Here is a 56471-nt window from a genome sequence, read left to right as displayed (position 1 = left end):
CCCGCGGGCTCAGGCCGCGAGTCCCACGACCAGGGCGCCGGCGACCGGCGCCGCGTACAGCAGCGGGAACGGGATGTGCGCGTACCAGCGCGCCCGCACCACGGTGACGACCGCCCCGGCGAAGTACAGCACCAGGGCGATCGCCGCCGCGGTCCCGACCACCGGCACGAACAGGCCGGCGAGCAGGCCGGCGACGCCCGCGGTCTTGGCGGCGCCGAGCCAGGGCAGCCACGTCATGGGGACGCCGTAGTCGGCCATCGGCTGCACGACCCACTGGGCGCGCAGGAAGACGGAGACGGCGGAGAAGCCCACCATCGCGGCGGCGATCAGGGTGACGACGGTGTGGGTGGTGGACATCTGGGACGCTCCTCTGTCGCGCGGCTGCCGGGGCGGTGCCGCCCCGGCCGGTGCCGTTCTCGGCTGTTCACTGCCATGACGGACCGCGCCGCACCGATGTGACCGGTCGGCGGAATCTTTTTCCGCCGGGTCCGGTCACCGCACGTTCACGCCTCCCGGCGCGCCCCCGCCGACGCGGCCGCCGGGAAGACCCGCGGCGCCGTGAAGCCCGCCGCGTCGAAGGCCGCGAGGACGGACTTCGTGACCGTGTCCGCGTCGGCCGACTCCACCAGGACGATCGCCGAGCCGCCGAAGCCGCCGCCGGTCATCCGGGCGCCGAGCGCGCCCGCCGCGTTGGCGGAGCTCACCACCAGGTCCAGCTCCGGGCAGGAGATGCGCAGGTCGTCGCGGAGCGAGGCGTGGCCCTCGGTGAGGACGGGGCCGCTCGCGCGGATGTCGCCGGCGTCCAGGAGGCCGATGACCCGCTCGACGCGGTGGTCGTCGGACACGATGTGCCGCACGTACCGCCGGATCCTCTCGTCCGTCAGCCGCTCCAGCGCCGCCGGGAGTTCGTCGTACGCCACGTCGCGCAGATGGGTCACGCCCAGGATGCGGGCGCCCTCCTCGCAGCCGGCCCGGCGCTCCGCGTACGCCCCGTCGCCCAGCTCGTGCTTGACCCGGGTGTCGACGACGAGCAGCCGCAGGCCGTGGGCGTCGAGGTCGAAGGGGACCTGCCGTATCGCCAGGTCGCGGCAGTCCAGGTGCAGGGCGTGGCCCTCGGTGGCGCACGCGGAGGCCATCTGGTCCATCACGCCGCACGGCACGCCGACGAAGGCGTTCTCGGCGCGCTGGGCGAGGACGGCGAGGCGCGGCCGGTCGAGGCCGAGCCCGTACAGGTCGTTCATGGCGAGGGCCGTGACGACCTCCAGGGCGGCCGAGGAGGACAGGCCCGCCCCGGTCGGCACGGTCGAGGAGAGGTGGAGGTCGGCGCCGCCGGACACGTCGTGGCCCGCGTCCCGCAGCGCCCACACCACACCGGCCGGGTAGCCGGCCCAGCCGCCCTGTCCGTACGTCGACAGGGGTTCGAGGGCGTCGACGCGGAGTTCGGCGACTGGGGCATCGATGTCCGCGGAGTGCAGCCGCAGGACGCCGTCGGTGCGGCGGGCCGCCGCCGCCACCGCGGTGTGCGGCAGCGCCAGCGGCATCACGAACCCCTCGTTGAAGTCCGTGTACTCGCCGATGAGGTTGACCCGGCCCGGGGCCGACCACACCCCTTGCGCCGCGTACCCGTACAGCTCGGCGAACTTCCGCGCTACGTCCATCGGTTACCCCTCAACCCCTCGTTCTTCTCTCAACGCCGGGCGAATGCCCAGGCGTCGGCGACGATGCCCGCGAGGTCCGCGCGGGTCGGGTTCCAGCCGAGCTTCTCGCGTGCGGCGGCGGCCGAGGCGACCAGGACCGCCGGGTCGCCGCCGCGGCGCGGGGCCACCACCTCGGGCACGGGGTGGCCGGTGACCTGGCGGACGGTCTCGATGACCTCGCGCACGGAGAAGCCGTTGCCGTTGCCGAGGTTGCAGATGAGGTGCTCGCCGGGGGTGGCGGCGTCGACGGCGAGGAGGTGCGCCTCGGCGAGGTCGGCGACGTGGATGTAGTCGCGCACGCAGGTGCCGTCCGGCGTCGGGTAGTCGTCGCCGAAGACGTTGATCGCCTCGCGGCGGCCCTGGGCGACCTGGAGGACGAGCGGGATGAGGTGCGACTCGGGGTCGTGGCGCTCGCCGCAGTCGCCGTAGGCGCCCGCGACGTTGAAGTAGCGCAGCGAGACGGCGGCCAGGCCGTGCGCGGCGGCCTCGCCACTGATCATGTGGTCGACGGCGAGCTTGGAGGCGCCGTAGGGGGAGGTCGGCGCGGTCGGGTCGGTCTCCGTGATGGGGGTGCTCACGGGCTCGCCGTAGGTGGCGGCGGTGGAGGAGAAGACGAGCCGGCGCACATCGGCGTCGCGCATCGCGGCGAGCAGCGCCATGGTGCCGCCGACGTTGTTGTCCCAGTACTTCTCGGGCTTCACGACGGACTCGCCGACCTGCGAGAACGCGGCGAAGTGCAGCACCGCGTCGTAGGAGGAGTCCAGCCACTTGGCGGCGTCGCGGATGTCGCCCTCGATGAAAGCGGCGCCGGCGGGGACGCCTTCGCGGAAGCCCGTGGAGAGGTTGTCGAGGACGCTCACCTCGTGGCCGGCCTCGATCAGGTGCTGCGCCACCACGCTTCCGACGTAGCCCGCACCACCGGTGACCAGGTACTTACCGCTCATGAACTCGCTACCTCTCGCAGTCGCTGGGCCGCGGCTTCCGGCGGCACGTCGTTGATGAACACACTCATGCCGGATTCGGAACCCGCGAGGAACTTCAGCTTGCCCGAAGTGCGGCGAATCGTGAAAAGTTCGAGGTGCAGGCCGAAGTCGTCCCGGTTGATCCCGTCGTGTCCGTCGAGCGCGGTGAACGGCGCCTGGTGCCAGGCCGCGATGTAGGGCGTGGGGGTGGTGCCCGAGGTGTCGAAGATCCGGTCGAAGCGCCGGAGGAGTTCCAGATAGATCCGCGGGAACTCCGCGCGGGCGGCTTCGTCGAGGGCGAGCAGGTCGGGGACCCGGCGCCTGGGGTAGAGGTGCACCTCGTAGGGCCAGTGCGCCGCGTACGGCACGAAGGCCACCCAGTGCTCGCCCGCCAGGACGACCCGCTCGCCGGCGCCCTCCTTCGCGACGATGTCGTCGAAAAGGTTGCCGCCGGTGGACTCCTTGAAGGCGGCGAGGGAGCGGAGCATCAGCTCCGTGCGCGGGGTGACGAAGGGGTAGGCGTAGATCTGGCCGTGCGGGTGGCCGAGGGTCACGCCGATCTCGGCGCCGCGGTTCTCGAAGCAGAACACCTGGGCCACAAAGGGCAGGTGGGAGAGCTCGGCGGTGCGGTCGGTCCAGGCCTCCAGGACGAGTCCGGCCTGCTCGGGGGTGAGGTCGGCGAAGGAGGCGGTGTGGTCGGGGGTGAAGCAGACGACCTCGCAGCGGCCCGCGTCGCCGGCGAGCGAGGGGAAGCGGTTCTCGAAGACCACGACGTCGTAGCCGGAGTCGGGGATCTCGCTGAGCCGCTCCCCGGCGGAGGGGCACAGGGGGCACTCGTCGGCCGGCGGGTGGTAGGTGCGGCCCTGGCGGTGCGAGGCGATGGCCACGCTGTCGCCGAGCAGGGGGTCCCGGCGCACCTCCGATGTGGTCGAGACGGGCCCGAGCGGGCGCCGGTCGACGGCGTCGCGCACGGTGTCGTCGCGCACGTCGTAGTAGATGAGCTCACGACCGTCGGCGAGACGGGTCGAGGTCTTCTTCACGTCAGGGGCTCCTCACCACCCACCCAACAGAACCGAACATAACAAATCACAAGCCAACAGCTCCGTCAATGCCCGCCACCCCTGAGGCGGGGCAGCGGTTCGGCCCGTCGGCTCGATCACAATCAAACAAAGAACACCAACAGAACTGTTCAGTTATTGAAGCAAGGGGCGTAGGTTCCGGTCTGATCCGTTCGCGCAACGAAGCGAGTTCACATGCTGTCCCCGACACAAACCCTGGCCGAGGGGCTTCGGCTGCCCACCAACGGCCTCGACTACGCGATCCTGGCGATCTACTTCGCCGTGGTCCTCGGCATCGGCTTCGCCGCCCGGCGCTCCGTGAAGACCAGCCTCGACTTCTTCCTCTCGGGCCGCTCCCTGCCCGCCTGGGTCACCGGTCTCGCCTTCGTCGCCGCGAACCTGGGCGCCACCGAGATCCTCGGCATGGCCGCGACCGGCGCGCAGTACGGCGTCGCGGTCGTCCACTGGTACTGGATCGGCGCCATCCCGGCCATGGTCTTCCTCGGCCTGGTCATGATGCCGTTCTACTACCGCAGCAAGGTCCGATCCGTCCCCGAGTTCCTGCTCCAGCGCTTCGACAAGTCGGCGCACCTGCTGAGCTCGGCGCTCTTCGCCTTCGCGGCGATCCTCATCGCGGGCGTGAACCTCTACGCCCTGTCGATCGTCGTCGAGGCGCTGCTCGGCTGGCCGCAGTGGGTGGCGATCGTCGTCGCCGGCCTGTTCGTCCTCGCGTACATCACCATCGGCGGCCTCTCCTCGGCGATCTACAACGAGGTGCTCCAGTTCTTCGTGATCCTCGCCGCGCTCATACCCATCTGCGTCATCGGCCTGAAGAAGGTCGGCGGCTGGAACGGGCTGTCCGGCTCGATCGAGAAGCAGCACGGCGACAACTTCATGACCGCCTGGGGCGGCACCGGCATCGGTGACGCCAACCCGCTCGGCGCCAACTGGCTGACGATCATCCTCGGCCTCGGCTTCGTGCTCTCCTTCGGCTACTGGACGACGAACTTCGCCGAGGTGCAGCGCGCGCTCTCCGCCAAGAACCTGAGCGCCGCCCAGCGCACCCCGCTGATCGCCGCCTTCCCGAAGATCTTCATCGTCTTCGCGGTGATGATCCCGGGCCTGGTCGCCGCCGTCCTCGTCCCGAAGATCGGCACGCCCGGATCCGACCTGACGTACAACGACGCGATCCCGTACCTGATGCAGGAGTTGCTGCCCAACGGCGTGCTCGGCATCGCGGTCACCGGACTGCTCGCCGCGTTCATGGCGGGCATGGCGGCGAACGTCTCCTCCTTCAACACCGTGTTCACGTACGACATCTGGGCGAAGTACGTGGTCAAGGACCGTGAGGACGGCTACTACCTGAAGTTCGGCCGGCTCATCACCGCGCTCGGTGTGCTCGCCTCGATCGGCACGGCCTTCATCGCCTCGTCGTTCTCGAACATCATGAGCTACCTGCAGACGCTGTTCTCCTTCTTCAACGTCCCGATGTTCGTCGTCTTCATCATCGGCATGTTCTGGAAGCGCGCGTCCATGAAGTCCGGTGTCTGGGGCCTGCTCGCGGGCACCACCGCCGCGATGGTCAACTACTTCTGGATCTACAAGCAGGGCATCATCGACATCCCGTCCGACCAGGGCGCCAACTTCGTCTCGGCGATGGTCGGCTTCGCCGCCGGCGCCGTCGTGATGGTGGCCGTCACCCTGTTCACCGCGCCCAAGCCGGAGGCCGAACTGGCCGGTCTGGTCTACGGGACGGTCTCGCCCGACCTGGCGGCGGACGGCGTCGAGGCGGGCGACGACGCGTGGTACCGCAAGCCGGCGCTGCTCGGCTGGGGCGCCGTCGTACTCGCCGCGGCCTGCTACGTGCCGTACTCGTTCTAGCCCCGATCGGAGGACCGAAGACCATGTCTGATCTGCACAAGCACGTCTCCGACCTGGAGGCCGAGTCCGCCACGGCGGCCCGGCTCTTCGACATCAGGCGGATCATCGGCGGCCTGTTCGTCGTCTACGGGATCATCGTGACGATCGCCGGGATCACCGCGTCCGACGCGGACCTGAAGAAGGCCGAGAACATCAACATCAACCTGTGGACGGGGCTCGCCATGCTCGCCCTCGGGCTCTTCTTCCTGGTGTGGCTGTGGCTGCGCCCGATGGTGGTGCCCACCCCGGAGCCGGAGGACGGCTGAGCGCCGCTCGTCCGCCCCGCCGGGGTCCGGTGTCACCGCGGTGGCTCGGGCCCCGGCGCCGTCTCCAGGCCTTCGGGGCCGTTGCCGTTGTTCGCGTACGACGACACCGGGCGCTCGGCGCGCTCCAGCAGACCCGTGCGCGCGGCGAGCGCGGCGGCCTCCAGGCGCGAGCCGACGCCGAGCTTCATCAGGACCCGCTGGACGTGGGTGCGGGCCGTGCTCGGGGCTATCCCCATGCCGGCCGCGATCAGCCGGGTGTCCTCGCCGTCCGCGACCCTGACCAGCACCTCGACCTCGCGGGGCGTGAGCATCTGGAGCAGCCGCTGCCCCTCGTCGTCGGGCTGCGCGGCCGGATTGAGCAGCTCGCTGAACGCGCCCTGAAGCAGCTGGGGCGCGACGGCCGCCTCGCCGGCGCGGGCCTTCATGATGGCGCGCTCCACACCCTCGATGCGCTCGTCGTGGCGCACGTACCCGGAGGCGCCGGAGGCGAAGGCCGCAGCGATCCCGCGCGGGTTCGGCACCGGCCCGAGCACCACCACCGCCACCTGCGGACGGTCCCGCTTGATCTTCACCACGGGGTCGAACATGCCCGGTTCGGCGGGCGTCGCCGTGCCGAGGAGGCAGACCTCCGGGGCCCTGCTGATGACCAGTTCCGCCGCGCCCGCGGCGGGCGCGGCGGCGGCGAGCACCCGGTGCCCGCGCAGTTTCAGTGCCGAGGCGAGGGCCTCGGCGAGCAGTCGATGATCGTCGACCACCATGAGCCGCACACCCACAGCAACCCCCCACTTCCCCGACTGATCCCCAGATCCACCGGTCGCCCCGCTCTCCCGCTCCCCGTGGACCGCGGGCCCCCCGGCCCTCCGTCCCCCGGAAGCTACACGCTTGTTCGACGTTACGCGCCCCCTACCGGCCAGAAGCGGCCCGTAATGCCGAAATCACTGCCCTTGGGGGGCGCCGGGAAGGACCGGGTGGTACGCGGACGGCGGCGGCCGCCCCCTCCTGGTGTGGAGGGGACGGCCGCCGCCGTGCGTGAACCCGCTGCCGCCCCGCTACTTCGCGACGAAGCCGAGCGCCACGTACTCCTTCTCGTCCTTCGAGAAGGGCTTGCTGAGCAGCTTCTTGCCGAGGAACAAGTGGCCGTTGCCGTAGAGGAGTTCGTTGGACTTCGGGACCATGCCGCTGATCGCGTCGGTGACCGTCTGGGTGCCCGGGGTCTCCAGGAGCTTGGTCTCCTTCATCGTCCTGCCGTCGAGCGAGACGATCTGGGCGCCCTTCTGGTAGCTGTGCGTCTTGTACGCGATGACGTTGCCGCCGTCCATGCGGACCGGGAAGATCTCGCCGTTGTCGCCCGCGATCACGCGGTCGCTGGTCGGCTTGCCGGTGGCCAGCGAGAAGGAGACGATCTCGTTGGTGCGGTTGTAGCTCTCACCGGTGCCGTCGTGCTGGCGCGTCGGGACGTAGAGCCGGTCGTTGCCGACGGCGATCGCCCGGCAGTCGTTGACCATGTTGACGCCGCAGTCGTGGTCGTACTTGCCGTCCTCCAGCGAGATCTTCGTGCGCAGCTTGCCGTGCTCGTCGAGGGAGAAGACGTCGGTCGCGCCGGACGCGGTGATCTCGGTGGTGTCCTGGCCGAAGACGACCGGATTGGTCGAGATGATCTTGGCGTTGTCGACGCCGGGCGCGATCGGGTACGTCCACTTCTCGCTGCCGGTCTTCGGGTCGAGCAGCTGGACCTTCAGCGTCTCGTCGCCGTACGTGCCGCACTTGCGGACCGCGACGAGCTGGTCGCCGCCGGCGTAGCCGACGTCCTCGCACTTGCCGACCTTGGGCTTCCACAGGCTCTTGCCCTTGACGTCCCACGCGGCGCCGCCGCTGGAGGTGCCGGCGCCCGCGGCGATGGTGGTGCCCGAGATGGTGACTTCCTTGAACGTCGCCTTCATGCCGTTGGTCTCGGCGGACTCGGTCCAGAGCTTCCTACCGGACTTCAGGTCGACCGCGGAGACGTTGCTGCACTGCTCGTAGTCGCCCTTCTTGTTCCGCTTGGCCTCTTCGGTGACGACCGCGGCGATGCCGTCGTCGGTGACCTCGTGCGACATCGCGCAGGCCATGCCGGAGAGCGGGATGGTCCACTTCTTCTTGCCGGTGTCCGGGTCGTAGCCGTTCAGCTCGTTGATGCCCGCCTTGGCGTAGACGTCATCGGTCAGCACCGATCCGGTGGCGTTCCAGATCTGGTCCTTGGGGATCTTCGGCTGGGGCAGCTGCATGACCACCTTGGCCGAGGGGCTGGCCGGGGCCTTCTCCTTGGCCGAGCCCTGGCCGGGCAGCCCGCCCCCGCCCTTCTCGTCCTTGCCGCCCTTGCCCTTCTCGCCCTGCGCGGTGTCCTTCTTGGGGTCGTCGTCCTTCGTCGAGGCGTAGAAGACGCCGCCGCCGACGATCAGCGCGATCGCGGCGACCGCCGCGATGATGATCGCCATCTGGCCGCTGATCTTCTTGCCGCCGCCGGAGCCGCCGTCGCCGGGCTGCGGCGGGGTCGGCATGGTGGGGGGCTGCTGGTAACCCTGCGGATAGCCCTGCTGGTACTGCGGGTAGCCCTGCTGGACCTGCGGCTGGGCGGGCTGGGTCGGATAGGCGTAGCTCTGCGGGGGCGCCGGCGGCTGGGGGGCCGGGGGCGCCTGCGGGTAGCCGTAGTTGGGCTGCCCGGTCGGCTGACCGGTCGGCTGTGCCGGAGGTGCCGGGGGTGCCGGGGGTGCCGGAGGGGCGGCGGGCGGGGCCGCGGGCGGCGGGGTCTGCGGCGGCTGGGGCGCCTGCGGGTAGCCGTAACCGGGGTCCGGGGCCTTGCCGAAGCCGCCGGGCGGCGGGTCCTGCGGGGCGCCGAAGCCGCCCTGCGGGGGCTGGTTCGGCGGCTGGTTCGGTGGCTGGGGCGGCTGGGTCATGACGGTGTCTGTTCCTTGGGGACGGGAGCGGGCGAGAGGGTGCTGACGCGAGCGGGGGCGGAGCGGATCACTTGCCGTAGGCGAGCATCAGCTTCGCCTGGCCGGACGTGCTCATGATGTTGGTGGTGGAGATGTAGAAGCGCCCGTCCACGTAGTCGATGTCCTTCGAGTAGAAGCCGCTCTCGATCTTCGACGTGCCCTGCGGGTGCTGCAGAAGGGTCTCGGGCTTGTGCGAGCCGGAGATCTTGAAGGAGACGACGCGGCCGCCGGCGTCGTACGACGGCTTGACGTACGCGATCAGCGCGCCGTCCTCGGTCTTCATCGGGACCATCGCCTCGTCCAGCGGCGACTTGACGCGCCAGGCCTCCTTGCCGGTGGCCAGGCTGATCGCGACGATGTCGTTCGCGCCGCTCTTCGCCTCGGTCGGCAGGTAGAGGTAGGTGTCGTCGGCCGTCGCGCCCAGGCAGCCGTTCAGCTCACCGTCGAGGAACGAGTAACCGCACTCCGGGGCGAACTTGTCCTTGGAGACGACCTGCGAGCGCGTCGCGTCGCTGTTCGCCTTCAGGACCGTGATGTTCGACCGGTCCTTGTCCTCGTTCTTGAGGTACACGACCGTCGGGCTGACCGAGTAGAGCTTCTCGATGCGCCAGCCCTTGGGGAACTTCTTGGTCCACAGGGCCCTGCCGGTCTTCGGGTCGAGCTGCTGCAGCTCGTCGTGCTCGGTGGGGGTGCTCGCCCCGCAGGACAGCGCCATGAGGAGCTTCTCGCCGCCCGCGAACCCGTTGGGGAAGCAGGTGCCCTCGTCCTTCTTCTTCGCGATGTAGAGCTGCTTGCCGTCGCTCATCCGCAGCGCCGTGCCGGACTGCTCGCGGCCGACCATCAGCACGTCCCCGACGAGCGCCAACTGGCTGGAGAGCGAGGAGTCGAACAGGCCCTGGTTCTTGACCGGCTTGCCCCAGCCCTTGTCACCGGTCTTCAGGTCGACGACCTGGAGCTGGTTGCACTCGGCGCCGGACTGCGAACCCTCCTTGTACGCCACCACGATCTTCTTGTCGTCGGTGGCCGACTGGGTCGCGGCGCAGATCTTCTCCGGGAACGTGATGGCGTCCCAGGCGATCTTGCCGGTCTTCACGTTGTACGCGAGGAGCTGCTTGTACGCGGCCTTCACCACGATGTCGCCGTCGATCCACATGCCGGGGGCGTCGCCGCCGGAGCCGGGGACCTTCGGCGCCTCCTTGTACCAGAGGACCTTCGCCTCGCCGGCCTGGCGGCCCGCGTTGAGGTCCTCCTTGCCCTCGTGGCCGTCGCCGCTTCCGTTGCCCGGGTTGACCGGGGTGGAGACGTGCGGCTCGGGGTCCTTGTTCTTGGCCTCGGACTTCTTCCCGCCGCCGCTGTCGTCACCGCCGACGACGGCGTAGGTGACACCGCCCGCGACGAGCAGCGCGGCCACGGCCGCGGCGACGACCAGCACCAGCTTGTTGCGCTTGTTGCCGCCGCCGGGCGGCGTGCCGGGACCGGGTCCCGCCGGGAACTGCGGCTGGGTGGGCGGCTGCTGCGGGTAGCCGTACTGCGGCTGGGCGGCGTAGGGCCCCGGCTGGCCCGGCTGGGTCGGCTGGTTGTAGGGGCCGGGCTGCTGCGGCTGACCGTAGGGGCCCGGCTGGGCGGGCTGGGTCGGCGGGTTGTACGGACCCGGCGTCTGCGGGTAGCCGTAGCCGGGCTGTGGTGGATCCTGCGGAGCTCCGAAGCCGCCGGGCGGCGGCTGGTTGGGCGGCTGAGACATCAGCGCTTCCCCCTTCACTGATTTTCGGCACGCCAAATGGTGCTGAGGGCAGCCTTTCTATCACCCTGGCGCCCTATCACACGGGGCCGGTCCTGTCCCTGTTCCCAAGGAAGAACCGGCCCGTGACGCCTCCGTTATGGGAGCTCCACGGGAGCTCTACGCGTCCTCCGCAAGCTCCAGCCAGCGCATTTCCAACTCCTCGCGCTCACCGATCAGTTCACGGAGTTCGGCGTCCAGTTTGGCCACCTTCTCGAAGTCCGTGGCGTTATCGGCGATTTGCGTGTGGAGCTTGGCCTCCTTGTCGGAGACCTTGTCCAGCTGCCGCTCGATCTTCTGCAGTTCCTTCTTGGCGGCGCGGGCCTCGGCGGCCGACACGGTCTTCACCGCGGCGTCCTGCGCGGGCGCCGCCTGCGCCGCGGCCGGAGCGGCCGCCTGCGCCATCCGCTGCCTGCGCTCCAGGTACTCGTCGATGCCGCGCGGCAGCATCCGCATGGTGGCGTCGCCCAGAAGCGCGAACACCTTGTCCGTCGTCCGCTCGACGAAGAACCGGTCGTGGGAGATGACGACCATGGAGCCGGGCCAGCCGTCGAGCACGTCCTCCAGCTGCGTCAGGGTCTCGATGTCGAGGTCGTTGGTGGGCTCGTCGAGGAAGAGGACGTTGGGCTCGTCCATCAGCAGCCGCAGCAGCTGCAGCCTGCGCCGCTCACCGCCGGAGAGGTCGCCGACCGGCGTCCACTGCTTCTCCTTGTTGAACCCGAACGTCTCGCAGAGCTGGCCCGCGGTCATCTCCCGGCCCTTGCCGAGGTCGACCCGCTCGCGCACCTGCTGCACGGCTTCGAGCACCCGCAGCGTCGGCTTCAGCTCGGCGACCTCCTGCGACAGATAGGCCAGCTTCACCGTCCTGCCGACGACGACCTTGCCGGCCACGGGCTGCACGTCGCCGTCACTGCGGGCGGCATCCGCCATGGCGCGAAGCAGCGAGGTCTTGCCCGCGCCGTTCACACCGACCAGGCCGATCCGGTCGCCGGGGCCGAGCTGCCAGGTCAGGTGCTTGAGCAGCAGCTTCGGGCCGGCCTGGACGGACACGTCCTCCAGGTCGAAGACGGTCTTGCCGAGCCGTGTCGTCGCGAACTTCATCAGCTCGCTGGTGTCCCGCGGCGGCGGCACGTCGGCGATCAGCTCGTTGGCGGCCTCGATGCGGAACTTCGGCTTGCTGGTGCGGGCCGGGGCGCCGCGCCGCAGCCAGGCCAGCTCCTTGCGCATCAGGTTCTGCCGCTTGGTCTCCTCGGTGGCGGCGATGCGCTCACGCTCCGCGCGCGCGAACACGTAGTCGGAGTACCCGCCCTCGTACTCGAAGACGGAGCCGCGCTGCACGTCCCACATGCGGGTGCACACCTGGTCCAGGAACCAGCGGTCGTGCGTCACGCAGACGAGCGCGGAGCGGCGCGTGCGCAGATGCTGGGCCAGCCACGAGATGCCCTCGACGTCGAGGTGGTTGGTCGGCTCGTCGAGCACGATCAGGTCCTGCTCGGCGATCAGCAGCTTGGCCAGGGCGATGCGCCGGCGCTCACCGCCGGAGAGCGGGCCGATGACGGTGTCGAGCCCCTGCGGGAACCCCGGCAGGTCGAGCCCGCCGAACAGCCCGGTCAGCACGTCCCTGATCTTGGCGCTGCCCGCCCACTCGTGGTCGGCGAGGTCCCCGATGACCTCGTGCCGGACGGTGGCGGCCGGGTCCAGCGAGTCGTGCTGCGTCAGCACGCCGAGCCGCAGCCCGCCGTTGTGCGTGACGCGGCCGGTGTCCGCCTCCTCCAGCTTGGCGAGCAGCCGGATCAGGGTGGTCTTCCCGTCGCCGTTGCGCCCCACGACACCGATCCGGTCCCCCTCGGACACGCCGAGTGAGACGCCGTCGAGCAGGGCACGGGTGCCGTACACCTTGCTGACAGCCTCGACATTGACGAGATTGACGGCCATTTCTCTCCTGACAGGGGGGATCGATCGATCCTCCAGCGTAGTCGCCCGCGAGGACGGGCTCCGGCCCGCTCCGGGGTACGGGGTCGCTCACTCTTCGTGATGACGGATCAAGGAACCCGCGGCTACCGTTGAGGGCGGGCCGCAGAATCCCGTCCATGGGAGGAACCATGACCGCCGAGCCGATTCCCGAACCGTTCTCCGAGTCGGCGTCCGACACCCGGTGGCCGGTGCCGCCACCGGAGGGCTGGACCGTGGACGACCTGCGCACGCTGCCCGGCCTCCCGCCGCACACCGAGCTGATCGACGGGAGCCTGGTCTTCGTGAGTCCGCAGCGCTACTTCCACAGCCTCGCCATCGACCTGTTGGTGAACGGGCTCCGTGGCACCGTGCCGGCGGACTTGCGGGTGGGGCGGGAAATGACGGTGGTCATCGATCGCCACAACGGCCCCGAGCCGGACATCAGTGTCGTCCGCAAGGAAGCTGTCGTAAGCCGTAGCCAGACGTCCTTCCCCGTAGCCGATGTCCTGCTGGCGGTGGAAGTCGTCTCTCCCGACTCGGCGGCACGCGACCGCGACAGCAAACCGCTCAAGTACGCCGCCGCCGGCATCCCCCACTTCTGGCTGGTGGAAATGGCAGGCCAGGACGATCACCCAGTCGTCCAGGTGTACGAACTCGGCACGGCGTCCGGCACGTACGCCCTCACGGGCATCCACCACCAGCACCTGAAGGTCTCCGTCCCGTTCGACATCGACATCGACCTCACCGCCATCGACCTGCTCTGACCCGGGCGCTCAGAGCAGGACCGCTCCCGGCGCCGGGGCCTGGGCGACGCGGGCGGTGCGGCAGGTGCCGGAGGCCGTCAGGGCGTCGGCCACCTTGTGGGCGGAGGCGGCGTCGGTGGTGAGGTACGCGGTGGTCGGCCCCGAGCCGGAGACGAGGGCGGCCAGGGCGCCCGCCGCCCGGCCGGCGGCGAGGGTCTCGCGCAGTCGCGGGAAGAGGGAGAGCGCGGCGGGCTGCAGGTCGTTGGTGACCGTGGCGGCGAGCGCCTCCGCGTCGCCCGCGCGCAGCGCGTCGAGCAGCGCGGGGGACGCCTCGGGCGCGGGCGCGGCGGGGGTGAGCCGGTCGAACTCGCGGTACACGGCGGGCGTGGAGAGCCCGCCGTCGGCGACGGCGAAGACCCAGTGGAAGGTGCCGCCGACCTCCAGCGGCGTCAGCTTCTCGCCCCGGCCGGTGCCGAGCGCGGCTCCGCCGACCAGACCGAACGGTACGTCGCTGCCCAACTCGGCGCAGATGTCGAGCAGTTCGGCCCGGGACGCGCCGGTCCCCCACAGCGCGTCGCACGCCACGAGCGCGCCCGCGCCGTCCGCGCTGCCGCCGGCCATGCCGCCCGCGACGGGGATGTCCTTCTTGATGTGCAGGTGCACGGCGGGCTCGATCCCGTGCCGCGCGGCCAGCAGCTCCGCGGCGCGGGCCGCGAGGTTCGTGCGGTCCAGGGGGACCTGGTCGGCGCCGGGGCCCTCGCAGGTGATCCGCAGTGCGTCGGCGGGGGCGACGGTGACCTCGTCGTAGAGGCCGACGGCGAGGAAGACGTTGGCGAGGTCGTGGAAGCCGTCGGGGCGGGCGGCGCCCACCGCCAGCTGGACGTTGACCTTCGCGGGAACCCGTACGGTCACGCTCACGCGGCGGCCTCCTTGTGCTCCGCGATGCGGGCGAACTCCTCGACGGTGAGGGCCTCGCCGCGGGCCTGGGGCGATACCCCGGCGGCGACGAGCGCGGCCTCGGCGGCGGCCGCGGAGCCGGCCCACCCCGCGAGGGCGGCCCGCAGCGTCTTCCTGCGCTGCGCGAAGGCGGCGTCGACGACGGCGAAGACCTCGCGCTTGGACGCGCTGGTCTTCACCGGCTCGGCGCGGCGCACCAGCGACACGAGGCCGGAGTCGACGTTCGGCGCGGGCCAGAAGACGTTCCGCCCGATGGACCCGGCGCGCTTGACGTCCGCGTACCAGTTGGCCTTCACGGAGGGCACGCCGTAGACCCGCGAGCCGGGCCCGGCGGCGAGCCGGTCGGCGACCTCGGCCTGCACCATCACGAGCGTGCGCTCGATGGTCGGGAAGGTGTCGAGCATGTGCAGCAGGACGGGGACGGCGACGTTGTACGGGAGGTTCGCGACCAGCGCGGTCGGGGCGGGGCCCGGGAGCTCGCCGACGAGCATGGCGTCGCTGTGCACGAGCGCGAAGGAGCCGGCCTTCTGCGGGAGGCGCGCCTCGATGGTCGCGGGCAGCGCCCCGGCCAGCACGTCGTCGATCTCCACGGCGGTGACGTGGGACGCGGTCTCGAGCAGGGCCAGGGTCAGGGACCCGAGGCCCGGGCCGACCTCGACGACGACGTCGTCCGGGCGGACCTCCGCGGTGCGGACGATGCGACGCACCGTGTTGGCGTCGATGACGAAGTTCTGGCCGCGCTGCTTGGTCGGGCGTACGCCCAGGGCAGCGGCCAGTTCGCGGATGTCGGCGGGGCCGAGGAGGGCGCCGTGCTCAGTGCTCACGGGACAAGGTTACGGGGCCTGGCCCCTGGGCCTCGCGCGGTCCTCGGGGCCCCTGGGCGGGGGGCCTCCGCCGGGGCGGGTGGGCCGGGCGGGGTCCCCAGGGCGGGTGGGGCCCCTGGGCGGGTGGGGCCCCTGGGCGGGTGGGGCCCCCTGGGCGGGTGGGCCGGGCGGGTGGGGCTTCGCGTCCTGCTGCCGGGCCTAGAACAGCGCCGCCGCTCCGCGGCGGATGTCTCCCACCCACCCACCCGTTCACCCCGCGACGCGGGGTTGGGGTAGGGGCGGGTGGGTGGGGGGGTGCGCCGCGACGGTCTGAGCGGGTGGGCCAGGGGCCTCCGCGACGGTCTGAGCGGGTGGGCCGGGGGGCTCCGCGACGGTCTGAGCGGGTGGGCGGGGGGCCTCCGCGACGGGCCGGGCGGGCGGGTGGTCCGGGGGCTACAGGCGGCGGCCGCAGTGGGGCCAGGGGGTTGCTCCGCGTTGTACGTAGAGTTTCTTCGCTCGGAACGTCTGTTCCGACGCCGACGCGTCCTGGGGGCGGCCCGAGCCGCCCAGTGCCTGCCACGTCCGGGTGTCGAACTGGTACAGGCCGCCGTACGTGCCGGACGGGTCCACCGCCGCGGGCCGCCCGCCCGACTCGCAGTGGGCGAGCCCGCCCCAGTCGAGGCCGTCCGCACCCGCCACCGACGACGGCATCTGTTTCGTGCCCACCTTCACGATCCGCTTCTGCGGCTCCCGCACCACTTCCGTCCGCACCCGCCGCGGCTTCTGCTTCACCCCGTTCACCGACCGCACCGTGTACGTGACCCGCCGCACCCCCGGCCGCCCCGCCTGCGCCACGACCTCCGTGCCGCGCAGCACCGTCGCGTCCTCGGTCCTCTCCACCTCGAAGGGGATCGGCTCCTCGCGGACCTCCTTCGTACCGGTGATCCGCATGACCGTCACGGTCTGCCCGTCGCGCGGAAAGCTCTCCGGCCCCACCGACGTCGTGTCCTGGCCCCGCAGCGTCACCCCGGCCTCGGCGACCGCGTCCCGCACGGTCGCCGCGTTCGTGCGGATCGTCCGCTCCCGCCCGTCCGCCATGATCGTGACGGTGCGTTCGGTCAGTACGTCGAGGGCGAGGCCGTCGCGGTCGATCCGCCGGGAGCGCGAGGCCGACAGCTGCGCCCCCTCCGCCCGCACCCCGAGCTGCCGCAGCGCCCCCTCCACGGTTTGCGCCGTGGTCCACACCTTGCGCCGCTGCCCGTCGAGGGTGAGGTGGACGGGTCTGCCGTACCGGACGGCGATCTCGTCGCCGCTGGCGAGCGCCGTCGTGGACGCGGGCGCCACGATGTCGTGCGAGCCGACGTCCACGCCCTCGTCGGCGAGGAGTTCGCCGACGTCGTCCGCGAAGGTGTGCAGGGTGCGCGGCTTGCCGTCGACGATGAGCTGTACGGCCTTGTCGTTGGCGACGAACGCGGACGTGCCGCCCGCGAGGAACGCCACGACGAGGGCCTGCGGCACCAGCTTGCGCATCGCCTCGGGCGGCCGCGGCGTCCCGCCCCGCTCCGGCGCCGCGGGAAGGGCGCGCCCGCCGGCCCCGCGCCGCCGCGCGGCCCGCCCCGCCGGCGCGGGCGCCGCGGGTGTCCCTGACTGGCGGGGGAACCGCTGGCCCGGGGCGTCCTCGTCCGCGGCCCCGTCCGGCACGGTGACGGCGATTGTCGCGTCGGCGCCGACGTCGAGGAGCGTGGCGTCGTACGGCGCCGCGCGCCACGGCTCGGCGGTCGGCGGTACGTCGTACGCCGGGGCGCCGTACCCGGACGCCCCGTACCCGGGCGCTCCGTACGTGGGCGCTCCGTACGTGGGCGCTTCGTGCAACGGCGACTCGTACACCGGCGGCTCGTACGTCGGCAACGCGTACGTCGGCTCCGCGTAGACCGCCGGCTCACGCGGGAAGGGCTCGCGAGCCGGCTCGAAGGGCGGCTCAAAGGGCGGCTCGTACGTCTCGTACCGCGCACTGCTCACGACGACGCTCCAGGGGTCCGTACCGGGCGGACAGAACCTAGCGGAGCCACCGTCACTCTCCAAAGCAGCACGACTACGCAGTGTCGCTGCGTTGACCTGAGCCGTGGTGCGCGGGCGGTTGGCGCCGTCCCGCTTCGTTATCGGTCAGTAAGCAAACGCGCGTGCCGTGTTCGCCGAGACGGCCGTGGCCATGGCGTCCTCGTCGATGCCCCGCATGTCGGCCATCGCGCGCAATGTGACCGGAATGAGATACGGCGCGTTGGGCCGTCCGCGGTACGGCGCGGGCGTGAGGAACGGCGCGTCCGTCTCGACGAGCACGAGTTCGAGCGGCGCGACGGCCAGTGCGTCCCGCAGGTCCTGCGCGTTCTTGAAGGTGACGTTGCCCGCGAAGGACATGAAGTAGCCCTGCTCCGCGCAGACTCGGGCCATCGCGGCGTCGCCGGAGTAGCAGTGGAAGACGGTGCGCTCGGGGGCGCCCTCCTCCTTCAGGATCCGCAGCACGTCCTCGTGCGCCTCGCGATCGTGGATGACGAGCGCCTTGCCGTGCCGCTTCGCGATCTCGATGTGGGCGCGGAAGGACCGCTCCTGCGCGGCCATGCCCTCCGGCCCGGTGCGGAAGTGGTCCAGGCCCGTCTCGCCGACGCCGCGCACCTGCGGCAGCGCCGCGAGCCGGTCGATCTCGGCGAGCGCCGCGTCGAGCGCGGCGTCGCCGCCGGCCTCCCGCTCGCCCTGCCGGGACCACCCGTCGGGGTCGCCGAGGACGATGCGGGGCGCCTCGTTGGGGTGCAGGGCGACGGTCGCGTGCACGCTGTCGTGCGCGGCGGCGGTCTCGGCCGCCCACCGGGAGCCGCGGACGTCGCAGCCCACCTGCACGACCGTGGTGACGCCCACGGACGCGGCCTTGGCGAGGCCCTCCTCGACCGAGCCCGACTGCATGTCGAGGTGGGTGTGCGAGTCGGCGACCGGGACCCGGAGGGGTTCGGGCAGCGGCGGGGGGACGTCGGCGTTCTTCGAAGGCATGCTCCGATCCTACGAAGCCCCCCGCCCGGGGTGGTCCGCCCCGGCCTCAGTGGCCCTTGCGGTGCTGGAACGGGTGGAGCAGGTCCGAGAGGTGCCAGTGGTGGTCGGACGCGGGCCGCGCCGCGGTGGCGCCCCCGGCGGCGACGACATCCGCGTCGGCGTCGGCGTCCACCGGTCCGGCCGGCTTGCCCACCCGCTTGTCCCCGTTCTGCCGCCGCATCATGTCGAGGACCGAGGACACCTGCCCCGCCCGCATGATCCGCACGACGTGGCCACCGCAGTTCAGGCACGTGGGCCGGGTCAGCGGGGACGGCACGCGCCGGCCGTCCGCCAGGTACGTCACGAACTCGTGGCCCGAACCGTCCACGTGGTGCTCTATCTCGTACGACTGCTCCCAGCCGTGCCCGCACCGCATGCAGGCGAAGGCGTACGACTCGTGAACGACGTTGATCGCCGTGGTGGGGTGGCCGGTGTCTGCGATGTCACTCATGCCCGCTGCTCCTCTTGCCCGAGGGACAAGCGCTGCCGGGTCCGGGGACGGCCCCGGCCGGAAGCGTGGGGACGGGTGCGTCCCTTCAATCAGTGGACGCCTTTCCCGGAGCGAGCGCATCAGACCTGTCGAGCAATGGAGCCGTTTTGGCCTTTCCATAGGAAAGAGGCCTGGTGCGCGGCCCGCGCTTTGCCTTTCACGATAGTCCTTTGCCTTCCGATGGGCCGCCCCGATCCGCATTCTTTGCCGCCACGACGGCATCGAACACCTCGCGTTTGGGAAGCCCCGCTTCGGCGGCCACCGCGGCGATCGCCTCCTTGCGCCGCTCCCCCGCCTCCTCGCGCACCCGCACCCTGCGCACCAGCTCCTCGGGGCCGAGTTCCGCCGCGCTCCTCTCGGGCGCGCCCTCGACGACGACGGTGATCTCGCCGCGTACGCCGTCGGCCGCCCACTCCGCCAGTTCCTTCAGGGATCCGCGCTTGACCTCCTCGTACGTCTTGGTCAGCTCGCGGCAGACCGCGGCCCTGCGCTCCTCGCCGAACGCCTCGGCCATCGCGGCGAGCGTGTCGTCGATGCGGTGCGGGGCCTCGAAGTAGACGAGGGTGCGGCGGTCGTCGGCGACCTCGCGCAGCCGGGAGAGGCGCTCGCCCGCCTTGCGCGGCAGGAAGCCCTCGAAGCAGAACCGGTCCACCGGAAGGCCGGAGAGCGCGAGCGCCGTGAGCACGGCGGACGGTCCCGGCACGGCGGTCACCCGCACGTCCCGCTGCACGGCCGCGGCGACGAGCCGGTAGCCGGGGTCGGAGACCGACGGCATGCCGGCGTCGGTCACCAGCAGCACCCGCGCGCCGCCGGCCAGCGCCTCCACCAGCTCGGGCGTGCGCGCCGCCTCGTTGCCCTCGAAGTAGGAGACGACCCGGCCGCCGACCTGCACCCCCAGCGCCTGGGTGAGCCGGCGCAGCCGCCGGGTGTCCTCGGCCGCCACGACGTCGGCCGCCTCCAGCTCGGCGGCGAGCCGCGGCGGGGCGTCGGCGACGTCGCCGATGGGGGTGCCTGCCAGCACCAGGGTTCCGGGGGAATCAGCGCGTCCTGTCACGGATCCATCCTCGCAGGGGCCGGTGGGCGGGACTCGCACAGTCTGGTTCCCTACGATGGCGCGGTGACCAGTACCGCGTCTTCCCCGGACACCCGCGAGGGCCAGGCAGCCGAGGAGCAGCAGCCCTCGTGGCAGCGGCGGCTGCGCCGATTCGGTCATGCGGAGCGCGCCAGAGACGACGTCACGGCCCGTCTCGTCCCCCGGTACGCGGAGCCGAGCCCCCGCCTGTGGCTGACGCTCGGCCTGTCCGAGCCGTTCGCCGGCCGGCTGGTGCGCTGGTCCGGCTGGGGCGGCCCGCTGCTGATCACGCTCGTCGCCGGGATCACCAGGTTCCTGAACCTCGGCAATCCGAAGGCCGTGATATTCGACGAGACGTATTACGCGAAGGACGCCTGGGCGCTCATCCACCGCGGTTTCGAGGTCAACTGGCCGGAGAAGGTCAACGACGACGTCCTGCGGCAGGGCGGTGACATCGCGATCCCGCACGACGCGGCGTACGTGGTGCATCCGCCGGTCGGCAAGTACGTGATCGGCGTCGGGGAGTGGCTGTTCGGTTTCGACCCGTTCGGCTGGCGGTTCATGACGGCGCTGCTCGGCACGCTCTCGGTGCTGATGCTCTGCCGGATCGGGCGGCGGCTGTTCCGCTCCACGTTCCTCGGCTGTCTGGCGGGCGCGCTGCTCACGGTGGACGGCCTGCACTTCGTGATGAGCCGCACCGCCCTGCTCGACCAGATCCTGATGTTCTTCGTGCTGGCCGCCTTCGGCTGCTTCCTGATCGACCGGGACAGGGCGCGGGCCCGGCTCGCCGCGGCGCTGCCGGTGGACGAGGACGGCCGGGTGCGGCCCGACGTGCGGGTCGCGCAGACGCTGCGCCTCGGGTGGCGGCCGTGGCGGTGGGCGGCCGGGCTCTGCCTGGGCCTCGCCTTCGGCACCAAGTGGAACGGCCTGTACGTGATGGTCTTCCTCTGCCTGATGACGGTCCTGTGGGACGTGGGCGCGCGCCGGGTGGCCGGCGCGGTGCGGCCCTACCGGGCGGTCCTGCGGCACGACGTGCTGCCGGCGTTCGTCGCGACGGTGCCGGTGGCGCTCGTCACGTACGTCGTGTCGTGGCTCGGCTGGATCCTCTCGCCGGCGGACGGCTCGGGCGGCTACTACCGCAACTGGGCGGCGACGGAGGGGAAGGGCGGCAGCTGGACCTGGCTGCCGGACTGGGTGCGCAGCCTGTGGCACTACGAGCACGCGGTCTACGACTTCCATGTGGGCCTGTCCTCGCCGCACACCTACCAGTCGAACCCGTGGAGCTGGATCGTCGACGGCCGGCCCGTCTCGTACTTCTACGAGTCGCCGCTTCCCGGCAAGGACGGCTGTCCCTCGGACACCACGGAGAAGTGCGCCCGGGAGGTCCTCGCGCTCGGCACCCCGCTGCTGTGGTGGGTGGCGGCGCTCGCGCTGGTCTACGTGGTGTGGCGGTGGGCGTTCCGCCGCGACTGGCGGGCGGGCGCGATCCTGTGCGCGGTGCTCGCGGGCTATCTGCCCTGGTTCTTCTACCAGGAGCGGACGATCTTCTACTTCTACGCGGTCGTCTTCGTGCCGTTCCTGTGTCTCGCGGTGGCGATGCTGGTGGGCGCGCTGCTCGGACCGCCGGGTTCGAGCGAGGGGCGGCGCGTGGCGGGCGCGGCGGCCTCGGGCGTCCTCGTCCTGCTGATCCTGTGGAATTTCATCTATTTCTGGCCCATTTACTCCGGCACCGCCATTCCCATCGATTCCTGGCGGTCCCGGATGTGGCTGGATACATGGGTGTAGGGCACACCATGGACACCGTCGGATAACGACCGTCCCGTACGTACCCCCTCCCCCTTAGGGTTCAAGGCGGACGACCTCGCCGTCATGTATTGCGGCGAAACTCCTGGGGAGGGGGCGCATCGTGCGCAAGGGAATAAAGGTCGCGCTGGTCGGCGGGGTCTTCACCGCGATGGTGGGGACCGCGGGATACGGCGCGTACAACCTGGTGAACGGCCTGTCGGGGGGCGGCGGTTCGGGAGGCCCGGGCTCCGCCGAGATGAAGACGGGCCCGGTGTCGGGCGAGGAAGTGCGGGACACGGCGGCCAAGTTCCTCGCGGCGTGGGCCGGGGGCCACGCCGGGGACGCCGCCGGATACACCGACAACAGCACGGCGGCGGCCACCGCCCTGACCGGCTTCCGCGAGGACGCGCACCTGACGAAGGTGAGGATCACCCCGAAGCGGGCGTCCGGCGACAGCGTGCCGTTCTCGGTGTCGGCGACGGTGTCGTACCAGGGGAAGAGCAAGCCCTTCGCGTACGACTCGCGGCTGACCGTGGTGCGCGGCAAGACCACCGGGCGCCCGCTCGTCGACTGGCGGGCCGCGGTCGTCCACCCCTCCCTGGAGCGGGGCGACACCCTCGTGACGGGGGAGGCCGCCGCGCCGCCCATCGAGGCGGTGGACCGTTCCGGCGCCGTCCTGCGCAAGAAGGACTATCCCTCACTGCGCCCCGTCCTGGACGGCCTGCGCGCGAAGTACGGCGAGCACGCGGGCGGCAAGCCGGGCATCGAGCTGTACGTGCAGCACGAGGACGAGGCCGCCGGGACGCGCACGCTGCTCACCCTCACCAAGGGCACCCCGGGCAAGCTGCGCACCACGCTGAGCGCCGGGGTGCAGAGGGCGGCGGAGCGCGCGGTGCTGCGCAACGACGACTCGTCGGTGGTCGCGGTGAAGCCGAGCACCGGTGAGATCCTCGCGGTCGCCAACAACCGTGCGGACGCGTTCAACGCGGCGCTCCAGGGCAAGGTGGCGCCCGGCTCGACGATGAAGATCCTCACGGCGGCGATGCTCATCGACAAGGGCATCACCAAGGCGGACGGACCCGCGCCGTGCCCGCCCACCGCGACCTGGCAGAGCCAGACCATCCACAACCTCAAGGGCATGGTGCCCGACGAGTCCGCGACGCTCGCGGAGAGCTTCGCGCGCTCCTGCAACACCGCGTTCGTGAAGCTCATCGACGAGGACGGCATCACCGACGAGTCCCTGACCGAGGAGGCGCAGAACAACTTCGGCCTCGGACAGGACAACTGGAAGGCCGGTGTCCCCACCTCCGACGGTACGGTTCCGGCCTCCCCGGGCCCCGACCGCGCGACGAACGCCATCGGTCAGGGCCAGGTCCAGATGAACCCCCTCAACATGGCGTCGGTGACGGCGACGGCGATGACGGGCACCTTCCGGCAGCCGGTGATCGTGCCGAAGTCCCTCGACGACCGCGAACTGGCCACCGCGCGCGGCCTGCGCGCCTCCACGGTCGCGCAGCTGCGCCAGATGATGCACCGCACCGCGGTCAGCGGCACCGGGGCGCGCGCCATGGCGGGTCTCGGCGGCGACATCGGCGCGAAGACCGGTTCCACCGAGGTCGACGGCCAGGCCACGTCGGACAGTTGGTTCACCGGGTACCGGGGCGACGTCGCGGCGGCCGCGATGGCGCAGCGTGGCGGGCACGGCGGTGACGCGGCGGGCCCGATCGTGGTGGCGGTGCTGGGCGCAGGGTAGACGCTCCGCCGGGCCGTCGCCCGGGCGGACGACGAAGTGGTCGGGTGCTTCCCCGTACGCCTCTAAGGTGGCCTTCTGGTGCGGAGCCGGGGGTTCTGGGGAACTGCGGAGGGTTTGTGGGCAAGCGAAGGCGCGCCGCCGAGCGCAAGAGCGTCGGCGGCGGCAGAAACATGAAGGTGCACCCGGGCGTGCTCGGCGGGGCGGCCGCCGTGGTCGTGGTCGGCGTGGGGGCCGCCGCGTTCACGCTCTCCGGGGGCGCCGGCTCCGGCGGGGACGGTTCGAGCGTCGACGAGAAGCAGGTCGCGACGGGCCCGCCGACGGCGGCCGAAGTCCGCACCACCGCACGGGCGTTCCTCACCGCGTGGGCCGAGGGCGACGTGGCGCGGGCCGCGGCGCTCACCGACGACCGCGCGGCGGCGCTGACGTCCCTGACCTCGTACCGCAAGGACGGCCACCTCACGAAGCCGCGGCTGACGCCGGGCAGGCGGGCGGGGGCCACGGTGCCGTTCAAGGCGGCGGCCACGGTCTCGTACGAGGGAAAGACCAAGCCGCTCTCGTACGCGTCCGAACTGACCGTCGTGCGCCGCAAGAGCGACGGCAGGACGCTGGTCGGCTGGGAGCCCTCGGTCCTCCACCCGGAGCTGAAGGAGGGCGACCGGCTGGTCACCGGCGAGGCGGGCGACCCGCCGATCAAGGCGGTGGACCGGGACGGGGGCGCGCTGACGGCGGCGAAGTACCCGTCGCTGGGCACGGTGCTGGACGGGCTGCGCGAGAAGTACGGCAAGAAGGCTGGCGGCAGGGCGGGTATCGAGCTGCGGGTGGTGCGGGCGGACGGGAAGTCCGGTTCGAAGCCCTCCCCGGACTCCGCCGCGACGAAGAAGGACGACGCGAAGGCGCTGCCCGACAAGACGCTGCTCACCCTCTCGCCGGGGACGCCGGGCACGCTGAAGACGACGTTCAGCGGGTTGCTGCAGTCGGCCGCGGAGCGCGAGACGGCCAAGCGGCAGCGGGCGTCCGTCGTGGTGGTCAAGCCGAGCACCGGCGAGATCCTGGCGGCCGCCAACTCCGACCCGGGCTTCAACACGGCCTTCCAGGGCTCCATCGCGCCCGGCTCCACGATGAAGGTCATCACGTCCTCGCTGCTCCTGGAGAAGAAACTCGCCGGGGTCGACAAGAAGCACCCGTGCCCCAAGTACGTGACGTACGGGGGCTGGAAGTTCCAGAACGACGACAAGTTCGAGATCAAGGGCGGCACGTTCCGCGCGAGTTTCGCCCGGTCCTGCAACACGGCCTTCATCAGCCAGGCCGAGAAGCTGGAGAACGACTCCCTGACCCAGCAGGCGCAGGAGGTCTTCGGGCTCGGCCGGGACAACTGGTCGATCGGTGTGCCGTCCTTCGACGGGGCGGTGCCGGTGCAGAGCGACGCGCAGATGGCGGCCTCGTTGATCGGGCAGGGCGGGGTGCGGATGAACCCCCTGAACATGGCGTCGGTGGCGGCGACGGTGAAGTCGGGCAAGTTCCGCCAGCCCTATCTGGTCTCGCCGGACGTCGACGACCGCGAACTGGCCACCGCCTCCCGCGCCTTGCCGGGCTCGACGGCGGCGTCGCTGCGTGAGCTGATGCACTACACGGCGGTCGCCGGCACGGCGGTCGAGCCGATGTCGGGGCTCGGCTCCGACATGGGCGCGAAGACCGGCTCCGCGGAGGTCGACGGCCAGAAGAAGCCCAACGGCTGGTTCACCGCGTACCGCGGCGACCTGGCGTCGGCGGCGGTCGTCCAGGAGGGCGGCCATGGCGGGGACTCGGCGGGGCCGGTGGTACGGGCGATGTTGTTGGCCGGAGGGTGAGGGGCGGCGGCGGCCGGGGTGCGCCTTGGGTGGGCCGGGGCGTTTGTCGGTGGCCGTTTGGGGCGGGGACTTCGGTGGGCCGGTGTCTTCGATGGGTACCGGGGCCGCCCGGGTTTTTGCGGAGTGTGGCGCCTCCGGGCCGGCAGTAAAGGGCGCTCCTTCGTCGCGTCGGCTTCGCCGATTCCGCTGCGCTCCACCCTTGACTCCCGTCCCTCCACCGCACGTTGACGTTCGACCCGGACGGCCAGGGGTAAGGCGGCGGGCGACTCTGCTCGGGTCATCACCTTTCACTGCCGGGTGCGGACCGGCCCATCGCGGGCGGACGCCCCGGTGCGTGCTCGGTCAGCTGCGCGGCATCGCCGCTCGGGTCATCACCTCGCGTCGCCGGGTGCGGACCGGCCCATCGCGGGCGGACGCCACGGTGCGAGCTCGGCCAGCCGCGCGGCCACGCCGCTCGGGCCATCCACTTTCGCCGCCGGGTGCCGACCGGCCCATCGTGGGCGGACGTCAGGGGTGGGGTGGGTGTTGGGCTGGAGGTGCGGCCCTCTGCCTCTGGGGGTCTGGCACCTACTTTGAGAAAGTTGCGAAGCAGATCCCCGCGCGCCCCCTCCCCACGCTCCATGCGCCACCCGGCGGGCGGACGGGAGGTCAATCGGATCGCGGGATCGGGGCTTGGTCACGCGGGCACGTCGCTCGGACGCCGACCGGCCCATCGCGCCGGGCCGTCCCGGTCAAGATGGGGTCGGGTGCGAGGGCCGGGCTCTCGAGGTCCGGCACCTACTTCGGAAAAGTTGCGAATCGAGACGCCGCGCGCCCCCTGCCTTCACCGCAAATGCGCCCCCGAGCACGCGAGTCCCGCCGCTGGCATACGGGCCCGCCCCTCCCATGCCCTCCCCATCGGGCACCTACTTTGAGAAAGTTGCGAAGCAGATCCCCGCGCGCCCCCTCCCCACGCTCCATGCGCCACCCGGCGGGCGGACGATCGCAGGCCCCCGCCCCCAGCAGCCCCACTCAACTCAGCCGCCAGCGGGTTGACTGGTTCCGGGGAGGGCGCTTGGGGTGTGACAAGGGGGCGCGCGGCCTCCTCATTCGCAACTTTCCCAAAGTAGGTGCCAGCCCCCGGCGGGCAGTCCATCGAAGGTGGCATCCGCCGACGATGGGCCGGGCCGCACCCGGCAGCGAAGGGTGATAACCCGACCGGCTGGGCCGTGGCCGAGCTCGCCCCGTGGCCTCGGCTCACGATGGGCCGGTCCGCACACGGCCGCGCGAGCCGATGACCCGACCAGCCGGGCCGCGTGGCTGGCCGAGCACGCACCGAGGCCCGCGCCCACGATGGACCGGTCCGCACCCGGCAGCGAAAGCAGATGACCCGACCGGCTAGGTCCGCCGCCTCACCCTGGCCGGCCGGGTCGGACGTTTCGCTGCGGTGGAGGGACGGGAGTCAAGGGTGGAGCGCAGCGCAATCGGCGAAGCCGACGCGTAGCGCAGCGGAGCGCCCTTTACTGCCGGCCCGGAGGCGCCACACTCCGCACAAACCCGGGCGGCCCCGGTCACCATCAACGCCCCCGGCCCACCGAAGACACCGAGGCAGACCGAGCCCCGTCCCCCGTCCGCTATGCGGATACATGGTCGCGTGCCCCGTACACAGACCGCTAGCGTGCCGGACATGAGCGACAGCGCAGCCGTACCACCCGCCGCCCACCCCCGTTTCGCCGAAGCCCTCCGCACACTGGGCCTCGACGACCTGATCCCCCGGGTCCGCCGGTTCCCGGAGCAGACCCGCACCGCCCAGGAGGCCGCCGCGGCCATCGGCTGCGAGCTCAGTCAGATCTGCAAGTCCCTGATCTTCGCGGCGGACGGCGTCCCGGTACTGGTCCTGATGGACGGGGCGTCGCGCGTCGACCTCGACCTCGTGCGCCGAGAGCTCGGCGCCGAGAAGGTCACCCGTGCCCGCGCGGACGTCGTCCGCGAGGCCACCGGCTACGCGATCGGCGGCGTACCCCCCTTTGGTCACGCCACCCGCACCCGCGTCCTCGCCGACCGCTCCCTCCTCGGCCACGACGTGGTGTGGGCGGCGGCCGGCACCCCCTACGCGGTCTTCCCGATGGCCCCCGAGACACTGGTCGCCCACGCCGGCGGCACGCTGGTGGACGTACGCGAGACCGCCGCGTGACCCCGCTGGTCGCGGCCGCGGTGCTGCTCGCCGCCGTCACCCACGCCAGCTGGAACGCGATCGCCCACCACATCACGGACAAGCTGGTCGGCTTCACCCTGATATCCGGCGGCGGCACGCTGATCGGCCTGCTCCTCGCCCCCTTCGTCCCGCTCCCGGACGCGGCGGCCTGGCCGTATCTGGTCCTCTCCGCCGCCCTGCACGTCGGCTACTACGCCCTGTTGATGACGTCGTTCAGGCTCGGCGACTTCGGCCAGGCCTACCCCATCGCACGCGGCACCGCGCCCCTGGTGGTGACGGTCCTCGCGGCGGTCTTCGCGGGCGAGGTCCCCGACGGCTGGCAGGCGGCGGGCGTCGCGGTCTCCTCCGCGGGCCTGACCGGGCTCGCCCTGTGGGGCATACGGGGCACGGGCCGCCGCCCCGACTGGACGGCCATCGGCGCGGCCCTCGCGACGGGCGTCTCCATCGCGGCTTACACGGTGGTGGACGGCCTCGGCGTACGGGCCTCCGGCTCCTCCATGGCGTACATCGCGTGGCTGATGGTTCTGGAGGGCATCACCGTCCCGCTCTACGCGGCGTACCGCTGGCGCGGCGAACTGATCCCGCGCCTGCGCCCGTTCGCGGCGGTGGGCCTGGTCGGTGCGGCGCTCTCGGTCGCGGCCTACGGCCTGGTCCTGTGGGCGCAGACGCGAGCGGACCTGGCCCCGGTCTCGGCGCTCCGGGAGTCCTCGATCATCGTGGGAGCGGCGATAGGCGCCCTCTTCTTCAAGGAACGCTTCGGAGCGCCACGGCTGGTGGCGGCGGGGCTGATGGTGGCGGGGATCGGGCTGATGCTGCACGCGGGTTAGCGGGAGGGGCGCCCTCGGCGTCACGCTGCCGTGCCTACGGCGTCACACCGCGGTGCGCAGCGCCCGTACCAGCGCCTGGGCCCTCGGGTCCGCCGTGACCCCCTTGTTCATGCCGTTCGTGACATAGCCGAACGCCAGGCCCGACTCCGGGTCCGCGAAGCCCAGGGCGCCGCCCCGGCCGGGGTGGCCGAAGGAGCCGGGGGACAGGAGCGGGGACGCGGCGCCGTGCAGCATGTAGCCGAGGCCGAAGCGGGTGCCGACGACCAGGACGCGGTCGGGTCCGGCCGACGCCTCGCCGCGCGCCAGCGCCACCGTCTCCGGCGTGAACAGCCCCCGCCGGCCGTCGACCTCACCGATCAGGGAGGCGTAGAACCGGGCGAGGCCGTCCGCCGTGGCGACGCCGTTGGACGCGGGGAGCGCCGCCGCCCGGTAGGCGGGGTCGTTCTCGTCGGGCAGCGGGTCGATCGCAGCGAAGGCGCGACGGGTCAGCGAGGCGGGGTCCGCGTACGCCTCCGCCACGTTCCGCTTGGGGCGGACCCGCAGGCCGCCCGGCGCCTCGGCCGGCTCGATGCGTCCCAGCCGGCCGGCCCGCGCCGCCTCCGCCTCGGGCAGTCCGACCCACAGGGCGAGACCGAGCGGGCGCGCGATCTCGGAAGCGATCCACTCCCCCATGGGACGGCCCGTCACCCGCCGCACGAGTTCGCCGGTCAGCCAGCTGTACGTGTGCGCGTGGTAGCCGTGGTCCTCGCCCGGCGCCCAGAACGGGGCCTGCGCCGCGACGACCGCGGCGGCGAGGTCGGGGTCGTACGCCTCACCGGGCGTCAGCGGCCGGTCCAGGGCGGGCACACCGGCGCGGTGCGCGAGGACGTGCCGGACCAGGGTCCGTTCCTTGCCGCGCGCCTTGAACTCCGGCCAGTACGCGCCGACCGGCGCGTCCAGGTCCAGCTCCCCGCGCTGGTGCAGCAGGAGCAGCGCGGCGGCCGCGACCCCCTTGGTGGCCGAGCGGACGACCTGCGCGGTGCCGGACTCCCAGGGCGCGGCACCGGCCGCGACGTCCCCGTCGACATCCTTCGCGCCGCCCCACAGATCGACGACCTTGCGCCCGTCGCGGTACACGGAGACGGCGGCGCCGCGTTCGCCGCGCTCGGCGAAGTTCCGTGCGAAGGCGTCCCGTACCGGCTCGAAGCCGGGCGCCACCGTGCCGTGCACCCCACCTATGACATCGTCCATGCCCAAGCCAACCGCCACTCCACGCCAACGATTCCCTAGCTGTTCGACCGTACCGTCTTCGGATCGAAGCCGAAGGGCAGCTCCAGGCGGTGCGCGCTCATCAGGTCGTCGTCGGCGAGCAGGTCGCCGGTGGGGCCGTCGGCCGCGATGACGCCGTCGCTGAGGATCAGGGCGCGGGGGCAGAGCTCCAGGGCGTACGGCAGGTCGTGCGTGACCATGAGGACGGTCACGTCCAGGGACCGCAGGATGTCGGCGAGTTCGCGGCGCGAGGCCGGGTCGAGGTTGGAGGAGGGCTCGTCCAGGACGAGGATCTCCGGCTCCATGGCGAGCACCGTCGCGACCGCCACCCTGCGCCGCTGCCCGAAGGAGAGGTGGTGCGGCGGGCGGTCCGCGAACTCCGCCATGCCGACCTGCCCCAGCGCCTTTCCCACCCGCGCCTCCAGCTCGGGTCCGCGCATCCCGGCGGCCGCGGGCCCGAAGGCGACGTCCTCCCGCACGGTGGGCATGAACAGCTGGTCGTCCGGGTCCTGGAAGACGATGCCGACCCGGCGCCTGATCTCCGCCATGTGCTTCTTGCCGACGGGCAGCCCGGCCACGGTGACCGTGCCCGCGCCGCCGGTCAGGATGCCGTTCAGGTGCAGCACGAGGGTCGTCTTGCCCGCGCCGTTCGGCCCAAGCAGGGCGACGCGCTCGCCGCGTCCGACGGTGAAGTCGACGCCGAAGAGCGCCTGGTGCCCGTCGGGGTAGGCGAAGGCGAGGCCGGCCACTTCGAGCGAGGGTGCCAAGGTCACAGGGTCCATCCCAACAAGCAGACGAGGAGGGCGGTCAGCGGCAGGGCCAGCGCCTGACGCCACTGCGTCCGTGAGGCGCGTACGTCGTCGATGACCGGCATCGACCCGGTGTAGCCGCGGCTGACCATGGCCAGGTGCACCCGCTCGCCCCGCTCGTACGAGCGGATGAAGAGGGCGCCCGCGGACTTGGCGAGGACGCCCCACTGCCGCACGCCCCGCGCCTCGAAGCCGCGCGACTCGCGGGCGATCTTCATGCGGCGCATCTCGTCCGTGATGACGTCGCCGTACCGGATCATGAAGGAGGCGATCTGGACGAGGAGCGCGGGCAGCCGCAGCCGCTGGAGGCCGAGGAGCAGGGCGCGCAGCTCGGTCGTGGCGGCGAGCAGCACGGAGGCGGCGACGCCGAGCGTGCCCTTGGCGAGGACGTTCCAGGCGCCCCAGAGGCCGTTGACGCTCAGGGTGAGGCCGAGCACGTCGACCCGTTCGCCCTGGGCGACGAAGGGCATCAGGACGGCGAACGCCACGAACGGGATCTCGATCAGCAGGCGCTTGAGCAGGAAGCCGGCCGGGACGCGGGCGGCGTACGCGACGACGCCGAGCAGCACCGCGTACAGGCCGAACGCCCACATCGCCTCGCGCGGCGTGGAGACCACGACGATCACGAAGCAGAAGACGGCGGCGAGCTTGGTGTGCGGGGGCAGCGCGTGCACCGGTGAGCGGCCCTGCCGGTAGAGCCGGTGGGCGTGGCCCGCGCCCATGTCAGGCCTTCTCGGACTTCTCGGCGACGGTGACGCCGGACGACGTCCCGGTGCCGGCGGCGTCGGAGGTCGGCCCGGTGACCGCGGCCGTCGACGCCGGGCCCGCGTCCTCCGTACGACGCCGGCGCAGCGCCCAGAAGATCGCCGAGCCGGCGACGACGGTGACGCCCACGCCGATCACGCCGGCCAGGCCGCCGGAGAGGCGGGCGTCGGCGATGTCCTTGACGCCGTAGTCGGCGAGCGGGGAGTCCGCGGCGGCGTGGTCCTCGGTCTTCTTGTCGATGCCCTTGTCGTGGGCGACCTTCTCCAGGCCGTCGGGGGAGGTCGCGGCGTAGAAGCTGACGAAGCCCGCGAGGACGAGGGAGGCGACGAGGCCGACGATCCACACCGGGCGGTGCGAGCGGGCCGCGACCGGCGCGGGCTCGGCGGCCGGCGCGTCCACCAGCTCCCCGCCGACCCGCAGCTTCAGCGGCCGGGTCAGGCCCCGGGCCCCGTAGACGAGGTCGGGCCGTACGGCGATGACGGCGCCGACGGTGAGCGCGGTGATGGCGGCCTCGCCGATGCCGATGAGGACGTGCACGCCGACCATGGCGGTGGCGACCTTGCCGATGGAGACGTCGGTGGTGCCGCCGAGGGCGTAGATGAGGGTGAAGGCGACGGCGGCGGCGGGCACCGAGAGCAGCGCGGCGACGAAGGAGGCGACGGTGACCGAGCGGCGCTTCCTGGGCAGCACCTTCACCAGGCCGCGGAAGACGAGGTAGGCGACGACGGTGGTGACGATCGCCATGTCGGAGATGTTCACGCCGAGCGCGGTCAGGCCGCCGTCCGCGAAGAGCACGCCCTGCATGAGCAGGACGACGGAGACGCACAGGACGCCGGTGAAGGGCCCGACGAGGATGGCCGCGAGCGCGCCGCCGAGGAGGTGTCCGCTGGTGCCGGCCGCGACCGGGAAGTTCAGCATCTGCACCGCGAAGATGAAGGCCGCGACCAGACCGGCGAGCGGGGCGGTCCGCTCGTCCAGCTCACGCCGCGCCCCCTTGAGGCTGACGGCCACGGCTCCGGCCGCGACGACCCCGGTGGCCGCGGACACCGGGACATTGATGAACCCGTCGGGGACATGCATGCGCTCGCTCCTGGGCAGGGGCCCTGGACAGGGCAGATCGCTGGTGAACCGTTCAATGATAGGGCCTTGTTGCAAACGGTTTGCAAGAGCACTGCGGTCCCGAATCGGCTACGCCTCGCCGGGGGCGAAACGTCGGACATATGGGACATTGGTGAGGAAGCCCCGGACGAAGTGCCCGGTTGGATGAGGAGTTCAGTGATGTCCGCAGTCGAGCAGTACGCACGCGCCCACCTCGTCACGGACTCCTCCGAGGGCCATCGCGCCGTCCCCGTCATGCTGCACTACGACCCGGAGGCCGACCCGCACGCGGTACGGATCGGCCTCCCCGGTTCGCCGCAGCGGGTCTGCGACCGGGCCCTCCTGGAGCAGGGGCTGCGGGCCCCGGTCACCGCCGACGGCGTGCACGTGTGGCCGTGCGGCCGGGTCCAGACGGTCGTGGAGTTCCACGCCCCGGACGGCGTGACGGTCGTCCAGTTCGACGCGTCGGCGCTGATCCGCTTCCTGCGCCGCACCCACACGGCCGCCACGCCGGTCGTCCGCTGACCCGGGTCCGGTCCACCCGCTGACCCGGGGCCGGGTCACCCACTGACCCGGGCCGGGTCACCCGTTGGCCCCAACGGGCGGGGCTCGGTCAGACGCGCGCCGGCTCCCGGTCGGCGTCCGAGGCACCCGCGGCCGCTCCGGCCCGCTCCGCCTCCGTGCGCAGGCCCTCGCCCTCGACGTCCACGTTCGGCAGCGCGCGGTCCAGCCACTTCGGCAGCCACCACGCCTTCTTGCCGAGCAGCGCGAGGACCGCGGGGACCAGCGCCATGCGGACCACGAACGCGTCGAAGAACACCGCGATCGCGAGGCCGAAGCCGATCATCTTGACCATCTGCTCGGACGAGCCGATGAAGCCGGCGAACACCGCGATCATGATGACCGCCGCCGCCGAGACCACCCGGGCCCCGTGCCGGAAGCCGGTCACGATCGCCTGGCCGGGCCGCTCCCCGTGGACGTACGCCTCCCGCATGCGGGTCACGAGGAAGACCTCGTAGTCCATCGCGAGGCCGAAGACGACGCCCACCATGAAGATCGGCATCATCGACATGATCGGGCCGGTCTGCTCGACGCCGAAGAGCGAGCCGAGCCAGCCCCACTGGAAGACCGCGACGACCGCGCCGAGGGCCGCGAGGACCGAGAGCAGGAAGCCGAGGGCCGCCTTGAGCGGGACCAGGACCGAGCGGAAGACGACGATCAGGAGCAGGAACGCCAGGCCCACGACCAGCGCCAGATAGGGCAGCAGGGCGTCGTTGAGCTTCTGCGAGACGTCGATGTTCATGGCCGTGGTGCCGGTGACCATGATGTCGGCGCCGGAGTCGGACTTGATCTTCGCGCCGGAGTCGCGGATCGAGTGGACCAGGTCCTCGGTCTCGATGCCGCTGGGCTTGGAGGACGGCACGACGCTGACGATCGCGGTGTCGCCCGCCTTGTTGATCATCGGCGGGGCGACGTTCAGGACGTCGTCGAGCTTGGCGATCGTGGTGCGGATCTGTCCGGCCGCGGCCTTCGGGTCGTCGGCGCCCTTGAGGTCGCCGACGACCATCAGCGGGCCGTTGAAGCCGGGCCCGAAGCCCTCGGAGACCAGGTCGTACGCCTTGCGCTGGGTGGTGGACGTCGGCTGCGCGCCGTCGTCCGGCAGGCCGAGCTCCAGCTGCGAGACCGGCAGCGCCGCGGCGCCCAGGCCCACGATGCCGACGAGCAGTACGGCGATGGGGCGGCGGACCACGAAGCGGGCCCAGCGGGTGCCCATGTTCTGCTTGGGCTCGGCGTCCCGGTCCGCGGCGGCGGCCTTCTTCTTGCCGCCGCCGAAGAGCCTGCTCTTCTCGCCCATCGGCATGACCCGCTTGCCCGCGTACCCGAGCAGCGCCGGGATGAGGGTGAGCGCGATGAGGACGGCGATGACGACCGTGCCGGCCGCCGCGAAGCCCATCTTGGTGAGCATCGGGATGTTCACCACGGCGAGGCCGACCAGCGCGATGACCACGGTGAGCCCGGCGAAGACGACCGCGGAGCCCGCGGTGCCGACCGCGCGGCCCGCCGCCTCCTCGCGGTCGCGGCCGTCGGCGAGTTCGCCGCGGTAGCGCGAGACGATGAAGAGCGCGTAGTCGATGCCGACCGCGAGGCCGATCATCATGGCGAGTGTCGAGGTGGTGGTGCCGAGGTCGAGCGCGTTGGCCAGGGCGGTGATCGACGAGACGCCGATGCCGACGCCGATCAGCGCCGTGAGCAGCGGCAGTCCGGCCGCGATCAGCGAGCCGAAGGTGATGATCAGGACGACCGCCGCGATCGCGATGCCGATGATCTCGGTGGCCCCGGTCTCCGGCATGGCCTGCAGCGCGTCGCCGCCGACCTCGACCGTGAGGCCGGATGCGCGCGCCTTGTCGGTGGTCTTCTCCAGCGCGTCGCGGTCCTCGTCGGTCAGCTCCATCGAGGTGACCTTGTAGGAGACCGAGGCGTACGCCGTCGAGCCGTCCTTGCTGACGGTTTTGGCCCGGAAGGGGCTGTCCGCGCGGGCCACCTGGTCCGAGCCGGACTTCAGGGCGGCGACGGTCTTGTCGATCTCGGCCTTGTTGGCCTTGTCGGTGACCTTCTGGCCGTCCGGTGCCTTGAAGACGACGCGGGCGCTCGCCCCGTCGGCGCTGGCCTCGGGGGCGCGCTTCTCCAGCAGGTCGAAGGCCTTCTGGGCCTCCGTGCCGGGTATCGAGAAGGAACTGGAGGCGGCGGTGGGCGCGGACGCCGCGCCGACCCCGGCGAGCGTCAGGAGCGCCACCCAGATCAGGGCGACGAAGTGGCGTCGCCGGAAGGCGAGCTTGCCGAGTTTGTAGAGGAAAGTGGCCACGAGGGCGTACTCCCGGTCAGGTCGTGGTGTCCGGATTGGGCAGAAGGGATCGGCCCGACGACTTGAGCGGCGACGTCAGGTGCGGGTGGTGCATGTGGTGCGGGGGGGGATACGGGGATACGGAGGGGGTGCGGGTGGGTCAGACGCCGAGGGCGGGGAGGATCACGGCGTCGATGTACGCGGCGAGGAAGGCGCGGTCGACCGGGCGGTCCTCGATGAGGTCCCGGGCCGCGAAGCCGCCGACCATCATGTGGACGACGAACTCCAGCGCCGGATTGTCCGCGGCGACTTCGCCGCGCTCCACCGCTCTGCGCAACAGGTCGTTGAGGCCGGTGAGCTCCGGCTCGATGAGCAGGTTCCGCAGCGCCTGGTGGAGCTCGGGGTGGTCGTGGACGGCATGGAACAGACCCCGCATCAGCGCGGCGTCCTTCTCCATCTGGCAGTCGTCCGAGCGGGCCACCATCTCGTTCAGGTCGCCGCGCAGCGAGCCGGTGTCGATGTCCGCGAGGGACGCCGGCTTGTCGTGCCGCAGCGCCTTGGCGATCAGCTCCGGCTTGCTCCCCCACTGGCGGTAGAGGGTGGCCTTGCTGGAGCGGGTGCGGGCGGCGACGGCGTCCATGGTGAGGGCCTCGTAGCCGACCTCACGGAGCAGGTCGAGCACGGCCCCGTACAGCTCGGCCTCGCGCTCGGGGGTGATCCTGGTGCGCCGCGCCGCGGTCGTGTCGGTCACGGTCTCCACCTCCTGCTCGCCACTGCCCGGTACCGCCTCGGAACGAAACGGTTTCGTACACCGCGACTGTACGCCCGCCCCCGAGCGAAACGAAACCGTTTCGTACGTGTGCTGCGTCACGCCCCCGTCTCCTCTCGGCCGCCGTCCTTTCACCCTCGGCACGAGTTGCCGCGGCCTGCGGAGCGGAAAAGCATGGGGAGGTGACCGACGCGCGCGACGATGCCCAGGACGACCGCTCCTACCTGCGTTTCCCGCACCTCAGCGGCGACCGCCTCTGCTTCGCCGCCGAGGACGACCTGTGGGTGGCGCCCCTCACCCCGCAAGGCGCCCCGGCCGGCCGGGCCTGGCGGCTCACCGTCGACCGTACGAAGGTGAGCCACCCCCGCTTCTCGCCGGACGGCGCCCACATCGCGTACACGACGTGGCGCAGCCTCGACCCGGAGATCCATCTCGCGCCGGTCGACGGCGGCCCCGCCCGCCGCCTCACCTACTGGGGCAGCACCGACACCCGGGTCTGCGGCTGGTCCCCCGACGGCGACATCCTCGCCGTCTCCTCGCACGGCCAGCCCTTCTCGTACTTCTGCTGGGCCTACAGCGTGCCCGTCGACGGCTCCCCCGGCGGCAAGCTGCCCTGGGGGCCGGTCTGGGACATCGCGGTCACCGACTCGCTCGCCGACGACGCCGACAGCGGGGGCGACGGCAGGGGCGGGGGCGGGGGCGAGCGCAAGACGCTGCTCCTGACCGGCAAGCCGCCGCACGAACCCGCCGCCTGGAAGCGGTACCGGGGCGGCGCGACGGGCCGGCTGTGGATGCACGGGCAGCAGATCCTCGGCGACCTGGACGGGCACCTGGACTCCCCGATGTTCGTGTCCGGGCGGATCGCCTTCCTCTCCGACCACGAGGGCGTCGGCAACCTCTACTCGTGCCTGCCCGACGGCACCGACCTGCGCCGCCACACCGACCACGACACCTTCTACGCCCGGCACGCGGCGTCCGACGGCACCCGCGTCGTCTACCAGTGCGCCGGCGAGATCTGGCTGGTCGACGGCCTCACCGCGGACTCGGTGCCGCGCCGGCTCGACGTGCGGCTCGGCGGGCCGCGGGCCGGGCGGCGGGTCTACCAGGTGCCGGCCGCCCAGCACGTCGACTCGATCTCCGTGGACACCACGGGACGGGCCAGTGCCGTCGTCGTGCGCGGCTCCCTCTACTGGCTCACCCACCGGGACGGCCCGGCCCGCACCATCATCGACACCCCGGGCGTGCGGGTCCGCCTCCCGGAGATGCTCGGCACCAGCGGTCAGGTCGCCTATGTGACCGACGCCGAGGGCGAGGACGCCGTCGAGATCTCCTGGCTGCCCCGGGTCAGCGGCGACCGCAGGCCGCGCAGGCTCGCGAGCGGCCGGCTCGGCCGCGTCCAGGAGCTCGTCGCCGACCCCGACGGCCGGCGGCTCGCCGTCGCCTCGAACGACGGGCGGCTGCTCCTCATCACGGTGTCCGACGGGGCGGACGAGGCGGTGGGCGCCGACGCGGAAGCCGGAACCGCCCCCGACGGCGAGGGTGGCGGCGAGGGCGAGGTCACCGAGCTGATCCGGTCCCTCAACGGGCCCGTGCGCGACCTCGCCTTCTCCCCGGACGGCACCTGGCTGACCTGGTCGCACCCGGGCGTCGGCCGCTCCCTGCGCCAGATCAAGATGGCCCGCATCGAGGGGCCGGGCGCCCGCACCGTCGTCGACGTCACCAACGGCCGCTTCGAGGACGAGAACCCCGTCTTCACCCGCGACGGCCGCTATCTCGCCTTCCTCTCCTGGCGCGGCTTCGACCCCGTCTACGACGTGCACACCGGCGACCTGTCCTTCCCGCTCGGCTGCCGCCCCTACCTCGTACCGCTGTCGTCGGCGACGCCGTCGCCGTTCGCGCTGCTGCCCGACGGGCGCCCGGCCGCCGGCGGTCTCGATCCGGCCGACGGCGGCGCGGGGTACGGCACCACGACGGTGGAGGTGGAGGGGCTCGAGTCGCGGGTCACGCCGTTCCCGGTCGCCGCGTCGAAGTACTCGGCGCTGCACCCCGTCAGCGGCGGTGGCCTGGTCTGGCTGCGCTGGCCGATCTCGGGCGCGCTCGGCGAGACCTTCGCCAACCCGGCCGACACCTCGGGCCGCCCCACCCTCGAACACTTCAGCATCACCAAGACGAAGAAGTCCCAACTCGTCGACCACCTGGACTGGTTCGCGCTCAGCGGCGACGGCTCACGGCTCGTCGTCGTCGACGAGGGCGACCTGAGCGCCGTGCCCGCCACCGAGGCGGGCGACCTCGACACGACCGTCTGGATCGACCTGCGCCGCATCCTGCACGAGGTCGACCCGGCCGCCGAGTGGCGCCAGGCGTACGACGAGGCGGGCCGCATCATCCGCGCCTACTTCTGGGATCCGGGAATGTGCGGCATCGACTGGGACGCGGTGCTCGCGCAGTACCGGCCGCTGGTCGAACGGGTCGCGTCCCCCGACGAGTTCGCGGACCTGCTGCGCGAGGTCCTCGGCGAGCTGGGCACCTCCCACGCGTACGTCTCCGCCGCCCGGCGCAACGAGGGGCCGCCGCACTACCAGCGCGCCATGGGCCTGCTGGGCGCCAACCTCGTGCACCGGGACGAGGGGTGGATGGTCAAACGGATCCTGCCCGGCGACTCCTCCGACTCCAAGGCCCGCTCGCCGCTGGCCGGCGCGGGCATCCGGGAGGGCGCGGTCCTCACCCACATCGACGGCCGCCCGGTCGACCCGGTGACCGGCCCCTACCCGCTCCTGTCGGCGGCGGGCGGCACGACGGTCGAGCTCACCTTCCGGCCCGCGGAGGGCGACGGCAGACCCCGCCGGGTCGCGATCGTGCCCCTCGTCAACGAACGTCCGCTGCGCTATCAGGACTGGGTGGCCAAACGCCGCGACGTCGTACGGGAGTTGAGCGGCGGCAAGTGCGGCTATCTGCACATCCCCGACATGGGCGGCTCGGGGTGGGCCCAGTTCAACCGGGACCTGCGCATGGAGGTGGACCGGCCGGCGCTCATCGTGGACGTACGGGGCAACGCGGGCGGCCACATCAGTGAGCTCGTCATCGAGAAGCTGACCCGCAAGATCCTCGGCTGGGACCTGACGCGCAACGCCGTACCGGTGTCGTACGCCTCGAACGCGCCGCGCGGCCCCGTGGTCGCCCTCGCCGACGAGGCGACCTCCTCGGACGGCGACATGATCACCGCCGCCTTCAAGCTGCTCGGCCTCGGCCCGGTCGTCGGCCAGCGCACCTGGGGCGGCGTGGTCGGCATGACCGGACGGCACCGGCTCGGCGACGGCACGGTGATCACGGTGCCGATGAACGCGGGGTGGTTCGACGCGTACGGCTGGAGCGTGGAGAACCACGGCGTCCCCCCGGACCTGGACATCCTGCGGACGCCGCTGGACTGGGCGGAGGGGCGGCACGCCCAGCTCGACGACGCGGTGCAACTGGCGCTCGACCTCCTGGAGCAGCGGCCCGCGGCGACGCCGCCGGACCGCTCCGACGTGCCGGACCGGCGGCGGCCGCCACTGCCGCCGCGCTCGTGAGGGTCCGTACCCCACCTCCGCATGATCGAAATGCGCGGAATGTCCGGCCGTGCAAATCTGGTCGAGGCCCCTTCCCCCACCCACAACGGGAGTGACACGCATGGGCATCAAGGACCAGTTCCAGGACAAGGCTCAGGACCTCGCCAACAAGGCCAAGGACATGGGCGGCGACAAGCAGGACGAGGCGGGCGAGCGCGCCTCGCAGGGCCGGGACCAGGCCCGCGAGGCGGCGCAGGAGCAGCAGGACAAGTTCGACCAGGACTACGACGCCTGACGCCGCGCCGCACCTGAACGGAGAGGCCCCCCGGGACGCCGGGCGGGCCTCTTCGGTGTGCGCCCCCGGTCGGTCACCCCGAGCGCGCTTCCCGCGCCCTCTCGTCCGCCGACCCCCCCGCCCCCACCAGCCCCGTGGACACGCCCGCCAGCCTCGGCTCGAAGCGCCGCATCTCCCGCTGTCCCACCGCGCCGATGACGCCCGGGAGGTAGCCGCGGACGCCCTGCATGCCCCGCAGCCACCACTGCGCGTACACATGGCTGGAGCGGCGCTCGATGCCCACGACGATCCGGTCCACCGCCGGGCCGAGCGGATAGGTCTTGTTGGACGGCCACGGCAGCCGCTGGCGCAGCTCCCGCATCACCTCGTCCTGGTCCGCGCCCCGCACCATGTCCGTGTCGGTCCAGGACAGATAGCCGACGCCGACCTTGACGCCCTTGTAGCCGACCTCGGCCCGCAGCGCGTGCGCGTACGCCTCCACGCCCGACTTCGACGCGCAGTACGCCGTCATCATCGGCGCCGGGGTGATCGCGGCGAGCGAGGCGATCTGCAGGAGGTAGCCGCGGCTCTCCATCAGGACGGGCAGGAAGGCCCGTCCGGTCACCGCGCTGCCGATCAGGTTGACCTCGATGACGCGGCGCCACGCGTCGGGGTCGGACTCCAGGAACGGCCCGCCGCCGGCCACGCCCGCGTTGGCGACGACGATGTCGACCTTGCCGAACCGCTCCTTGACCTCTTGGGCGACCTGCGCCATCGCCGCGTGGTCGGTGACGTCCGCGTACCAGTGGCCGGACTCGGTGTGCAGCCGCTCCGACACCTGCTTCAGCTCGTCCGGCTCCAGGCCGACGAGGGCGACCTTCGCGCCGCGCGCCGAGAGCTTGCGGGCGAGCAGCTCACCGACGCCGCGCGCCGCTCCGGTGACGACCGCGACCTGACCCTCCAGGCTGACCCTGCTCATGCGCCCTCCTTGACCTGTGCGTACGTTCCGGCGAGTTCCCTGATCCGTGCGGTGACGGCCTCGGGCGCCTCGATGGGTGTCATGTGTCCGATCCCGGTGAGCTCGGTGAGCCCCAGGCACTGGGGCAGGGCGGCCGCGATGCGCCGCGCGTGCACGACCGGCGTGAGGCGGTCGGACGTCCCGGCGATGACCGCGGTGGGCGCCCGCAACTCGCCCACGGCCACGTCCAGTTGGAGCGCGTCCAGCACGCCCGACCAGCCGTGCCGCACGATCCTGGGGCAGGCGTGCACGATCCGCGCGCACGCGTCGACCTTGTCGGGCGCCGCGCCGGGGCCCATCGTCGCGTACCTGAGGATCCGCCGGGCCAGCGGTGTGACGGGCCCGAGCGGCGCGCGCGAGCCGAGCACCGACCGGGTGAGCCGGGTCCGCACCCGTCCGGCGCGCAGCAGCGGCACCACCGTCGCCTCGGCCACCAGCGCCGAACTGCCGGTGCTGCACAGCAGAACGGCCGCGGTGCGCTCCCGCACCGCCTCCCGCCCGCCGGCCGCCATGATCGTCATGCCGCCCATCGAGTGGCCGACGAGCACGGCCTTCTCGCCCGGCGCGAGCGTCGCCGCGAGCACCGCCTCCAGGTCGTCGGCGAGCGCCTCGGTGCTGTAGCCGTCGGCGTCCGCGGGCGCCGCGCTGCGCCCGTGCCCGCGCTGGTCGTACGCGATGACGCGGTGGTCGGCGGCGAGCCCGCGGATCTGCGCGGCCCAGAAGGCGGTCGAGCAGGTCCAGCCGTGGGTGAGGAGCACCGCGGGCGCACCCTCGGGGCCGTGCACCTCGACGTGGACACGGGAGCCGTCGGCGGAGACGGCGCTCAGTTCGCGGGCGGCGACGGGCGGCGCGTAGGGGCCGCTGATCGCGTGGGTCAGCCGGCTCATGCCCCGGCCTCGACCTTCTCGGCCCCGGAGGCGCGCGACGTCCCCGTCTCCCCTCCGGCCGCGTCCGCCGCCGCCTCCTGCGCCTTCGCGGGGCGCAGCACCTCGTACTCGGAGAGGTCGACGCGGCGGGTGGCCGCCCGGAACTCGGTGGTCGTGCCGGGCCACACCGTGGTGTTGACCCCGTTCTCGTCGAGGTACCAGCTGTTGCAGCCGCCGGTGTTCCACACGGTGCGCTTCATCCGCTCCTGGACGCGGGCGTTCCAGGCGGTGACGGCGGCGGGGCGGGCGGCGAGCGCGGCGCGACCGCCGAGCACGTCCAACTGCCGCAGGTAGTCGGCCATGTAGTTCAGCTGGGACTCGATCATGAGGATCATCGAGGAGTTGCCGAGCCCGGTGTTCGGGCCGATGATCGTCATCCAGTTGGGGAAGCCGGCCGCGGTCGCGCCGCGCAGTGCGTTCATGCCGTCCTTCCAGGTCTCCATGAGGGTGAGCCCCTCGTCGCCGACGACCCGGTCGGCGATCGGCATGTCCGTCACGTGGAACCCGGTGCCGAAGATGATCGCGTCGACCTCGGTCTCGGTGCCGTCGGCGGCGACCACGGTGCTGCCCCGCACCTCGGTCAGCCCGCTCGCGACGACGTCGACGTTGGGCTTGGCGAGCGCCGGATAGTAGGTGTTGGAGAGCAGGATGCGCTTGCAGCCGATGCGGTACGTGGGTGTCAGCTTCGCCCGCAGCGCCGGGTCCTTGATCGCCCGGTACATGTTCCGCTTGGCGATCTGCTCGACCATGCCGAGCTCGTTGGGCCGCTTGGTGAACGCCTGGACCTGCAACTCCCGGATGCCCCACAGGATTCCGCGCCGGGCCTGGGTGGTGAACGGCAGCTGCCGGTGCAGCCAGCGCTCGACGCCGGTGATGGCGCGGTCGGCGCGCGGCATCACCCAGGGGGGTGTGCGCTGGAAGAGGGTGAGCTTGCCGGCCTTCTTCTGTATCTCGGGGACGATCTGGATCGCCGAGGCGCCGGTGCCGATCATCGCGACGCGCTTGCCGCGCAGGTCGTAGTCGTGGTCCCAGCGGGCGGAGTGGAAGACCTTGCCGGGGAAGGTGTCGATGCCGGGGATGTCCGGGGTCTTGGGGTCCGAGAGCGGCCCGGTGGCGGAGACGACGACGTCGGCGGTGAGGGCGCCGTTGCTGGTCTCGATCTCCCAGCGCAGCCGTTCGGCGTCCCAGCGCATCAGTTTCACCTCGGTGTCGAGGCGGATGTGCGGGCGCAGCCGGAAGGTGTCGGCGACGTGCTCCAGGTACTCGCGGATGCGCTCCTGGCCGGAGAAGGTGCGCGGCCAGTCGGGGTTGGGCGCGAAGGAGAAGGAGTACAGGTGCGAGGGGACGTCGCAGGCGCAGCCGGGGTAGCTGTTGTCCCGCCAGGTGCCGCCCACCGCGCCGGCCCGCTCCAGGACGACGAAGTCGGTGATGCCCTCGCGGCGCAGCCGCACGGCGGCCCCGAGGCCTCCGAAGCCGGATCCGATCACCGCCACCCGTACGTGCTCGTGCTCGCGCCCCTGCTCAGGGCTCCGCTCGCGCTCGGCCATGCCGCCGCCTCCCGAAGTACACGACTCTGCCAGTAACCACTGGCGCAATTCGGAGCGTAGAACAACCGCGTACTGATGGGTAGGGGTCGGCCCGCGAAACTTACCGGCGGTACGACATAGGCTTCCCCCGTGGCAGAGCAACCGGAAGGCGCAGGCGGCGTACGCGAGTACCGCATGGCGGAGCTGGCCGCCGAGGCCGGCATCACCGTGCGCACCGTGCGCTTCTACCGCGAGCGCGGACTGATCCCGCCGCCGCGCCGCGAGGGCCGCATCGCCTGGTACGACGAGCACCACCTGGCCCGGCTGCGCACCATCGCCGCCCTCCTGGAGCGCGGCCACACCCTCAACGGCATCGCCGAACTCGCCGACGCCTTCGACAAGGGCCGCGACGTCGGCGAACTCCTCGGCCTCGGCGAGCCGACCGAGGAGCAGCCGGTGCGCCTGACCCCCGAGGAGCTCGCCGACCACTTCGCGGGCGAGGTCACCCCGGAGAACCTCGTCGCCGCGCTGGACCTCGGCTACCTCGGCACCGACGGCGACGAGCTGGTGCACATCAGCCGCCGCCTCCTGGACGCCTCATCCACCCTGGTGCGCAAGGGAGTTCCGCTCGCAGCCGTCCTGGAGGCCGGCCAGCGGGTCCGCGAACACGCCGACGCGCTCGCGGAGCTGTTCACCACCGTGCTGCGCGAGCACGTCCCCGAGACGGCCGACCTGGACATCGAGGAGCTGCGTCCGGTCGCCAAGGCCGTGGTGGAGGCGGAGCTGTCGATGGCGCTGGACCGCCGCCTCAAGCAGGACTGACCCACCGGCGGATCACCGCGGCAGCCACCAACGGGCCTTGTAGATACCGCCGTTCACGTACTTGTACGAGCTCTCGGGCCGGTGCACGCTCACCGTCGTGGTCCACCAGGTCTCCTCCAGGCCGCTCTCCGGCACGGTGGTCAGGACCTGCCCGGTGCGCGGGTCGTCGCCGGCCGTCTTCACCGACTTCCGCGAGACGGTCTCGTGCCCGGCGAAGTCCTGGCGGAAGGTCCCGCCGCGCGTCTCGTACTGGAACACCGCGGCGTTGGTCGTCACCCACAGCCGCCCCGGCCGCCCCGCCACCGGGAAGAGGTCGTGGCCGCCCGGCGTCTTCCCCGGCGTGCCGGCCGGCAGCCCCACCGCGGAGCGCCGGACCAGCTCGGGCCGCGCGGCCGTGCCGCCCACCTCGTACGTCACCAACTCGTCGTCGCCGAGGGCCCACAGCACCCCGCGCGCGTCGTCCCAGTGCAGCCCGTGCGCGCCCTTGAGCTCCGCCTCCGTGTACCGCGTGGACCGCGGGCCCCACGACGCCGCGTAGAGCCGGACCCGCGCGCCCGTGCTGCACGCGACGGCCACGTTGCCGTCGGGCAGCAGCTCGGCGGTGTGCGGGTTGAACAGGTCGTCCCCCGGCCCGATCGCCGTGCCCCAGTACCGCCGGCCCGTCGGGTGCTCGACGACGGCCACGAACCCGAAGGACGCCGTGGTCAGCACGTACGGACGCGTGCGGCGCAGCCGCACCTTCGCCTCGCACGGGTAGCGCCAGCTCTCCTCGGGGAGCAGGTCCCGGTAGCGCGGGTCGCCGAGCGGCGAGAACTGCCACCGCACCGCGGTGGGGTCGGCCGCCGGGTCCCAGACGCGGCGCCGCGGATCCAGCACGAGGATCCGCCGGCTCGCCTGCTCGGTCAGCAGCACGGGCGGCGTACCTCTGGGGACGCCACCACCGTCCGCGCCACCGCCTCCCGCACCACCGCGGTCCGCTCCGTACGCCCCGGCGACGGGCAGCGCCGTCGCGATCCCCGCACCCGCGGCACCCAGCAGCATGGCGCGCCTCGACGGCATGGCAGACATGAAGTCCCCCCGAACCCTAGGGAGTTGCACATGACGCGACCGCAATCTGCCATGTCTCGTGGGCCCGGGACAGCCCTCTGCCGGACTTTATGACCGTGCGCCGCGTCCGCCACGGACGCCGCGCACGACAGGGGCCGTCAGAGGTCGTAGACCACCGTCACGGGCGCATGGTCGCTCCACCGCTCGCCGTGGCTCGCGGCCCGCTCCACGTACGCCTTCACCGCGCGCTCGGCGAGCCCCGCCGTCGCGACCTGGTAGTCGATGCGCCAGCCCGTGTCGTTGTCGAAGGCACGCCCGCGGTAGGACCACCACGAGTAGGGGCCCTCGACGCCCGGGTGCTGCTGCCGCACGACGTCCTCGTACTCCGCGAAGACCTCGTCCAGCCAGGCGCGCTCCTCCGGCAGAAAGCCGGAGTTCTTCTTGTTGCCCTTCCAGTTCTTGAGGTCGGCCTCCTGGTGGGCGATGTTCCAGTCGCCGCACACGACGACGTGCCGCCCCTCGGCGGCGGCCCGCGCCTTGAGCCCCTTCAGGTGGACGAGGAACTCGGCCATGAACCGGATCTTCTCGTCCTGGCGCTCGGTGCCGACCTCACCGGAGGGCAGATACAGGCTGGCCACGGTGACGCCCGGCAGATCGGCCTCGACGTACCGGCCGCTGCCGTCGAACTCCTGCGACCCGAAGCCGACCCGCACCCGGTCCGGCTCCCGCCGCGTGTACAGCGAGACACCGGCCCGACCCTTGGCGGCGGCGGGCGCGTGCAGCACGTGCCACCCCTCGGGCTCGCGCACCTCGTCCGGCAGCTGGTGCGGCTCGGCGCGCACCTCCTGGAGGCAGAGCACATCGGCGGAGGTGCCGGCGAGCCACTCCACGAAGCCCTTCTTGGCGGCGGCGCGCAGGCCGTTCACATTCACGGTGGTCACAGTGAGCATCCGGGCACGATACCGGCACACTGGATGGCCGAGCCCCCACCCATCTCGCATAGAAGTACGATGGAGCGCATGACTATCCAAGCCCGTGCGGCCGCCACCCCCGAGCCCGTCGTCCCCGAGCCCGCCCGCGCGCCGGTCCGCGAGGCCACCCCCGTCGAGCTGCGCACCGTCACCTTCGCGCACCCCGACGCGGTCCGGCTCAACGACCGCGTCCAGCTCGAATACGCCGAGCGGTACGGCGACGAGGGCGATGTCACCCCCCTGGACCCGACCATGTTCGAACCGCCGCGCGGCCGCTACCTCATCGCGTACGACGAGAACGGCACCGCCCTGGCGACCGGCGGCTGGCGCAGCATGGACGAGAACGGCGAGGGCTACCGGGACGGCGACGCCGAGCTGAAGCGGATGTATGTCACCCCAGAGGCGCGCGGTCTCGGCCTCGCCCGCCGGATCCTCGCGGAGCTGGAGGCGGACGCGCGGGCGGCGGGCCGCGTCCGCATGGTCCTGGAGACCGGCACCAAGCAGCCCGAGGCGATAGCCCTCTACGCCTCCAGCGGATACACCCCCGCCCCGGCGAAGTTCGGCCACTACCGCTTCGACGACCTGAGCCGCTGCTACGCGAAGCAGCTCTGATCGCGGCCGGCACCCCTCGCCCCTCCGCCCCGGCCGCGCCTACCCTCCCCGTACCGCCGAGCGCAGGTCGAACTCCGCCAGGGCGCCGCCGCCCGGCTGATTGCTGAAGCGCAGGCCCGCATCGAGGACCTGCGCCTGCCCCTGCGCGATCGTCAGGCCGAGCCCGAGGCCGACCCCCTTCTCCCCGCACCCGCTCCGGAACCGCTGCGGCCCACCGGAGAGCAGGGACTCCGGAAAGCCGCCCCCGGAGTCCCGCACCCGCACCACACCGCCGTCGACCTCGACGGCCACCGGCGCCGCCCCGTGCCGCAGCGCGTTGCTGACGAGGTTGGCGATCACCCGCTCCACGCGGCGCGGGTCCGTCACCACCTCCACGTCCCGTACGACGTCGACGCTCACCCCGGGAGCGCCGGCCGCCCCGGCCGCCGCCGACCGCCGCACCAGCGCCCCCAGTTCACGGCGCTCGGCCGCGACCTGCTCCCCCGCCCCGTCGAGCCGGGCCACCTCGATGACGTCGTCGACCAGCTCCCGGAGCCGCTGCGCGGACTCCCGCACCAGCTCCGAGGGGCGCCCCGGCGGCAGCAGCCCGGCCGCCGTGACCATGCCGGCCACCGGCGTCCGCAGCTCGTGCGCGATGTTCGCCGTCACCTCGCGCTCGGCCTGCAGCCGCGCCGCGAGCGCGTCGGCCATGGTGTTCACCGCGGCCGCGAGCCGGGTGATCTCGTCCTTGCCGCGCAGCGGCAGCCGCGCCGTCAGGTCGCCTTCCGCGATGCGCGTCGCGGCCCCCGCCTTCGCCCGCAGCCGCCGCCCCAGCCGGGTCGCGACGACCAGCCCCGCCACACAGGCGAGCGCCGTCCCGAACCCGCCGGAGATCCACAGCACCCGGTCCACATCCCGCACCGTCTCCGCTTCCCTGTCGTAGGGCCGCTTCAGCGCGACGACCTCCTTGCCGTACTTGCTGGCCGCCCACAGCTGCGGCACCCGCCCCGTCCGGTCCAGGTAGACGCCCCAGTTCCCGTTCGCCACGGCACCCGCGAGCGGTCCCGGCAGATCGGGCGGGTCGACAAGGGTGCGGTCCCCGTCGATCCCGGCGGCGTGGTCCTGCACGGCGGTCTGCAGCCGGTCGCCGATCTGGGTGCGCGCACCCGCGTACTGCGCCTCGGCGGTGCGGTGGTGGACGAGGAGCCCCATCACGACGGACACCAGCGCCGCGGTGCCCGCGATGGCGATACCGATCTTGGTGCGCAGCCCCATGCCGATCCCCCCGCTCACACGTCCGGGACGGACAGCCGGATCCCCTGGAACTGCACGTTCACCGCGGCGGCGGGCAGCTCCCCGGGATCCTTCGGCTCGACGGCGACCTGCCGGTAGTACGCCACGTGCTCCTGCTGTTCGAGACTGCTGAGCGTCAGCTTCGCGTCGTACGGCTTCGTCGCGCACCCGGGCAGACACCAGGCGCCGCTCAGCTTGCCGGTGGCCTGCGCGGTCGGGCCGCCCCAGTCCCGCCAGCTCAACTCGGTGAGCGCCACGTACTCGGTGAGCTCCACGGAGGCGGGCTGCTGCAGCGGCTGTCCCATCGCGTCGGCGAGGTAGACGGGCCCGGCCACCCGCGAGGGCAGCAGCGCGGGCCCCTCCACCCGCAGCCCCCGGGGCTCGGCGCACCCGGCCACCAGCAGGGCGGCGAGTGCGGTGCCGCACACGGCGGCCACCCTCAAAGGGGACGACATGCGTCAAATGTATCCGTAGCGCCGCATTCCACACCGGGGACCGATGGAAGGGGAGCACGGCGGCGCGGAAGGGGGGACAACGCAAAGATCCCGTCCAGTTCGATGAACTGGACGGGATCTCATGTGCAGTGGACCTGTGGGGATTTGAACCCCAGACCCCCTCGATGCGAACGAGGTGCGCTACCAGACTGCGCCACAGGCCCTTGCAACGAGTGAAACTCTAGCATCCCGATCGGGGTGCTCGGAAATCCGGTCCTGGCTGGTCAGCCAGGGGGACCTCGCGGCGCCTCACTCGTTGGCCGCGCGCGGCCGTTCGCCGTCCTCGTACTGATCGAAGAGCGGCGTGCGGCCGCGCTCGCGGGCCCGCCGCGCGGACGCGGCCCGGCGCCGGTCGCTGCGGCCACCGCCGGCGTCCGCGCCCTCCGCCCCGTCGATGTCGCCCGTCTTCTCGGCCGGCAGCTCACGCTCGGCCGCGCGCTCGGCGGAGTCCTCCGCCGTGCTGGAGCGCGCCGCGCTCCAGGTGTCGGGCGAGCCGAGGTCGACGCTGCCCGTGGCGCGCGGGGCGACCGGCGCGGTCACGTACGTCGGCAGCGGCACCGGGACCGGGTCCCAGCTGTCGCCGCGGCCGGGGCCGCGCTGCCGCTCGCGCTGCTGGTCGACCCACTCGGCGTGGTCGGTCTGCTCGACGAGGGCGCGGCGGTCGGCGGCGAGCGCCGACAGGCCGGTCTCCGTCTCGGGCGCGGGCCCCTCGTCCGCCGTCTCGTCCGCCGCGGGCTCCGCGCCCGCGGGCCTGCGCCGGGGCTGCCGCTCGCGCAGCCGCTGCGCGGCGACCTCGGCCCTGCGCCGGTCCATCGTGTACGTGAAGCGGCGCCGCTCCTGCCCGCGCAGATAGACGATGTACGCGCTCAACAGCACGGCGGGCACGGCGGGCGCCCACAGGAAGGCGAGCCCTCCGACCCCGGCGACGATGGCGCCGACCGTGAAGGCGAGGAAGAGCAGGACCGTCGTCCGGCGGCGTCGCGCGAGGACCTTGGTGCGCCGGGCGCGCGCGGCGGCCTCCGCCGACGCGGCACGCTGGGCGGGCGTCGCCCGGCTCGGAGCCTTGCCCGGACCGGTGGCCGGCCCCGTGGTCGAGGACTGGACCGAGGGCTGAACCGAGGACTGGACCGAGGACTTGGCCTGGGACGCGGCCGACACCCTGGCCCGGGCGGCCGGTGCGGGTTCGTGCCCGGTTTCGGGTTCGCGTTCGGGCGCCCGGTCGCGGTCGGGGCGCGCCTGGGGACGGGCGGCGGGCTCGGCCCGTCTGGCCGCGGGTTCCGCCCGGTCCGCCCGGAACTCCGTCCCGGACGCGGGCGCGACGAAGGACCGGACGTCCACCGAGCCGGTGACGCCGTCCGGGTCGTCGCGCGACTCCCCGTCCTCGGGAGAGCGCGCTTGCAGGTCCTTGGCGTATCGGCGCTCCATGCCCGCCCGTCCGGACAGCAGCCGGATGGCGGTGCTGAAGCGTTCCGTCGGACGGGCTTCGTTCAGCTCGTCCTGCCTACGGAGCCACATCGGCACCAAGTAGGCGGCCCAGGCCCCGACGATGACTGCGTAGATGAGGCCGCTGCTGCTCACGCTCACACGGTAGAGGGGTTTCCGTGAGGCCATCTGCCAATTGAGCCGGTGTGTCGCACGATCCGGCTGATATCTCGAACTTTTTTTGCGACTGATGCGATCAACAGGCCGCCGTCGGTGTGAAATTAATGTCTGAGACAAGACTCATACGCGCCTCAGACGGTCGATCACCGACCGATTTCGAACACACATTTCATTTATGGCGCCCGGAAGCGGCTCTAGGCCGTCTTCCGAGGCCGCGCCTGGTGCCAGCGGCGCAACAACCCTTCCGGTACCTCTTCGGTCGTCAGCGCGAAGACGAGATGATCGCGCCAGGCTCCGTCGATGTGGAGATAGCGGGGCCGGATCCCTTCCTCGCGGAATCCGAGTTTCTCCACGACCCGTCGGCTCGGCGCGTTCTCGGGGCGAATGCAGACCTCGATACGGTGCAGCCCGACCGCGCGGAAGCAGTGGTCGACGGCGAGGGCGACGGCGGTCGGCATGACGCCGCGGCCCGCGACGGACTCGTCGACCCAGTACCCCACGTGGCCCGAGCACATCGAGCCCCAGGTGATCCCGGCGACCGTCAACTGCCCGACGAGCCGGCCCTGGTACTCGATGACGAACGGCAGCATCCGCCCCGCCCCGGCCTCCGCCCGCAGATGGCGGACCATCTGACGGTACGTGGGGCGGTGCACGATGGGGCCGCTGGGCGTGGGCGGCGGGATCGTGGCCTCCCAGGGGCGCAGCCAGTCGCGGTTGCGCCGGTTGACCTCGCGCCAGGCCCGCTGGTCGCGCATCTTTATGGGTCGCAGGACGACGTCACCGTCCGTCAGCTCCACGGGCCAGGAAGGGCGGTTCAGCTCGCACCCCCCGGCGGAGGGCTGGGGTGGTCGCCGCCGCGCAGCTGGTCGACGGCGTGCCGAAGGAGCGGCTCCAGGACGGCGAGTCCGTCCCGTACGCCACCGGTGGACCCCGGCAGGTTCACGATGAGCGTCCCGCCCGCGACCCCGGCGAGCCCGCGCGAGAGGACGGCCGTGGGCACCTTGTCCCTGCCGTACGCGCGGATCGCCTCGCCGATGCCCGGCACTTCGTGGTCGATGACCCGGCGGGTGGCCTCGGGGGTGCGGTCGGTGGGCGAGATGCCGGTGCCGCCGGTGGTGAGGATGACGTCGTAGCCGGCGGCGACACCGGCGCGCAGCGCCGCCTCGACGGGGTCGCCGTCCGGGACGACCTGCGGACCGTCGACGGCGAATCCGAGGGCACCCAGGCCCTCGGCGAGGATCGGGCCGCCCTTGTCGGCGTAGACCCCTGCGGCGGCGCGGTTGGAGGCGGTGACGACGAGGGCGCGGTGGGGCGCGCCTCCGGCACCCGCGGCCGTGCCTGCGCGGTCCTGGCTCATGCCTGCTCCCCCTCGCGCGTCCAGTGCCCCGACTTGCCGCCGGTCTTCTCCTCGACGCGTACGTCGGTGATGACGGCGCCCTTGTCGACCGCCTTGACCATGTCGACGACCGTGAGGGCGGCGACGCTCACCGCGGTGAGGGCCTCCATCTCGACGCCCGTGCGGTCGGTGGTCTTCACCGTGGCGAGGATCTCGACGGCGTCGTCCGCCACGGAGAGGTCGAGCTTCACTCCGGAGACGGCCAGCGGGTGGCAGAGCGGGATGAGGTCGGGGGTCCGTTTGGCGCCCATGATGCCCGCGATCCGCGCGGTGGCCAGGGCGTCGCCCTTGGGCACGCCCTCGCCGCGCAGCAGTTCGATCACGCGGGGCGAGACCCGTACGCGGCCGCTGGCGCGGGCCGTGCGCGCGGTCACGTCCTTGGCGGACACGTCGACCATGCGGGCCGCGCCCGCCTCGTCGATGTGGGTCAGTCGCTGCTGCTCAGGGGCTCCGGGGGTGTCCCCCCGGGAAATCGCGGTCATGTGCTTGGCGCTCCCGGTCCGGGCCCCGCGCGGTGCGGCGCGCGGGCCTGTTGTGCGCGACACGGTACCCCGCGACCGGCCCGATCAGCCGAGCAGGACCACCTCGACATCCGCGCCGGGCTCCACCGACGTGGTGTCCTCGGGGACGACGATCAGCGCGTCCGCGTGCGCGAGGGCGGCGATCAGATGCGAGCCGGTGCCCCCGACCGGCGTCACCCGCCGCGCGTCGGCGTCGTACCGCCCCCGCAGGAACTGGCGGCGGCCGGCGGGCGAGTTCAGCGCCTTGTCCACCAGCAGCTCCGCGCGCGCGGTGGGCCGCTGGACCTGGGGCAGGCCCATCAGGGTGCGGATCGCGGGGCGCACGAAGAGCTCGAAGGAGACGTACGAGGAGACCGGGTTGCCCGGCAGCGCGAGCAGCGGGGTGTGGTCGGGGCCGATGGCGCCGAAGCCCTGCGGCTTGCCCGGCTGCATGGCGAGCTTGCGGAACTCCACGCCGCTGCCCGCCCCGATGCCGTCCTCGGCGTCCGGGTCGCCGATGGTGCTCAGGGCCTCCTTCACGACGTCGTACGCCCCGACGCTGACGCCGCCCGTGGTGACGATGAGGTCGGCGCGGATCAGCTGGTCCTCGATGGTGGAGCGGAGCGTCTCCGCGTCGTCGGCGACGGCTCCCACGCGGTAGGCGATGGCCCCGGCGTCGCGGGCGGCGGCGGTCAGGGCGAAGCTGTTGGAGTCGTAGATCTGGCCCTCGGCCAACTGCTCGCCGGGCTGGATCAGTTCGCTGCCGGTGGACATGACGACCACGCGCGGGCGGGGGCGGACCTTCACCGTGCCGCGGCCGATGGCGGCGAGCAGGGCGATCTGCGGGGGCCCGAGGACGGTGCCGGCGGTCAGGGCCCGGTCGCCGGTCTGCACGTCGCTGCCGCGCGCGCGGACGTGGGCGCGGGCCTCGGCGGGGCGGTGCACGCGGACCTCGCCCGACGCGCCCTCGGGCGAGGCGCTGTGGGCGCGCATTGCGGAGACGGGGCCTTCGCCGAGGCCTCCGTCGGTCCACTCCACGGGGACGACGGCCTCGGCGCCAGGGGGCAGCGGGGCGCCGGTCATGATGCGGGCGGCCTGGCCCGCGCCGACGGTGGGCTGCCGGCCCGCGCCCGCGGCCACGTCGCCGATGACGGTGAGGACGGCGGGGAACTCCTCGCTCGCGCCCGCCACATCGGCGACCCGTACCGCGTACCCGTCCATGGAGCTGTTGTCGAAGGGCGGCAGCGAGACGGGCACCGTGACGTCCTCGACCAGGACACAGTCCTGGGCGTCGAGGAGTTGGAGCTCGATGGGTTCGAGCGGACGGACGGTCTCGAGGATGTCGTCCAGATGCTCGTCCACCGACCAGAACGGCTGCCGGTCGGTGGTCGGTGTCGCCGTGCTGCTGCTCAAAGTGCTACATCTCCTCGGTGACGTAACGGCGAAGCCAGGCCTTGAAGTCCGGGCCCAGATCTTCACGTTCGCACGCGAGTCTGACAATGGCACGCAGATAGTCGCCGCGGTCACCGGTGTCATAGCGGCGGCCCTTGAAGACCACGCCGTGCACCGGGCCGCCGACCTTCTCGTCGGCCGCGAGCTGCTGGAGGGCGTCGGTGAGCTGGATCTCGCCGCCGCGGCCCGGCTCCGTCTTGCGCAGTATGTCGAAGATGTGGGGGTCGAGGACGTACCGGCCGATGATCGCGTAGTTCGACGGCGCGTCGGCGGCGTCGGGCTTCTCGACCAGGTCGGTGACCTTGACGACGTCGCCGTCCTCGGTGGCGTCGACCGCCGCGCAGCCGTACAGGTGGATCTGCTCGGGGGCCACCTCCATCAGGGCGATGACGCTGCCGCCGTGCCGCTCCTGGACCTCGACCATGCGGGCGAGGAGGGGGTCGCGGGGGTCGATGAGGTCGTCGCCGAGGAGGACGGCGAACGGCTCGTGACCGACGTGCGGCGCGGCACACAGGACGGCGTGACCGAGCCCCTTGGGGTCGCCCTGGCGCACGTAGTGCATGGTCGCGAGGTCGCTGGACTCCTGGACCTTGGCGAGGCGGGCCTCGTCGCCCTTCTTCAGGAGGGCCGATTCCAGTTCGTAGTTGCGGTCGAAGTGGTCCTCCAGGGGGCGCTTGTTGCGACCCGTGATCATGAGGACGTCATCGAGGCCCGCGGACACGGCCTCCTCGACCACGTACTGGATCGCCGGCTTGTCGACGACCGGCAGCATCTCCTTGGGGGTGGCCTTGGTGGCCGGCAGGAAACGCGTGCCCAGGCCCGCCGCGGGGATGACCGCCTTGGTGATCCGGGGGTGGGGGGGGTGAGACTCAGTCATGCGGCCACCATATCCGGTGCGTATGTGCGGAATCTGTGGGTCCAGATAATTCGGTGGCATATGTACTCATCAGGAAGGAAATGGGAGATCCCCATGAACGGAACCAGCGGTACCGACCCCGAGGACCAGCCAACCAAGCACAGGTTGCGGCGGGACTTCCTCGCGGTGAGAAGCGGGTTGACTGGGGATGACGCGCGGAAGGCGGCCGTGGTTCTCGCCGAGCGCGCACGGGAACTCCCCGAGCTCGCCGCCGCGCACACGGTGGCGGCGTACGTCTCCGTGGGCGGCGAGCCCGGCACCCGCGCCCTGCTCGACGCCCTCCACGCGCGCGGGACCCGCGTCCTGCTGCCGGTGCTGCTTCCCGACAACGACCTGGACTGGGGCGTGTACGAAGGAGCGGACTCGCTGGCCCGCGTGCAACACCGGGGCAAGATGGCGCTGTTGGAGCCCGCCGGGGCGCGGCTCGGGCCGGACGCCGTCCTCGCGGCGGACGCCGTGCTGCTGCCGGGGCTCGCGGTCGACACGCGCGGCATGCGGCTCGGGCGCGGCGGCGGCAGCTACGACCGGGTCCTGGCCCGCCTGGAGCGCGGGGACGCCGACCCGGCGCTGGTGGTGCTCCTGTACGACTCCGAAGTGGTCGCGCACGTCCCCGCGGAGGCGCACGACCGGCCGGTGCACGCCGTGGTGACGCCCTCGGGGGTGCGGCGGTTTCGCTGAGGAAGCCGAAAGGGCCCTCCACGCGCGCGTGGAGGGCCCTTTCAGCTGGTGCCGTGGTTCAGGTGGTGCCGTGGGTGGCCGTCAGTGCCGCAGCACCAGCGTGTCGCTCGTGCTGTCGTCGACCGCCTTCTTGTCGAAGGCCCACGGCAGGAGTTCGCCCTTGGCCCACTTGTCCGTCTGGTCGGTGTAGTGGTCGTTGTAGGCGTGCCCCGAGGCGCCGGTGAGGTTGATCCACTTGGACTTGTCGAGGTCCTTGAGGTTGACCACCATCCGCATGGAGGGCACCCAGATCACCCCGTAACCGCCCGCCGCGTTCCAGCCGGTCGCGTTGACCGCGGCCTCGCCGCCGCCGAGGTTCCACGGGCCGCGGTTCAGGACGAACTGCAGCCAGCCGGGGCCGTCGGTGCCGAGCGTCTGGTTCTTCAGCGTGAGCCGGTGCAGGCGGCCCCAGCTCCAGGTGTCGACGTCCTTGCCCAGCTTGGCCGTCAGGTCCCAGCGCGCGTCCTCCAGGGCCCGCTTGAACAGCTGGTCGCGGTTCTTGGTCTCCGCGTCCGTGCGGGTGGCGGGCGCCTTCCACCAGTCGTTGGTCCGGTCGTCGATGATCCTGCGGACCACCTCGTAGTAGCGGTCGCCGCCGTCGGGCTGGGCCGCGTCCGCGTCGCGCTCACCGCACTCGCGCACCTTCTCGCCCTCGTCGGCCGGGCCGGTGTTGCCGGCCGGCTCCACGCTCAGGCACTGCCCCTTGACGCGCAGCTCCTTGGGGAGCTTGTTGCCGAAGGCCAGCTTGAGGATGTTGCGCCAGACGGAGTTGAAGTACGCGGCGGCCGCCGAGTCGGCGTCCTGGGTGTAGTCCCAGCCCTCCAGGAGCTTCTGCGCCTCGCGGACGTACTTGTCCTTGACGTCGATCTTCAGCAGCTTGGGCACCAGCAGCTTGGCGATCTCGCTGCTGTTGTCCATCTGCATGAGGCGCATGTCCTCGGTGGAGATCTTGCCGCCGTTCTTGATCTTCGACTGGATGAGGTCGTCGATCCGCTGGCTGCGCGCCCCGTAGCCCCAGTCCGAGGTCAGCTTGTACGGGTACTTGTCCTCGTCGACCACGGCCTGGTTGGCGGTGACGATGTAGCCGCGCTTGGGGTTGTACTCGTAGGGCAGCGCGCCCTGCGGGATGTAGCCGGTCCAGCGGTACTCCGGGTCCCAGCCGGGCGCCGGGAGCGAGCCGTCGCCCTTGCCGCGGGTGGGGATCCTGCCGGGCGCCTGGTAGCCGATGTTGCCCTTGGTGTCGGCGTAGATCAGGTTCTGGGAGGGCACCTCGAAGGAGGCGGCCGCCTTGCGGAAGTCCGTGAAGTTCTTCGCCCGGTTGAGGTCGAAGACGGCGTCCATGGACTTGCCCGGGGACAGCGCGGTCCAGCGCAGCGCCACTCCGTAGCCGTCGCCCCGGTCGGGCGCGGCGCTGTCGACGCCGGCCTTCTTGCCGACCTTGACCAGTTCGTCGTCGCGGTCGGAGATGAGCGGACCGTTGTTGGTCTCGCGGACCGTGATCTTCTTCGACGCGCCGCCGGCGACCTTGATGGTCTCCTCGCGCGTGGTGAACGGCTTCACCTTCTCGCCGTACTGGTACCCGTCCCCGGTGAACTTCTCCAGGTAGAGGTCCGTGACGTCGGCGCCCAGGTTCGTCATGCCCCAGGCGATCTCCTTGTTGTGGCCGATGACCACGCCCGGCATGCCGGAGAAGGTG

At 72.2% G+C, this 56471-nt stretch carries 48 protein-coding genes and 1 tRNA gene (1 of these 49 running past the window's edge); 14 read left to right on the top strand and 35 right to left on the bottom strand.

The genetic code is table 11. From position 1 onward, the window contains the following. Nucleotides 1-9: 9 nt before the first annotated feature. The 4 genes from ACZ6B8_RS32400 to galT form a co-directional block, all read right to left on the bottom strand. On the bottom strand, nt 10-357 hold the full coding sequence (locus ACZ6B8_RS32400) for a DoxX family protein (RefSeq protein WP_471609517.1): 348 nt from the start codon (nt 355-357) through the stop codon (nt 10-12). Between the two features lie 146 nt (nt 358-503). Beyond that, entirely contained in the window at nt 504-1658 is a 1155-nt protein-coding gene (galK, locus tag ACZ6B8_RS32395) for a galactokinase (protein WP_471609516.1), read from the bottom strand. 29 nt (nt 1659-1687) lie between these two features. Then, nucleotides 1688-2641, bottom strand: coding sequence for a UDP-glucose 4-epimerase GalE (gene galE / locus ACZ6B8_RS32390; RefSeq protein WP_471085665.1), 954 nt, complete (start codon nt 2639-2641; stop codon nt 1688-1690). Next, complete coding sequence (galT, locus tag ACZ6B8_RS32385; RefSeq protein WP_471609515.1) at nt 2638-3699, bottom strand: galactose-1-phosphate uridylyltransferase; 1062 nt, start codon at nt 3697-3699, stop codon at nt 2638-2640. The genes galE and galT overlap by 4 nt, the downstream gene beginning before the upstream one ends. 213 nt (nt 3700-3912) lie before the next feature. Between galT and ACZ6B8_RS32380 the strand changes: the two genes are divergently transcribed. Then, a complete protein-coding gene (locus ACZ6B8_RS32380; RefSeq protein ID WP_471609514.1) occupies nt 3913-5598 on the top strand; it encodes a sodium:solute symporter family protein in 1686 nt (561 codons plus the stop codon). A gap of 23 nt (nt 5599-5621) precedes the next feature. Next, nucleotides 5622-5903, top strand: coding sequence for a hypothetical protein (locus tag ACZ6B8_RS32375; protein WP_471085656.1), 282 nt, complete (start codon nt 5622-5624; stop codon nt 5901-5903). A 32-nt stretch (nt 5904-5935) separates the two neighbouring features. Here ACZ6B8_RS32375 and ACZ6B8_RS32370 read toward each other — a convergent pair whose 3' ends face one another. From ACZ6B8_RS32370 to ACZ6B8_RS32355, 4 genes are all read right to left on the bottom strand, one after another. Continuing rightward, nucleotides 5936-6661, bottom strand: a complete 726-nt coding sequence (locus ACZ6B8_RS32370) for a helix-turn-helix transcriptional regulator (protein WP_471085653.1) — start codon at nt 6659-6661, stop codon at nt 5936-5938. Between the two features lie 291 nt (nt 6662-6952). After that, a complete protein-coding gene (locus ACZ6B8_RS32365) occupies nt 6953-8836 on the bottom strand; it encodes an outer membrane protein assembly factor BamB family protein (protein ID WP_471609513.1) in 1884 nt (627 codons plus the stop codon). 67 nt (nt 8837-8903) lie between these two features. Beyond that, a complete protein-coding gene (locus ACZ6B8_RS32360) occupies nt 8904-10616 on the bottom strand; it encodes an outer membrane protein assembly factor BamB family protein (protein WP_471609512.1) in 1713 nt (570 codons plus the stop codon). A 156-nt stretch (nt 10617-10772) separates the two neighbouring features. After that, entirely contained in the window at nt 10773-12587 is a 1815-nt protein-coding gene (locus tag ACZ6B8_RS32355; RefSeq protein WP_471085644.1) for an ABC-F family ATP-binding cassette domain-containing protein, read from the bottom strand. A gap of 167 nt (nt 12588-12754) precedes the next feature. Between ACZ6B8_RS32355 and ACZ6B8_RS32350 the strand changes: the two genes are divergently transcribed. Continuing rightward, on the top strand, nt 12755-13369 hold the full coding sequence (locus ACZ6B8_RS32350) for a Uma2 family endonuclease (RefSeq protein ID WP_471086036.1): 615 nt from the start codon (nt 12755-12757) through the stop codon (nt 13367-13369). Nucleotides 13370-13378: 9 nt separating this feature from the next. Here ACZ6B8_RS32350 and ACZ6B8_RS32345 read toward each other — a convergent pair whose 3' ends face one another. From ACZ6B8_RS32345 to rsmI, 6 genes are all read right to left on the bottom strand, one after another. Continuing rightward, the gene (locus ACZ6B8_RS32345; protein WP_471609511.1) at nt 13379-14266 is read right to left on the bottom strand and encodes a 4-(cytidine 5'-diphospho)-2-C-methyl-D-erythritol kinase; all 888 of its coding nucleotides are present in this window, start codon (nt 14264-14266) and stop codon (nt 13379-13381) included. Continuing rightward, the gene (rsmA, locus tag ACZ6B8_RS32340) at nt 14263-15129 is read right to left on the bottom strand and encodes a 16S rRNA (adenine(1518)-N(6)/adenine(1519)-N(6))-dimethyltransferase RsmA (RefSeq protein ID WP_471085638.1); all 867 of its coding nucleotides are present in this window, start codon (nt 15127-15129) and stop codon (nt 14263-14265) included. The genes ACZ6B8_RS32345 and rsmA overlap by 4 nt, the downstream gene beginning before the upstream one ends. 432 nt (nt 15130-15561) lie before the next feature. Then, a complete protein-coding gene (locus ACZ6B8_RS32335) occupies nt 15562-17127 on the bottom strand; it encodes a ubiquitin-like domain-containing protein (protein ID WP_471609510.1) in 1566 nt (521 codons plus the stop codon). A gap of 144 nt (nt 17128-17271) precedes the next feature. Continuing rightward, nucleotides 17272-18147, bottom strand: a complete 876-nt coding sequence (locus ACZ6B8_RS32330) for a TatD family hydrolase (RefSeq protein WP_471085632.1) — start codon at nt 18145-18147, stop codon at nt 17272-17274. A 46-nt stretch (nt 18148-18193) separates the two neighbouring features. Beyond that, on the bottom strand, nt 18194-18637 hold the full coding sequence (locus tag ACZ6B8_RS32325) for a hypothetical protein (RefSeq protein ID WP_471085629.1): 444 nt from the start codon (nt 18635-18637) through the stop codon (nt 18194-18196). Between the two features lie 196 nt (nt 18638-18833). Further along, nucleotides 18834-19730 (bottom strand): 16S rRNA (cytidine(1402)-2'-O)-methyltransferase, encoded by an 897-nt coding sequence (rsmI, locus tag ACZ6B8_RS32320; protein ID WP_471609509.1) that lies wholly within the window; start codon nt 19728-19730, stop codon nt 18834-18836. 63 nt (nt 19731-19793) lie between these two features. On the opposite strand from rsmI, the gene ACZ6B8_RS32315 reads away from it, so the two are divergent. The 5 genes from ACZ6B8_RS32315 (at nt 19794) to ACZ6B8_RS32295 (ending at nt 28154) form a co-directional block, all read left to right on the top strand. After that, nucleotides 19794-21533 (top strand): dolichyl-phosphate-mannose--protein mannosyltransferase, encoded by a 1740-nt coding sequence (locus ACZ6B8_RS32315; RefSeq protein ID WP_471609508.1) that lies wholly within the window; start codon nt 19794-19796, stop codon nt 21531-21533. Nucleotides 21534-21654: 121 nt separating this feature from the next. Then, nucleotides 21655-23286: a penicillin-binding transpeptidase domain-containing protein gene (locus tag ACZ6B8_RS32310; RefSeq protein ID WP_471609507.1), complete on the top strand. Its 1632-nt coding sequence runs from the start codon at nt 21655-21657 to the stop codon at nt 23284-23286. A 116-nt stretch (nt 23287-23402) separates the two neighbouring features. Next, entirely contained in the window at nt 23403-25133 is a 1731-nt protein-coding gene (locus tag ACZ6B8_RS32305) for a penicillin-binding transpeptidase domain-containing protein (RefSeq protein WP_471609506.1), read from the top strand. A 1666-nt stretch (nt 25134-26799) separates the two neighbouring features. Then, nucleotides 26800-27306 carry a YbaK/EbsC family protein gene (locus tag ACZ6B8_RS32300; RefSeq protein WP_471609505.1) on the top strand — a complete coding sequence of 169 codons (507 nt, stop codon included), beginning with the start codon at nt 26800-26802 and terminating at the stop codon, nt 27304-27306. Then, nucleotides 27303-28154 (top strand): DMT family transporter, encoded by an 852-nt coding sequence (locus ACZ6B8_RS32295; protein ID WP_471085612.1) that lies wholly within the window; start codon nt 27303-27305, stop codon nt 28152-28154. The genes ACZ6B8_RS32300 and ACZ6B8_RS32295 overlap by 4 nt, the downstream gene beginning before the upstream one ends. A gap of 42 nt (nt 28155-28196) precedes the next feature. On the opposite strand, the gene ACZ6B8_RS32290 is transcribed toward ACZ6B8_RS32295, so the two are convergent. From ACZ6B8_RS32290 to ACZ6B8_RS32275, 4 genes are read right to left on the bottom strand one after another with little or no spacing between them, the layout of a single operon-like run. Beyond that, on the bottom strand, nt 28197-29384 hold the full coding sequence (locus tag ACZ6B8_RS32290) for a serine hydrolase domain-containing protein (protein ID WP_471609504.1): 1188 nt from the start codon (nt 29382-29384) through the stop codon (nt 28197-28199). 35 nt (nt 29385-29419) lie between these two features. Then, complete coding sequence (locus ACZ6B8_RS32285) at nt 29420-30184, bottom strand: energy-coupling factor ABC transporter ATP-binding protein (RefSeq protein WP_471609503.1); 765 nt, start codon at nt 30182-30184, stop codon at nt 29420-29422. Next, a complete protein-coding gene (gene cbiQ, locus ACZ6B8_RS32280) occupies nt 30172-30933 on the bottom strand; it encodes a cobalt ECF transporter T component CbiQ (RefSeq protein WP_471609502.1) in 762 nt (253 codons plus the stop codon). The genes ACZ6B8_RS32285 and cbiQ overlap by 13 nt, the downstream gene beginning before the upstream one ends. Nucleotide 30934: 1 nt before the next feature. After that, nucleotides 30935-32056: an energy-coupling factor ABC transporter permease gene (locus ACZ6B8_RS32275; protein WP_471609501.1), complete on the bottom strand. Its 1122-nt coding sequence runs from the start codon at nt 32054-32056 to the stop codon at nt 30935-30937. Between the two features lie 198 nt (nt 32057-32254). Here ACZ6B8_RS32275 and ACZ6B8_RS32270 point away from each other — a divergent pair, with 198 nt between their 5' ends. Then, the gene (locus tag ACZ6B8_RS32270; RefSeq protein ID WP_471085597.1) at nt 32255-32599 is read left to right on the top strand and encodes an SsgA family sporulation/cell division regulator; all 345 of its coding nucleotides are present in this window, start codon (nt 32255-32257) and stop codon (nt 32597-32599) included. A gap of 88 nt (nt 32600-32687) precedes the next feature. Here ACZ6B8_RS32270 and ACZ6B8_RS32265 read toward each other — a convergent pair whose 3' ends face one another. Then, nucleotides 32688-34937 (bottom strand): MMPL family transporter, encoded by a 2250-nt coding sequence (locus ACZ6B8_RS32265; protein ID WP_471609500.1) that lies wholly within the window; start codon nt 34935-34937, stop codon nt 32688-32690. Nucleotides 34938-35076: 139 nt separating this feature from the next. After that, the gene (locus tag ACZ6B8_RS32260) at nt 35077-35667 is read right to left on the bottom strand and encodes a TetR/AcrR family transcriptional regulator (protein WP_471085592.1); all 591 of its coding nucleotides are present in this window, start codon (nt 35665-35667) and stop codon (nt 35077-35079) included. A 200-nt stretch (nt 35668-35867) separates the two neighbouring features. Between ACZ6B8_RS32260 and ACZ6B8_RS32255 the strand changes: the two genes are divergently transcribed. Together ACZ6B8_RS32255 and ACZ6B8_RS32250 are read left to right on the top strand one after the other, a co-directional pair. Continuing rightward, on the top strand, nt 35868-39251 hold the full coding sequence (locus tag ACZ6B8_RS32255) for a S41 family peptidase (protein WP_471609499.1): 3384 nt from the start codon (nt 35868-35870) through the stop codon (nt 39249-39251). 100 nt (nt 39252-39351) lie between these two features. Next, a complete protein-coding gene (locus ACZ6B8_RS32250) occupies nt 39352-39525 on the top strand; it encodes a hypothetical protein (protein WP_471085586.1) in 174 nt (57 codons plus the stop codon). Between the two features lie 73 nt (nt 39526-39598). On the opposite strand, the gene ACZ6B8_RS32245 is transcribed toward ACZ6B8_RS32250, so the two are convergent. Genes ACZ6B8_RS32245 through ACZ6B8_RS32235 form a run of 3 tightly spaced genes read right to left on the bottom strand, consistent with a single transcriptional unit; the run spans nt 39599 to nt 42995 of the window. Beyond that, nucleotides 39599-40483, bottom strand: coding sequence for an SDR family oxidoreductase (locus tag ACZ6B8_RS32245; RefSeq protein WP_471609498.1), 885 nt, complete (start codon nt 40481-40483; stop codon nt 39599-39601). Further along, nucleotides 40480-41409, bottom strand: coding sequence for an alpha/beta fold hydrolase (locus tag ACZ6B8_RS32240; RefSeq protein WP_471609497.1), 930 nt, complete (start codon nt 41407-41409; stop codon nt 40480-40482). Before ACZ6B8_RS32240 ends, ACZ6B8_RS32245 begins: the two co-directional genes overlap by 4 nt. Beyond that, the gene (locus tag ACZ6B8_RS32235; RefSeq protein ID WP_471609496.1) at nt 41406-42995 is read right to left on the bottom strand and encodes a flavin-containing monooxygenase; all 1590 of its coding nucleotides are present in this window, start codon (nt 42993-42995) and stop codon (nt 41406-41408) included. Before ACZ6B8_RS32235 ends, ACZ6B8_RS32240 begins: the two co-directional genes overlap by 4 nt. Before the next feature lie 174 nt (nt 42996-43169). On the opposite strand from ACZ6B8_RS32235, the gene ACZ6B8_RS32230 reads away from it, so the two are divergent. Further along, nucleotides 43170-43796 carry a MerR family transcriptional regulator gene (locus ACZ6B8_RS32230; protein ID WP_471086033.1) on the top strand — a complete coding sequence of 209 codons (627 nt, stop codon included), beginning with the start codon at nt 43170-43172 and terminating at the stop codon, nt 43794-43796. A 12-nt stretch (nt 43797-43808) separates the two neighbouring features. Here the strand turns inward: ACZ6B8_RS32230 and ACZ6B8_RS32225 are convergent, their stop codons facing one another. Together ACZ6B8_RS32225 and ACZ6B8_RS32220 are read right to left on the bottom strand one after the other, a co-directional pair. Next, entirely contained in the window at nt 43809-44855 is a 1047-nt protein-coding gene (locus tag ACZ6B8_RS32225; protein ID WP_471085575.1) for a DUF6528 family protein, read from the bottom strand. A 146-nt stretch (nt 44856-45001) separates the two neighbouring features. Beyond that, on the bottom strand, nt 45002-45793 hold the full coding sequence (locus tag ACZ6B8_RS32220; protein ID WP_471085571.1) for an exodeoxyribonuclease III: 792 nt from the start codon (nt 45791-45793) through the stop codon (nt 45002-45004). Nucleotides 45794-45862: 69 nt separating this feature from the next. On the opposite strand from ACZ6B8_RS32220, the gene ACZ6B8_RS32215 reads away from it, so the two are divergent. After that, on the top strand, nt 45863-46426 hold the full coding sequence (locus ACZ6B8_RS32215) for a GNAT family N-acetyltransferase (RefSeq protein ID WP_471085568.1): 564 nt from the start codon (nt 45863-45865) through the stop codon (nt 46424-46426). Between the two features lie 39 nt (nt 46427-46465). On the opposite strand, the gene ACZ6B8_RS32210 is transcribed toward ACZ6B8_RS32215, so the two are convergent. The 9 genes from ACZ6B8_RS32210 to galU form a co-directional block, all read right to left on the bottom strand. After that, nucleotides 46466-47680, bottom strand: a complete 1215-nt coding sequence (locus ACZ6B8_RS32210; protein ID WP_471085565.1) for a HAMP domain-containing sensor histidine kinase — start codon at nt 47678-47680, stop codon at nt 46466-46468. 14 nt (nt 47681-47694) lie between these two features. Continuing rightward, nucleotides 47695-48153, bottom strand: coding sequence for a hypothetical protein (locus ACZ6B8_RS32205; protein WP_471609495.1), 459 nt, complete (start codon nt 48151-48153; stop codon nt 47695-47697). Between the two features lie 129 nt (nt 48154-48282). After that, nucleotides 48283-48356 (bottom strand) — tRNA-Ala (locus ACZ6B8_RS32200). 85 nt (nt 48357-48441) lie between these two features. Further along, nucleotides 48442-49770, bottom strand: a complete 1329-nt coding sequence (gene sepX, locus ACZ6B8_RS32195) for a divisome protein SepX/GlpR (protein ID WP_471609494.1) — start codon at nt 49768-49770, stop codon at nt 48442-48444. Between the two features lie 218 nt (nt 49771-49988). Further along, on the bottom strand, nt 49989-50591 hold the full coding sequence (locus tag ACZ6B8_RS32190) for a GNAT family N-acetyltransferase (RefSeq protein ID WP_471085556.1): 603 nt from the start codon (nt 50589-50591) through the stop codon (nt 49989-49991). A 17-nt stretch (nt 50592-50608) separates the two neighbouring features. Then, a complete protein-coding gene (locus ACZ6B8_RS32185) occupies nt 50609-51151 on the bottom strand; it encodes a MogA/MoaB family molybdenum cofactor biosynthesis protein (RefSeq protein ID WP_471085553.1) in 543 nt (180 codons plus the stop codon). Further along, nucleotides 51148-51672: a cyclic pyranopterin monophosphate synthase MoaC gene (moaC, locus tag ACZ6B8_RS32180; RefSeq protein WP_355807502.1), complete on the bottom strand. Its 525-nt coding sequence runs from the start codon at nt 51670-51672 to the stop codon at nt 51148-51150. The genes ACZ6B8_RS32185 and moaC overlap by 4 nt, the downstream gene beginning before the upstream one ends. A gap of 84 nt (nt 51673-51756) precedes the next feature. Beyond that, complete coding sequence (gene glp, locus ACZ6B8_RS32175) at nt 51757-53103, bottom strand: molybdotransferase-like divisome protein Glp (RefSeq protein ID WP_471609493.1); 1347 nt, start codon at nt 53101-53103, stop codon at nt 51757-51759. Between the two features lie 4 nt (nt 53104-53107). Next, nucleotides 53108-54019, bottom strand: a complete 912-nt coding sequence (gene galU, locus ACZ6B8_RS32170) for a UTP--glucose-1-phosphate uridylyltransferase GalU (RefSeq protein WP_471085546.1) — start codon at nt 54017-54019, stop codon at nt 53108-53110. Nucleotides 54020-54112: 93 nt separating this feature from the next. Between galU and ACZ6B8_RS32165 the strand changes: the two genes are divergently transcribed. Next, entirely contained in the window at nt 54113-54736 is a 624-nt protein-coding gene (locus ACZ6B8_RS32165; RefSeq protein WP_471609492.1) for a 5-formyltetrahydrofolate cyclo-ligase, read from the top strand. Between the two features lie 81 nt (nt 54737-54817). On the opposite strand, the gene ACZ6B8_RS32160 is transcribed toward ACZ6B8_RS32165, so the two are convergent. Next, a protein-coding gene (locus tag ACZ6B8_RS32160; RefSeq protein WP_471609491.1) for a penicillin acylase family protein crosses the window boundary here: on the bottom strand, nt 54818-56471 show its 3' portion. The gene runs 1205 nt beyond the window's last position; only the last 1654 of its 2859 coding nucleotides appear in the window; its start codon lies beyond the right edge, outside the window — the gene reads right to left on this strand; it ends in the stop codon at nt 54818-54820.

The sequence above is a fragment of the Streptomyces sp. NPDC041122 genome (assembly GCF_055592445.1).
The sequence above is the reverse complement of the archived record's forward strand: the minus strand, read 5'-3'. Positions and strand labels throughout refer to the sequence as shown.

What these genes read in the sequence shown, in the direction of transcription:
- ACZ6B8_RS32290 (WP_471609504.1), bottom strand. Translation starts at nt 29,384, where the DNA reads ATGGACGATGTCATAGGTGGGGTGCACGGCACGGTGGCGCCCGGCTTC.
- ACZ6B8_RS32240 (WP_471609497.1), bottom strand. Translation starts at nt 41,409, where the DNA reads ATGAGCCGGCTGACCCACGCGATCAGCGGCCCCTACGCGCCGCCCGTC.
- ACZ6B8_RS32400 (WP_471609517.1), bottom strand. Translation starts at nt 357, where the DNA reads ATGTCCACCACCCACACCGTCGTCACCCTGATCGCCGCCGCGATGGTG.
- ACZ6B8_RS32215 (WP_471085568.1), top strand. Translation starts at nt 45,863, where the DNA reads ATGACTATCCAAGCCCGTGCGGCCGCCACCCCCGAGCCCGTCGTCCCC.
- galU (WP_471085546.1), bottom strand. Translation starts at nt 54,019, where the DNA reads ATGACTGAGTCTCACCCCCCCCACCCCCGGATCACCAAGGCGGTCATC.
- ACZ6B8_RS32165 (WP_471609492.1), top strand. Translation starts at nt 54,113, where the DNA reads ATGAACGGAACCAGCGGTACCGACCCCGAGGACCAGCCAACCAAGCAC.
- ACZ6B8_RS32185 (WP_471085553.1), bottom strand. Translation starts at nt 51,151, where the DNA reads ATGAGCCAGGACCGCGCAGGCACGGCCGCGGGTGCCGGAGGCGCGCCC.
- ACZ6B8_RS32235 (WP_471609496.1), bottom strand. Translation starts at nt 42,995, where the DNA reads ATGGCCGAGCGCGAGCGGAGCCCTGAGCAGGGGCGCGAGCACGAGCAC.
- moaC (WP_355807502.1), bottom strand. Translation starts at nt 51,672, where the DNA reads ATGACCGCGATTTCCCGGGGGGACACCCCCGGAGCCCCTGAGCAGCAG.
- ACZ6B8_RS32355 (WP_471085644.1), bottom strand. Translation starts at nt 12,587, where the DNA reads ATGGCCGTCAATCTCGTCAATGTCGAGGCTGTCAGCAAGGTGTACGGC.
- ACZ6B8_RS32330 (WP_471085632.1), bottom strand. Translation starts at nt 18,147, where the DNA reads ATGCCTTCGAAGAACGCCGACGTCCCCCCGCCGCTGCCCGAACCCCTC.
- ACZ6B8_RS32300 (WP_471609505.1), top strand. Translation starts at nt 26,800, where the DNA reads ATGAGCGACAGCGCAGCCGTACCACCCGCCGCCCACCCCCGTTTCGCC.
- ACZ6B8_RS32375 (WP_471085656.1), top strand. Translation starts at nt 5,622, where the DNA reads ATGTCTGATCTGCACAAGCACGTCTCCGACCTGGAGGCCGAGTCCGCC.
- cbiQ (WP_471609502.1), bottom strand. Translation starts at nt 30,933, where the DNA reads ATGGGCGCGGGCCACGCCCACCGGCTCTACCGGCAGGGCCGCTCACCG.
- ACZ6B8_RS32285 (WP_471609503.1), bottom strand. Translation starts at nt 30,184, where the DNA reads ATGGACCCTGTGACCTTGGCACCCTCGCTCGAAGTGGCCGGCCTCGCC.
- ACZ6B8_RS32275 (WP_471609501.1), bottom strand. Translation starts at nt 32,056, where the DNA reads ATGCATGTCCCCGACGGGTTCATCAATGTCCCGGTGTCCGCGGCCACC.
- ACZ6B8_RS32365 (WP_471609513.1), bottom strand. Translation starts at nt 8,836, where the DNA reads ATGACCCAGCCGCCCCAGCCACCGAACCAGCCGCCGAACCAGCCCCCG.
- ACZ6B8_RS32350 (WP_471086036.1), top strand. Translation starts at nt 12,755, where the DNA reads ATGACCGCCGAGCCGATTCCCGAACCGTTCTCCGAGTCGGCGTCCGAC.
- ACZ6B8_RS32205 (WP_471609495.1), bottom strand. Translation starts at nt 48,153, where the DNA reads ATGTCGTCCCCTTTGAGGGTGGCCGCCGTGTGCGGCACCGCACTCGCC.
- ACZ6B8_RS32245 (WP_471609498.1), bottom strand. Translation starts at nt 40,483, where the DNA reads ATGAGCAGGGTCAGCCTGGAGGGTCAGGTCGCGGTCGTCACCGGAGCG.
- galK (WP_471609516.1), bottom strand. Translation starts at nt 1,658, where the DNA reads ATGGACGTAGCGCGGAAGTTCGCCGAGCTGTACGGGTACGCGGCGCAA.
- ACZ6B8_RS32380 (WP_471609514.1), top strand. Translation starts at nt 3,913, where the DNA reads ATGCTGTCCCCGACACAAACCCTGGCCGAGGGGCTTCGGCTGCCCACC.
- ACZ6B8_RS32230 (WP_471086033.1), top strand. Translation starts at nt 43,170, where the DNA reads ATGGCGGAGCTGGCCGCCGAGGCCGGCATCACCGTGCGCACCGTGCGC.
- ACZ6B8_RS32325 (WP_471085629.1), bottom strand. Translation starts at nt 18,637, where the DNA reads ATGAGTGACATCGCAGACACCGGCCACCCCACCACGGCGATCAACGTC.
- ACZ6B8_RS32225 (WP_471085575.1), bottom strand. Translation starts at nt 44,855, where the DNA reads ATGCCGTCGAGGCGCGCCATGCTGCTGGGTGCCGCGGGTGCGGGGATC.
- galE (WP_471085665.1), bottom strand. Translation starts at nt 2,641, where the DNA reads ATGAGCGGTAAGTACCTGGTCACCGGTGGTGCGGGCTACGTCGGAAGC.
- ACZ6B8_RS32370 (WP_471085653.1), bottom strand. Translation starts at nt 6,661, where the DNA reads ATGGTGGTCGACGATCATCGACTGCTCGCCGAGGCCCTCGCCTCGGCA.
- ACZ6B8_RS32360 (WP_471609512.1), bottom strand. Translation starts at nt 10,616, where the DNA reads ATGTCTCAGCCGCCCAACCAGCCGCCGCCCGGCGGCTTCGGAGCTCCG.
- ACZ6B8_RS32270 (WP_471085597.1), top strand. Translation starts at nt 32,255, where the DNA reads ATGTCCGCAGTCGAGCAGTACGCACGCGCCCACCTCGTCACGGACTCC.
- ACZ6B8_RS32250 (WP_471085586.1), top strand. Translation starts at nt 39,352, where the DNA reads ATGGGCATCAAGGACCAGTTCCAGGACAAGGCTCAGGACCTCGCCAAC.
- ACZ6B8_RS32220 (WP_471085571.1), bottom strand. Translation starts at nt 45,793, where the DNA reads ATGCTCACTGTGACCACCGTGAATGTGAACGGCCTGCGCGCCGCCGCC.
- ACZ6B8_RS32210 (WP_471085565.1), bottom strand. Translation starts at nt 47,680, where the DNA reads ATGGGGCTGCGCACCAAGATCGGTATCGCCATCGCGGGCACCGCGGCG.